Here is a 57,671-nt window from a genome sequence, read left to right as displayed (position 1 = left end):
CACCCGCGTCAGCAATCCTGTTTGAGGCAGTGATCAGAAGGTCGTAGATCCTGGGCGTGGCTAACTGCGGCGCCTGCCCCGAAAGGCTTATGCTGGCCGCAGCAAATGCCGCTTCAGCCGATCCTTTTTGTGCGCCATCAAGGTAACTGTCCAAGGCGGCCTCGTACAACTGAGCTGAAGAGTCTGACTGCACATAAATGCCTAAATCGTTAAACATCGCTCCTCTGCGCAATGCACGCTCATCTGCCGGCAGTGCGGAGGCCTGCGCCTGAGCATCCAGCACCGTTTCGAGAGACCAATCCTCAAGGCGATTAACCACCCAGCAATCACAGTGCTTGAAGGTGAGTATTTTCAAAACTGAACCTTGCTGGTCTCGTGCAATGAGCCTGTTCGGTAACTTAACCTGAACGATCAAACCAGACTTCAAGGAAAATTCATTCAAATCGTCCGCGTCCAGAGCCGTGATTTTTTCTGTATCACTCTGGGTTTGCTTCCATCAGCGGCGACCTCCAGCTTCAGCAATGGAGATGCGCTAAAAGCCTGGCGCACTTCGGGTGTGGCTGAAAATTCTTTCACAAACGCCGCGAAGTCATGACTTGGGCAGCTCGCTGCAACAGCTACTGAACCCGATCCGCATGCCAGCAGCACCAACACTCTGACACTGAAAAGCCAAAACCTAATGTCCATTTTCATACCAATCATTCCTCAGACAACAAGAAAAATCTTCGGCGCCGTCTTTCATCATCGTTTTCATCCTGGCTTCGATGACGATCCTCTCCCAAGCGTTCAGGTGAATGTCGGTCCCTGCGATCACGCGTTGCGCCGTGCCCAATTTCACATGCCGATTTTGCGCAATGGATAAGTATTCGTCCATGCGCACCTCAACTTTTTGGTGGGCGTGCGTGGTGCCGGGTTATTCAGCTTTCAGCTCGTTGTAGATTCCTTTCAACGGTGTCGTCGCGTTTATTACCGACGAGGATTTCATTGCCGTATTCGATGTTTTCGCCCTATTCACGCCTAAAGTACGTGGTTTTCTTTGTAATAAAGATACTGCCGATCAACGATTCGCCGGTCGCTTTCAAGGAAAATCAATAGCACCTCCTTACCGATACGCGGGATGGTGATGCCACCATAGCGGTCACCTGATCAGCAGCTTGAGATGCATAGCCAGCAGTTGGTTTTGTCGTTGGCCAAGCCTTCGCGATGTTGGAGTAACAACCATAAAGCGTTCCACCCAGGTCGGAAAGTTCCAGGAAGCGCCCAGTGGTGGGCATGGTCTGGTTGCCCCAGCCTTCCGCTTGGTGGTAGTCGGCGCAGTGGCGCTCGACGGCGCGATGACTAAAGAGCTCCTGACGTGAGTGCGTCAGCAAACAGCTTGGGCCAGGCCAAGGCCGCGCCCAACCTCTTCAGGTTTATAGGTGGCATCGAGTAAGTTCGTCATTTTTCAAAGTCGTCAGCTTGATGGGGGACGCGACCAGTGCGCGTGGCCAAGCGAACCGCGAAAAAAACTTTAAATAAACTTAATTATTTCCAACTACAATCGAACTATCTCGAACCCACCCTTTGGTGATAACCTTTCCAATATAAGTCACCTGATAATACAGACCTTCCCCGCTTTCATAATAGTCATTAAGAACTATTTTATCTCCCTTCAAGAGATAAGCTTTTTTTTGGTCAAAACCGCCATCTATGTTTTTTTCTAAAAAGTAAACTTTGTCTTCGGAAACAGTCGCTTCCACAACGTTACTTGTACTTTGCTTTAGAATCTGCGGCTCAGAGCATGATGATTCAGTACACATCTGTCGCCTTTCCAGTTGCTCCGAAAATTCTTCTGAATTTTCGCACTTATAATAATCTTTGATCTTATCGGAATAGCACAACTTTTCCCTGCGCCTAAACGGACCATCAGTATAATCACTGAAAATTCCGCCATTAATAAAGTCGGGATTAGTAACGGTTTTCACCCTTGAGGTTTTAAATTTGCCCAACCCCACGTCATGGACAAACAAAGAATAACTCTCATTCACGTCGCTTTCCCCATATTTCAGCGCAAGTACGCAAACTTTCGGATTACCGGCAGCTCCGAAATACCCCAAAAGCTCGCCAGATTGCTTATCAAAATTTAGTAGATACGTTTCATTCATACTATTTATTATACTGACTACACCACCACGAACTTGAACTGAGTCATCACCACCTATACAGTCACCCGTTACATTTCGTTCCGTCTGCGGCGGAATAGTTACTTGTTCAAAGTGGGCGCGGACTGGAGCCGAAATTATAAGCCCAATTATAAAACACGCTGAAAAAGTCCTCATCTAACGACCTCTTTAATTTTAAAAAATGAACGCCATTCCGCTCTTCAGAAAGGAGTAAAACAACTGGCCATTGTATCGATCTGGCTTTTCACAGCTACTACGCAATGCCACCTAGGATATTCATATGATACCCACTACCAGCGAAACAACCGCACAGCAGGCCTACCACTCACATTCTCGCCCTGACGAAGATACTACATTTACAGTCGTATAAAACGAAAGCTTTTTGCCGTTTTTCTTAGCACACAGATTGATGAGACACTAGCCCCTTGAGCTAACACTTAATATTCACCGATTATGTTTCCTTTAAAGACCGCCAACCATATGTTTGTAGCTTGCTGTGGTATTCGCGAATATACTTCCTCGGCCCTCTATTTTTCAAAACTAAAGAAATTTGCGTGATTTTTGATCAGGGAATAAACACTGCCAGGCCTCATTCATCAAATCCTGCCAAAGTAAAATGGCTATCTATCAGCTTCGGAGCAGCTGAGTTTTTTGATGGACGCGGAGGCAATCGGTATCACGCAGTTTCTACGCTGTTCACCAGTTGGCCGAAGGGGAGTTAAGCTTAAAACAAAATGAATACCATCGTCTTTTACGGAAATATCGTCAAAACTAACATTCGAAAAATCAAAATCAAAATTTTTATCTTCAAATGAGCAAACGTTTGACGTCGATAATACAGCCCAGTTGTTCTCGGCACTAAGCACCTGCACTACAAGACAGCTATCATTGAACGTTTTTACATATCTAACAACATTATCCCCTATACGACCCGTTGCTACCTGTGAGACAGCACCCAACTCTGGAATACCTGCGACTGCGCCACCGATTGAAAATATTAAAAAGATGGGGATAATGCGAGAAACCTTCATGAATCACCTCAAATAAGCAGCATGTCTATTAAATAGATCTTCAGGTACATTACGCCAAATCAAGCCTTTTCACATTTAATAAACCAGGCTTTACATCCAGACATGAACCCTACTCAGGCCTGTGTTGTTCAGCTACCGACAAGTACCTCATAGCGGCTTTATGTGACAAATACTTTTGAGTTTCTAAATTAAAAACGAGAGCAGGTGTAACGCACCCTTTTCTCATAACCCAATCGCCTGGTGAGTTCTTCTCAAGCTCCTCTGAGATTTTTGTTAGAGCGTCGCCTCCCAAGCCAGCCACGCAAGCGCCGAACACGCTGCTATAAGCGGCTTCTGCATGGTCGTTATTTTCAACCAGCGACTGATACGTTACGGAGCTAAATGGCACTTTTTCTTTTTGATAAAATGTATTAGATAATGAAATCTCATCCGCAGACGCTACAACCTCTTCACTTAACAGTAAAAACTGTTCATCCTTGAAAAACGCGATGATACTTCTATCATAGCAAACGCTACTTGACGGGCTGCAGAACCGATATCGCAACGAGATGTTATTATCTGCGACTGATAATCCTTGAAAAATCTCCAAACCACCTTTGTTTTTAATGCTATTAGGAACCAGTTCTTCATTACGCAAAATTTCTCTGCTATTTGAAATGACACTTAACGTGTAAAATTGACCACCTTTATCTACAAGTTTTATTGTATCTGGATTTCCATCGCCGGTTACATCTCGCTTCATCACTAAAAAATCTGATGCGCTTGCAATGCTAATGATCGCATTAAAAGAAAACGCAATAAAAAATTTAAAAACTGATAATAGATTCATGGCATGTACTCCAAACCATCTTACAAAAAATAGGACACCCAAGCTTAAATATTTTTATTCTTAAATCTGACACCTGATACTAGCGGTTGAACGTGTAGCTTGTTTAGCTGTTAAATTGGTCAGGCCCGCATTGGCGAGCCTCCAAGTTAACGTATTACCCGCAAAAGACACTTATGTAGGACGAAGAAGTTTTATCGAAGCAAATCGCTTAAAGACGCTTTATCATAACGACTAAATTTATTAGCAATATTATCTGACGACACATCTAAATATACGGCATCATTCAAAGCATTGGCTTGATACACAGAAAAAACCGGATTTAGGCCAAACAAGTGTTTTTTTGTCTTCTGGTCGATTAATGTTTCAGGCACTGAAGAGCTCAAATCTTCCTGGGAACCATAAACTCTCCGAAGTTTAGTGGCACCAAAATCTGCCTCATCCACATTTAGTATAGATACCGGATTGCTCAATAGCGGATCTATAACTACAACATCGGCGGTTTTTTTCCACTCATCGGTAAACGTATATGCTAAATCTTCATAATCTTCCACCAATGGCTTCTTTAAACCACACACCGCTTTGTTGATTAGTACACCATTTTGGTCATTTCTAACGTCGGCATAAATACAGTCTATAAGGATTTCTTTGCCTTGCCTAACCAATGTGAAGTACGTTCGAAAAGCCGAACGCGATGCCAAGTTTTCATAAAACAGAGCTTTACCGCCATTAAAATCAATAAGCGCCCTTGTATTTTCACCCTGAGCTCCAACAATATGCGCGAATGATTTGCTACCACCTGGCCAGGTAACATTTAAACTGTTTGTTTTTTCATCGACCGAGTAGATATCTTTTTCAGTAACCGCTGATTTTTCTGCCAGCGAGTGACCGGCGAATGAAAACGTGAGCACTGTTATGGCTATACGTACTTTTTTCAGATTCATAATTATTTAGTCTCCGGCGTGTTAGATGTGGCTTTTAATATAGATTCAAATTTTTTTGCATAGCTTGCAATTAGAGCCTTTTGATCTACGCCATTAATAACATTGCGAGCACCTTCATAATCTCTGGTCGTATTATTAACATAAGTACTCAGCTTTCCACCTGTAAATATTCCCTCCTCCATCCCCCAAATCATAATGGGTGTGGAATTTTCAAACCCGGCGGTTTCATCTGGATAATTTACAAAGTCGACTCCAAAATTTTTTTGGCTTTTTGGTGCCTTTTTCAAGTCAAATTAACTAATCCACGAGCTCGATATTTAAAGCCAGGATTTACGGTATACATGACGTTAAATTCAAGCGCACTCTGCCTTCTATAGCAATATATAAGGCTTTTAGAGATTTTAACTTTCTAAATCTATTGGTCCTCACCGTCCCGGGTTGTAGTTTTGAAAATTCCGATTAATTACCTTGGTGAAAATCAACAACCAGACACGAATCATCCCCATGATTTCCAAAAACTTCAAATTATGGAAGACAGTTCAATCCACCTAATCAACGCTTTTCCGCTTTTCATATTATAAGAAATTTTTAAGAACCCTGACTTATACTCTAAGAGACTAACCTCATCCCCTTTCACCAGATAACTTTTAATCCTGGCAGACTCTGATGGATCAGAATACAAAAAAGCCTTCTCCACATTAATTTTAGCAACCGCGCCGATGCCTTTAAGTTTTAAAGCTGCTCCACCAAAGATATCGGCGCTATTGATTTCTGAAAATTCTAACGAGTTTGGATGAATCACGTAATTAACCAGAACTATAGAAGCCACTGCTTTTGCGACATCGGCTGAGGGAAGCCGTAACTCCTTACTAGCACTATTAAATAAAATATTTCCTGTCGACCGGGAAAGTACTAACTCATCTACGCCATTAGGATAACTCCATACAATCTGATAAGAACCGCTATCTAGCATATTTATATCAGGGATATTCGAATTATCTTCAATATCTTCGAGACTTATCAACCTATGGTTTGAACCTATCAAAACACCATGATCTGTTTCGCCTTTATAAAAATCAAGCACAGCGTCAGTAGGGAATTTTGAATACTGGTAAAGGCACGCGAATTCCGCCCCTAAGTTATACTGTTTAAATAGATGGGCACCCGATGGAATTACCGTGCTGCAGTTCTCCGCACCATGAGCAACACTGTAAAATAGAAAAAAGGCAAAAAAAACATTTGAAATCTTCATTACCACTCCGCCTTAAGCTTTGTATAAGCATTAGAAATTCTTGTATCGTAGCCAACTTGATTGGCACCATTATATTTCTTCGCAATTGTTAGCCAGTTTTTGTTCTTCATCGGTTCCAACATATTTTTTTCTTTAGTGAGAAAAACCTTAAAGTATTGCAGGTGTTGAAGTGCGCAGTAGTTTTGTGCCTCTACTAGTTCGTCAACACTTTCATACAATTGGGAATAATATTCCCCCATAACCTGAAACTTACCCCAGGAACATGCCTTGCTCGCAGAATCTTTATCTAGCTCACGGGCCCGCAGCAATCTCTCATATTGTGCTTGTTCGGTACCATATGAATAACCGGATTGGTAGACATGGACTATTTTTGGTTCAGTCGTAGACAAGTCATCCAACTGTTGGCTTGTGTAGCCTTTGACTTTAAGAAAACGGTACATATAGTGACGCTCGTAAAGTATTGCAGCATGCTGTTTTCCTGCGACGAACTCCTTAAACGGTACTTTATCACCCGTTTCGGCAACAGCGATGGCGCGAAGCACTTCCCTTTCGACCCCGAGCTGCATAGCTAGTAGCTCGAAGTGCTCCTTAGTTACGTCACGAAAACCTACCTGGCAGGGTGAGTTGACGATTCCTTGCTCGAAACAGAAGCATCTATTACTTGGCAATAAGTTACTAATGATTGCTACTGGATGAAAGTGCGTTATTACACCTATGCCGTTTCCAATTGCTGCTCCACCGGTCAAGTCATCCCAAAATACCATTTCATCTATTCGTTCTTTTTCGTGCTTCAACGTCTTAGGCGAACCCTCCAACAATTGATCCAACTTGCTCCACTTAGGCGCATCGGCCTTGTCTTTCCACTCAGTCGGATGGTGTGCAATCAGCTTGCTCCACTGATCCCGCGTCTCCGCATTTTTCAGTGCCTCCGCGAGTTCGCCCGCATCGACCTCACCGTTGTGATTGGTATCGATCTTCGCAAATAGGTCTTTGAAAAACTGTGGCGTGTCCTCTGGGTCGAGGAAGCCATCCGCTGCGGTATTGCACTCCTCAACAATCTGGAAGCCCAGTTTCTCCCAATCATGCTGAGTGACGATTTCCGCTTCTGTTTTTTTGATCAGGCCGCTCACCGGCTGGCCATTCTCAATCACACTCACTTCATACCAATCTTCAGTGCCTTCCTTGATAACTGGAGCCTTACTCAAATCGACCGCATGCTGGTTCTTGAGAGGGGTCACATCCGTAGCCGGGGCTTTTTTCTTGAGTCCAGCCCCTACCGCAAGGTACAGATACTGCTTGCCGGATTTCAAGCCCGCGACGTTTTTGAGGAAATCTTTAACGCCTGCTTCGGCGGTAAAAATCTCCACGTGGACTTGGTGCTTGCTGTTGACACCACCCTCTTCGCTGGTGATATTTTCGGTGAGCCCGAGGTAACCGATCGGGTCACCCGCTTTGATGCCGGTGCTGGCCGTCTCAACGGTGTTGAAGCTGGTAGGTGTTAAAGAGGTCCAATCGAGAATGCGGTAATCACGCTGATTTTCGACACAGGCCCAAAAACTGGACGGTGCGGTTCCTGCACCCGCGAGATCGCCACTGATTTTAGTGCATTTGGCCATTCGGCGTGTAACACCGTTAACCGTTAGATTCAGCACATCCTTGCTGTCGAACTCAACAACGCTGCCGGTAATAAGCTGCAGGTTGCCCAGCTTGGCCCCTGCGGGCTGACCGTTTTGTGGCGAAGCTGGATCGGCATACAAGTCGAGTTTGTTGACAACTGTGGCCTTGACCTTACCTTGCCAGTAATTGGGGCGCAGGCGCTCAACGATTTTGTCGGCTGTCCAGATATTCTTGGGCTCCGAGTTTTGGTAAGGCGCGCCATTCTTCAGGTAGGCGAACCATACTTCAGCACCGGCCTCTCGGACTTTGCGGTTAACGTTCTTCACACTGCCGGAGAGAATTTTCCCCCTTGCATAGGTGACGTTACCGACGTCTTTCTGCTCGAGAATCTCAAGCTTGGTGCCCGTCGATAGTTTCCCTGGGGATGGGGTTCCGTTTGCTTCGGGGAATACGTCGTAGGCCTTGAAGTCGTTTACCGTCATGGTGACTTTAGGGGTGGGTCTTTCAGTTTCAGCTAATGGGTAACGCTGATACGGCAACAGATGCATATAGAGGCTGTAAAAATTCAGCGTATTTTGCTTGCCTTTATTCGGCCCTTCGTCGGGGTTAGGTACGGACTTGTACTCGTGCCGCACTAGACAGAAGGAGTTAGAGTATTTGAGTTTTTTCTCGTTATCTCCAAACGTCGACTCCAGATAATCGTCGTTAAGGCGGTAGGCAACCACTTCGCCGTCGGCCATGCAGCGCACCGGTTCATTCAGCACGCACTGAGGGGCGCTGGTGTCGGTGATGTGGATTCCGCCGTGCCAGAACTTATTACAGCCCAAGAGGTAGTGCCCAGATGTCTCCGCTCCCAGGGCCTGGTAAATCTCCTCTGCATCAGTGAACTGTTTACCGTCGGCCTTCCTGATGGGGTACTGAAAAGTCATCAGCGGCGCAGGACCGGCAGGCGCAGGGGCTGGTGCTGCAGGCGCAGGAGTTGGCTGTCCCCCCGTTTTGTACTGTGCCTTAGGGCGAAGAAATTTATCCGGCATCGGCCAGTAATTACTATTAAGGCCAAACTTAGCAGATTTCGGCCCCGTCGACGTTTGGGACCCAAAAAAATTGCCTTTTACCCGATTCGCGTCTAGATCTTCAACGACCCCGGTGTGCCCTCTGGTCACCCACAATGCGATGTCCCCACCATTAACATCGACATCGGCTAGCGGTATGACATCAAAATAAGTTGTATCGTTAGCTAACTGAGCTGTCGTTTTATAGGGAATGTCATAACCCGCATCCCGCAGCATTCGATTCAGCAAATTCGAACAATCGATTTCTTTGCGTCCGTTGTTATCTGCGTCTGCCGTACCGTGCCCGCCTAAGCCGTACTCATATTGGCTGCGTGGGTAGTTTGCTCGTTGCTCGAGTAGTCCTGTGCTCATAGGAAGCTTCCTGCTTTAAAGACAATGAATTGAGCTGCTGGCAGCAACGCCTTGCGTTACTAGGCGTGCCACGGCGCGAGCGCCGATCTCACGCTCGCTTTTTTCAACATCCTGATAACACGCCATAGCTCGAGGCAGATCTTTTGGAACCAGCTTGCCTGTTTCATAAGACTCGCCCAGTTGAACCAGCGCACCCGCTGATCCCAGGCGCGCGGCACGTTCAAGGGAAGCAACTGACTTTTGCGGATTGATACAGGAACGCGACTTGTCGTACTCCCCTTCATCACAATAGAACTCAGCTAACGCGATACCCGCATCAGCAATCTTGTTTGATGCAGCGATCAAAAGGTCGTAGATCTTGGGCGTTGGTAACTGCGGCGCCTGCCCTGAAAGGCTGATGCTGGCTGCGGCAAATGCCGCTTCCGCTGAGCCTTTTTGTGCACCATCAAGGTAGCTGTCCAAGGCCGCCTCGTACAACTGAGCTGAAGAATCTGACTGCGCCTGAATGCCTAAATCGTTAAACATGGCTCCTCTACGCAATGCACGCTCATCCGCAGACAATAAAGTGGTCTGGTTCTGAGCATCCAGTACCGTTTCGAGAGACCAATCTTCAACGCGATTAAGCACCCAGCAATCAGCGTGCGTGAAGGTAAATATTTTCAGAACTGCACCTTGCTGGTCCCGTGCAATCAACCTGTTCGGTAACTTCAACTGTAGGATTAGATCAGACTTCGAAGAAAACACATTCAACTCATCTGCGCCCAGTGCCGTGATTTCTTTCTGTATTACTTTGGGATTTCTTCCATCAGCAGCAACCTCCAGCTTCAGCACTGGGGATGCAGTAAAAGCGTGGCGCACTTCGGAAGTGGCCGAAAATGCTTTCACGAACGTTGCAAAATCGTCGCTTGGACACTCCGCTGCAAAAGCCTCTGAACTCAACCCACAGGCCAGTACAACCAACCCTTTAAGGCAAAAAAGCCGTAATCTATTGTTCTTTTTCATAACCAAATCATCACTCAGAAAACACAAAAAAAGCCTTCGGTTTAACCTTCTCAGGCGGCGCATTCACCAACGCCTGATCCATCAAACTCCCCGCCTTATCCTGATCCGCAGCCCCCGGCAACAACGGTGGCTTAATCCCTATCCCCGTACCATTCCCCGCCGAACCACCCGCATTCACTTTTACCACCGGCCCGACAACCGTGATCCCGCCCGCATCGAGTTTGATAAAACTCCCGCCGGCTTTCATCGTCAGTTCCATCCCGGCCTCAATGACGATCTTCTCACCGGCCTTCAGGTGTATCTCGGTACCCGCGCTCACCAACTGTGCCGTGCCCAGCTTCACATGCTGGTTTTGCGCAATGGTCAGGTGGTCGTCCATGCGCACTTCAACTTTGCGATCCGCATACGTGGTGCGGTGTTCTTCAGCCTTTAGCTCCGTATAGGTGTTCTTCTCAACCGTATCGTGGCGTTCGTTGCCCACGCGGATTTTTTGGTCGTGCTCAATGTTTTCGTCCCAATCGCGCTGGGCGTGCAGGAAGATCTGTTCCGCACCCTTTTTGTCTTCAATGCGCAGTTCATTGAAGCCTCCGCCACCGGGTGAACTGAGGGTTTTGAACACGGTGCGGGTTTTGTTGGCCGGCAGCGGGTACGGCACCTGGTTTTCTTTGTGGTACAGGCAGCCGCTGATCAGTGGCTGGTCGGGGTCGCCTTCGAGGAAGGTGACGAGCACTTCCATGCCGATACGCGGGATGGCGATGCCGCCGTAGCGGTCGCCCGCCCAGCCGCTGGAGACGCGCAGCCAGCAGCTGGTTTTGTCGTCGGCCAGGCCTTCGCGGTCCCAGAAGAATTGCACTTTGACGCGACCGTATTGATCGCAGTGAATTTCTTCGCCTTTGGGGCCGGTGACCACGGCGGTTTGGCTGCCAAGCACGCGTGGTTTGGGGTGTTCCAGCGGCGGGCGGTAGAACACGTCCCACGGCGTGGCAATGAAGCGGTTGCGGTAGCCTTGGTGGAAGTCGTCTTTGTTGTCCGTGGTGTCGCTGGTCACCGACTCTTCGAGCACTTGCGGCTGTTTGCCTTCGTGCGAGAGTTGGGTCAGTAACCACAGGTCGTTCCACTCGGTGCGTGGGTGGTCGGAGAGTTCCAGGAAGTGGCCACTGGCCAAGGTGGTCTGGTCGCCCCAGCCTTCGGCTTGCTGATAGTCAGCGCGGTGGCGTTCAACGGCGCGTTGGCTGAGGAAGTTGCCGCGTGAGCGCGTCAGGAAACGGCCTGGGTAGTCGTAGTCTTCCAGGTCCGGGCCGGTTTTATCACCATCGGGTTTGTAGGCGGCTTCGAGTTGCAGGCTGGGCTTTTCAAAGTCGTAATCGCGACGGGTCACGCGGCCGGTGCGGGTGGCCAGGCGTACTTTAAAGCCCTTGATCACGGGTTCGTCGGCGACCATGCCGCTGCCTTGCACATAAGCAGTGGGCTGGCCGAGTTTGGGGAATATGGCCTGGTCGTCGCCAAACACCAGCACATGCGCATCCGCGCTGTGTTGAAAGTGGTAGTGCACGCCCTCTTCTTCGCACAGGCGCTGGACGAAGTGCAGGTCGGTTTCGTCGTACTGCACGCAGTAGTCGCGTTCCGGGCACGGCTGGCTGAGTTGGAAGCGGTAGGCGTTGCCCTGAATGCCATGTTCTTCGAGGATCAAGGCAATGATCTTCGGCGCCGACATTTGCTGGTAAATCCGCTGGTTAGTGCGGTGATGCAGGTATTGCAGGTGCGGCACCAGCGACACGGTGTAGCGGCTCAGGCGCTTGCCGGCGTCGCCTTGGGCAACGCGGTAGAGTTGGCCATGCACGCCACGGCCTTGCGGGTCGAACGCCAGAAAGGCCTGCTTGTGCAGGAGTTTTTCCAGGTCGATGCGCGGGTTTTCACTGACCAGTTCGAGGTCGAAGCGATACGGCTGGCTGATGCCTTCGGTGCCGGTGAACGACAGCACTTGCAGATCGCCCTCGAAGTCATCGATGGTCAGGCTGAAATGCGTTTCGTTAGACGGGTTAAACATGCTTCGCTCCCTGCTCGGTATTCATCGGCAGCAATAAGAAAATTGCGTCCAGTGCATCGTACGTAATCATGGGAGAACTACCGCGCACGGAAAAAACCATATCGCCCCCCAAATATTGCCGCAACCCTTTCGATTACTTGACTCGCTCCATGCTCGGCGGCAGGTAACTTTCGTCTATTGAAACCCCAGCGGCTTTAGCGCGCGCCTCTGTACTCAGGCGCTTATTCAGAAGCTGTTGCAGATGGGCGGGAAAAAGCTCTTTCCATTTAGGTCTGACCGACTCTTCAAAATCCCCCCTCCAGAAATTCTCCAAAGACATAAACTCAACATCTATCAGGTAAACACCTCTCCGAGCTGGATCGGCGGACGAATCTCTTCGCTGCACTGTTACATGAGACATGTAATCGCCACTGTACATATACCAGCCATAAAATCCATTCGTTGCCAACCATTCCGAAAAACTCATTTCGTAATTTACATCAAACAGCGGGTTAGCAAGTGACGTCTTACTGAACAAACTGTCTGCCCGGTCAAGCTTACTTAACTCCGCACCGGGGATCCGAGGGGCAGATGGATAGTAATATTTCTTCCAACCTGAAGCTTTTAAATCGGAGATCAGTGAGTAGATAAGTTTCTTATTCTCTTCATGAGTGCTATTGTCCGGTAGCCCGCGGAGCGTCACCGTAAAGTTTTCGACATTCCTTGTTTCCAATTCATCGACTACAACATTCAAGCCCACCGCATTTTTTATTAAAGATGTACCTTCAGGCCAGCCGACAGATACACTCATCAAAGACTGATCTTTGCGCCCACGACGAATTTCATACCAGCACATACTGACGGCAGACAAACAGTCAGTAGAAAATCTTAAAGGGCTGCCACTTATCAAATCAACAACAGCCCCACCTAAATTCACATTTATAGTCACGACTTCATCTTTCAACTTATCCACACTATCTTTGTTGGCACTATCGCATCCTATGAGAGATAAACATAGAAGCACCCAATACCATCTCACATCTTGTTCCTCCACACTGAAATCTCAGCAATCATGCGTTCCATGTATTCTCTTTTACTTATCATCAAATCATGATACGTGAAGGAAATTTTTATATACTCCATTCGATCCTGAACACTATACAAGCCTCCTTCAATCAGTAAAGACGCGGCCGTATTGATAGCGGTGGATCTATTCGCCTTTTGGGCCGGTGACCACCACGTTTTGGCTGCCGAGAACGCGGGGTTTGGTGTATTCCGGCGCAGGGCGGTAGAACATGTCTCAAGGCGTTACGTTGAAGCGGTTGCCATAGCCTTGATGGAAGTCATCTTTGTTGTCGGTGGTGTCACTGGTCACCGACTCTTCGAGCACTTGCTGTTTGCCTCGTGCTTGAAATGGTAGTGCAGGTGCTGTTCTTCGCACAGGCGCTATACATATAATTCTGCTTTGTCATATCGTTAAAATGTAAATCCCTGCCTGCCTAGGCAGTTTCTTTACGCTCATCAACTCCGCTAAGCGCCTAATCCAAGCGAAATTACCAAAAACGCACGACTATTTCGTAGATCACCAAAAATGCGATTTGAAAATCATTAAATATATTAAAACCACGTGATTTTTTTAATTCAATCTTAACCCTACACGCTTAGGTATCTTTCCCTCGTCACCTTTTTGCATCATCGCATCTCGGTACTCGCCATAGTAAGCCTTAGCTTCACTCAGTCTGCCCAGCGCCCAAAGGGAGTCTGCGACATTTAACTTAAGAGGGACTCTGCCAGGAGCAATATTCAACAGCCTATTATAAATTTGTATCGCAAAAAGATGCTCCCCCCCCTTTGCCAGATAATATCCGATATCGTTTAACTCGGAGATGTTTCTTTCCGGTGGAAAGCAAGCCATGTAAGACTCGCCCCCCATAAACAGCGAGTCTCTCAGCGAGCTTGAACGATAGTCATCAGGCGACAGATTCGACGTTTTTGAAATTAGCTGGCTTGGCGAAATACCCTCTTTTGAAAAATCAAAAACATATCCCGTCGACAACTTCCAGTTATCCCCGACCCAAGCGCCATCACACTGCTGAGCAGAACCAATATTCTTTACGCAGCCGTTTTCCAAAGAAACCATATCACAGTATGCCTGAGCCGAAATAATACTATTACCTTGCTCATCCACTATTTCACCAGCATTAGTTCTCTGTACAATTATGTATTTTTTATCGGGAGACATCAGGCTAACATCCGAGCTAGCTACAACGCCTTCCTCTAAAGGTTTATTTTTTTGCGGAACGGCATATAATCGAATTTTACCATCAGCTCTGCTAAACTCAACATCTACCCATCCTCCATATTTTTGATCATACCCCCTAAACTTTAGCGAATTTTTCTCTACACCTTCAATATCAACTAAATCGTCATTCGCATGACACATAGAAGAAAAAACCAAAACAAAAAATAGTCCAAACCAATACTTATTAAACATTCAAAGCACCTTTAAGTTTATTATATCTGTCAGCAGGCTCTGTCATCCCAGCACGACCAGGCCCGTACAGCTCTACAATTTCCCACTCGTATTTCTCGTGATTTATCCCCCAAGTAGAAACGTCTTTACTGACGCTTGGATTTTGCAAAAAAAACTTATCCAAAGCCTTTTTTAAATTTATAACCACATTTACGGGCCTATTAACACTTTCGTCTAATGCTACAGCTCGACCGAGCGCCGACAGGAACAATTGCCCAACCGTAAAGTTATACGTATTGGGTGTTAAGAGCAACACGTCTCTTAAGCGGACTATAAAATCAGAAATTTGAAGTTCAACATAAGATGGAGATCCAATAGCGCATGAAAAAGCCGAAACGGGCTTGCATTGCACTACTTTCCCGTAAGTCCCCTCACTACAGCCACTACGCAACTGTTTTTTCAGCTCAGCAAGTTCAAGCTTTGCGCCGTTCGCAAACCCTGGATCTTGATAATACATCCTTGTCACGTCAGAGTTGTTATCTACATACCAACCTTGACTCTCAAATAGTTCGACATATTCATCAGGGTAAAGATTTTTGAACTTATTGACTTGAATTGGTAGCTCCCCACCTCCCGCGGGGTTGATAGTCTTTTGCATCGCACCTGCAGTCAAAATTTCGCTATCGTACGATTGAACCGCATTTATTTTTCCTTCATTTTCACACATAGCAGATATGATTTTCTTCTCAAAAGGTGTTACCTTTCCAGAGGACTCCATAGCGCCCCATTGAGTTGCGTCCCCTAACTTCCCCTCCCCCCAAACTATTGGACCATAATACGTTTTCCATCGAGTAACTTTTACTTGAGCATTGCAGGCACATTGTTTTTTCCGTGAAAATATCTCTACCAGCGAAATGGGATGAGCATGCAATATTAACCCATTGGAACTGAGCCCTTGCTTTTCGGCCACGACGTCCCACCAAGATAGTCTTTCAATCCTTTTTTTCTCGGCAATCCAGCTCACGTTAGGTTGCTCTACCGTATGTCCCATCAATTCGTCCAACGCATCCCACTTTTCTGCTTTATAGAACCACTCACTTTCGTACTTGGTCACGAGCTGTGAAATAGGTTGTGAAAACCATGGTTTAGCCAAAGCCGCTCTAATTTCTGCAAGCGTCAGTCTGTCATTTTTATCGGTATCAATGATGCTGTATAGGCGCTCCTTGACCGGCCCGCTCGCAGATACGCTAGCCTTAGGCGCGTAAGTGCCTTTTTCGCTGTCGTCTAATTGATTGAGATCGTTAAGATATGCAGCCAGATGATCCACATTGCTAACTGACTCTTCGAGAAACTCGAAACCCTGCCACTCAAAAGGTGAGTGCCGTGAAAGCGCAATGTCCGGCTCAGCAAACCACCCACTGATCCCGTTCCCTTGCTCATCACCGAGCAATCCATCTAATTGCCACCAGTACGTAGTCGTCGTAGAACCACCCATGGCAACTGATTCTTTAATCTTCTTATCCGCCGGAAGCGATTCCAAAGCACCAACTGAAATTACGAAGTCGTAACCTATCGCTTTACCTGGATCTGCGGCTTTAGGTGGGTGGGATGCATCAATACTTGGTGAATGCGTAATCAGCCTAGAACCCTTGGGGATTTTTACCAGCGTCTTTTCTGCTGCGGGCGAGCTTGCAGCTTTGGCTCTGCTTTGTTCCGTAAACGCTTTCACATCTTCACAACTGAATACCTCAAGGTGGAGTAGATTCTTGGGCGCCGCATCGTCGTGATTCTGGTACTTGCCCACATGGCCTATCACGCTGCCCGCCTTGATAGGAAATGGCTGCTCCAACAAATGAACAGTATTCTTCGCCGCTGGCTCATTCTTCGTTTCCAGCAACCCTTCCCAGATATAGCCCAGTATGCCGTTGGATGCGCTCAGCGGCGGAACGGCGTTGCCGCTGACGATTTCCAGTAATTTCTGATACTTGCCTCGCGTTCCATCATTGCCGATTTTCACTTCGGTGCCGACCGGCAGGATGGCGGTGGTGGCACTTGTTTGACTAGCCGCTGCATGCACGGCCAAGCCTTTAAGAGGTGGGTTCATCTCGTCTTTTGCCGCAGCACCGATTACATAGCTATTGGGCGTTGCGCCGGCTGTCATTTCTCGTTTGAACACCCAGCCACTTCCCGCTGGGACGTTAGGGTCTGCAGGCGTGACGCTTAAAACTTTGAGCCAGCCGTTTTCCTCCTCACCGGTTTCGACAACGGTGCCTCGGGGCAGAACACTTAATACGCTTGTATAACCTGGCTTGCCTCTTGGCTCTTGCCTAACCCTTAAGCCGAGTATTTTGTCATCGGCGCTGGCTTTGACCTGACATGAACCACCGCTCCAAAATGGCGGACGGGCTAGCGTCGGATTCGACGTGTATCCCGCCCAGTCCAGCAAATGCATATACAGGCTGAAAAACGTCAAGCTTGGTCCGGGCGCGGCAGCGGCAGGTGGGGCTCCCGCCGCCGGTGCAGGGGCTGCCGGGGTCGGCACCTCAAGGCGGTGTTTGATCAACACAAAACCAGTCGAATAGACCGCTTGCGTTGAACCGTAGTCTGATTTCGGATAGGTCTCATCAATCCTGTACGCCACTACCTCACCGTCAGCAATGCATCGGACTTCCGTCAAGTCCCCCACCAATCCGGTGCTTTCATCGAAGTGAATGCCGCCGTGCCAAAGTCCGTTAGCGCCCAGCGGATAGTAACCGTCCTTGGCTTTTGCTAACGCAGCGTAATACTGCTGCGGATCGGTTGGCTCCGCCCCGCCGACCTTCAACGGATATGCCCACTTCTCTACCTTGCTTGTCGTTGTCTCAGTCATTGCTCATTACCTGAATTCAGTTCCTTGGGGACATTGCATGCCGCTGGTGTGTATCAACCGGAAAAGTTGAGCATTCGCTTAGGCTTGCTCTTGATTTTCTCCTGCTGATCATTCACCAACGCCTGATCCATCAAACTCCCCGCCTTATCCTGATCCGCAGCCCCCGGCAACACCGGTGGCTTAATCCCTATCCCCGTGCCATTCCCCGCCGAACCACCCGCGTTCACTTTCACCACCGGCCCGACAACCGTGATCCCACCCGCATCGAGTTTGATAAAACTCCCGCCGGCTTTCATCGTCAGTTCCATCCCGGCTTCAATCACGATCTTCTCACCGGCCTTCAGGTGTATCTCGGTCCCCGCGCTGACCAACTGCGCCGTGCCCAGCTTCACATGCTGGTTTTGCGCAATGGTCAGGTGGTCGTCCATGCGCACTTCAACTTTGCGGTCGGCATACGTGGTGCGGTGTTCTTCAGCCTTCAGCTCGGTGTAGGTGTTCTTCTCGACGGTGTCATGCCGTTCATTGCCAACACGGATTTTTTGGTCGTGCTCAATGTTTTCATCCCAATCACGCTGGGCGTGCAGGAAAATCTGTTCCGCACCCTTTTTGTCTTCGATCCGCAGTTCGTTGAAGCCTCCGCCACCGGGTGAACTGAGGGTTTTGAACACGGTACGGGTTTTGTTGGCTGGCAGCGGGTACGGCACCTGGTTTTCTTTGTGGTACAGGCAGCCGCTGATCAGTGGCTGGTCGGGGTCGCCTTCGAGGAAGGTGACTAGCACTTCCATGCCGATGCGCGGGATGGCGATGCCGCCGTAGCGGTCGCCCGCCCAGCCGCTGGAGACGCGCAGCCAGCAGCTGGTTTTGTCGTCGGCAAGGCCTTCGCGGTCCCAGAAGAATTGCACTTTGACGCGGCCGTATTGATCGCAGTGGATTTCTTCGCCTTTGGGGCCGGTGACCACGGCGGTTTGGCTACCAAGCACGCGCGGTTTGGGGTGTTCGAGGGCCGGGCGGTAGAACACGTCCCAGGGCGTGGCGATGAAGCGGTTGCGGTAGCCTTGGTGGAAGTCGTCTTTGTTGTCCGTGGTGTCGCTGGTCACCGACTCTTCGAGCACTTGCGGTTGTTTGCCTTCGTGCGAGAGTTGGGTCAGCAACCACAGGTCGTTCCACTCGGCGCGTGGGTGGTCGGAGAGTTCGAGGAAGTGGCCACTGGTCAATGTGGTCTGGTCGCCCCAGCCTTCGGCTTGCTGATAGTCGGCGCGGTGGCGTTCAACGGCGCGTTGGCTGAGGAAGTTGCCGCGTGAGCGCGTCAGGAAACGGCCTGGGTAGTCGTAGTCTTCCAGGTCCGGGCCGGTTTTATCGCCATCGGGTTTGTAGGCGGCTTCGAGTTGCAGGCTGGGCTTTTCAAAGTCGTAATCGCGGCGGGTCACGCGGCCGGTGCGGGTGGCCAGGCGGACTTTAAAGCCCTTGATGACGGGTTCGTCGGCGACCATGCCGCTGCCTTGCACGTAGGCCGTGGGCTGGCCGAGTTTGGGGAATATGGCCTGGTCGTCGCCGAACACCAGCACATGCGCATCCGCGCTGTGTTGAAAGTGGTAGTGCACGCCCTCTTCTTCGCACAGGCGCTGGACGAAGTGCAGGTCGGTTTCGTCGTACTGCACGCAGTAGTCGCGTTCCGGGCACGGCTGGCTGAGTTGGAAGCGGTAGGCGTTGCCCTGAATGCCATGTTCTTCGAGGATCAAGGCAATGATCTTCGGCGCCGACATTTGCTGGTAAATCCGCTGGTTGGTGCGGTGATGCAAATATTGCAGGTGCGGCACCAGCGACACGGTGTAGCGGCTCAGGCGCTTGCCGGCGTCGCCTTGGGCAACGCGGTAGAGTTGGCCGTGCACACCACGGCCTTGCGGGTCGAACGCCAGAAAGGCCTGCTTGTGCAGGAGTTTTTCCAGGTCGATGTCGGGGTTTTCGCTGACCAGTTCGAGGTCGAAGCGATATGGCTGGCTGATGCCTTCGGTGCCGGTGAACGACAGCACTTGCAGGTCGCCCTCGAAGTCATCGATGGTCAGGCTGAAATGCGTTTCGTTAGACGGGTTAAACATGTTCGGCTCCCTGTTCCTTAGTCATCCATTACGCCCAAAAGCGCATGCGCTGCCGCCAGGACGGAGTGATACCGAAGGCATCACGCAATTGTGCTGCGGTGATCGTTCGATCCACGGCCTGAAAAGCCAGCGCGCGGCGCAGGGCTGGCCAGCAGTGTTTGGGTAAATGCTTGGGCGCTCGCAGCTTGCGCTCCAGGTGTTCATCGCGGGCCTGGGTTGACGGCAAGCGCCGAAAGGGGTGCTTGCCTCCGGCCAATTCGTAAATCACACAGGCCACGCCGTAGATGTCGGCGCTGGGCGCCAGTGGCTGCGCCTCCAACAATTCCGGGGCGGCGTAGCCGGGAGTCCAGGCGTTGAAGCGGTCGCGGCTCAGTCGTGGCAGGCCATCCAGCACACCTTCCTGCGCCTGGCCGAGGCCAAAGTCGAAGAGGCGCACGCCCTCCTCGCTGACCATCACGTTGCTCGGCTTCATGTCACCGTGCACCACGCCGCGCGCGTGGGTGTAGGCCAAGGCGTCGAGCAACGGCAACACGATCTCGCGCAATTCATGCCAGGGCAAACCCAGCGGACGCTCGCATAACAGCTTGTCGAGGGTGAGCCCGCGCATCAGTTCCATGGTGATGAAGGCCCGCTTGCAACCGGTGTCTACTTCAAAGCTGTGCAAGCGCAGCACATTGTCGTGGCGCAAGTGCCGTGTCAGCGCGAACTCGCTGTAGAGCAACGCGCTGGCATCCGGGCTCTCGGAGAATTCTTCGCTGAGGACTTTCAGCGCGATGTAGGGGTCGGGCTCGCCGAACTGCTCGATCAGCAGATCCCGAGCACGGTAGACCGCGCCCATGCCACCGGCGCCGAGCAGGCGCTCGATGCGGTAACGCCCCACCAGCAGCTCGGGCATCACACCGAGGCTGGGCTTGGTCGCGGCCTGCGCAGCGACAGCCTTGTGCGGCGTTTCGGGTTGAGGCTTGGCGAACGCAAAGAAGGTCAGGCTATTGTCCTGCTCTTCGTTCACACGTTGCTCATCGACAGGCGGCATGAATTCAGTCATCGGCGGATCACCACGGCGGTGAGGTTGTCGCGTGCCGCGCCGCGCAGCGCGCCATCGAACAGACGCTCCACCGCCACATGCGGCGCGTTCAAGCTCAAGGCGTTGCTCAAGGCGTCGCTGGTCAGCCCGTGATACAGACCGTCGCTGCACAGCAAAAACACATCGCCGGCATACACTTCAAGCTCCAACACATCCAGGGTCAGTTGCTCGGCAGCCCCCACCGCGCGGGTCAAGGCATGCGCCGAGGGGTGAATTTTCGCCTGTTCCGCGCTGAGGTTTTGTTCGTCCATGAGCTGCTGCTGAAATGAATGGTCCTTGGACAGTTGGTACAGACGCTGGCCGCGCCACAAGTAGCAGCGGCTGTCGCCCGCCCAGATACAGGCGGCGCGCTGGCCTTCAACCAGCAGCGCTACCACGGTGCTGCCCATAATACTGTCGTGCTGCCCGGCGGTCACCGTCAGTTCCTGGCCCAACCGCCGGTTGAGCCAGTGCAAGCACTGGCGGACGTCGGTGAGACGCGCATCAAAGTCCGCCTGAACCGGTAACTCTGCCAGGCTTGCGACGATCAACTGGCTGGCAATGTCGCCACCCTGATGACCGCCCATGCCGTCCGCCACCACCCACAAGCCCCGCTCGGGGCTGTCGAGAAAGGCATCTTCGTTGCGCGCCCGTACCTTGCCTGCATCGGTACGGGCCGCGCTACGCCAAGGGCTGGCTACCTGCATCAGAGCTGCACCGGCATGCGGAAGGTGCGCAATACACCCATGTCGAACGGGTTCGGCGAGCGCTGGCTGGTCAGCAGGTAGTTCGCGCGCAGGCCACCGACATCCGCTTTGAGCACCAGTACGTCGCGCCCGGTCAGGTATTCGGTCTGCATCAAGTCGAACAGACGGAACAGCGACCAAGGGCCGGTGTTTTTCTCGATGCCAATCGGGCGGCCGACCATTTTGTCGAGCACCAGGCTGGTACGCCCGTCTTCAGCGTCAGTCGGCCATTTGAACGACATCGGCACGATAGGGCCATGACGGTACTCAATGGTCTTGTCGCCGAACTTGAACTCGGAACGACTGACCACCGGGTCGAGGGTGTACGGTTCGAGTTTGAACTGCACCTGCGGCTCCGCCGGGTTATCGGCGAAGAAGCTCTGGCGGATGACTTGAGCGGCGGCCATCTGGTCCAGGTACACCTTGGAGATCGGCAGGCTATGCCCGTCAACACTGCGCAGGCGGTAGTTGCCGGCATCACCGCTGACGAACGGGCGCATATAGCTGTCGAAGAAGCGATCAGCAATACCCTGCGCCTTGAAGAACTCGCGGAAATCACCGATTGCCACGTCGCTGCTGCTGTGAGCGTTGAACGGGTAACGCTGGTTGATTGCCTTGCCGTAGAAGCTGTACAGCTCGCTCTGATAACGCTGGTTGAGGTACTGGTAAGCATCGCCCAGCACCAGGCGCCAACTGTCGTCCGCCAATACGCTGAACCACGCGCTGACCGGTCGCGGCAAACGAGCGGAAGCATTGCGCAGGTTGCTCAAGGCGTCACGTTGACCGCCCATGCGCGTCTTGGCCATTTCGAAGGCGGCCTGCTCCGGCGCACTGGCGCGTGCCAGGCCGGCCATTTGCAGTTGCAAATCGTTGAGCGCATTCAGTACCGGGGTCAGGTCAGCAGCCGGGCCATTGTTGTCATCGAGTAAGCGATGCAAAGGCTCGAAGCGCCGTTGCAAGGACTTCTTCGCGGTGTCCGGGAGGTTTTTCGCCAATGCACCGGCGGCCTTGTCTGCCACCGCCGCTGCCAATTTACCAGCCTTGCCACCCTTCTCGGCGAGCTTGCCCGCGGTGTCGGACGCTTCTTCCGCGTCGTCAGCCACTACCGGGAATCGCGTGTTTTCACGCACTTCGACCAACAACTGCAGAATCGGCGAGTTGGCCGAGGTCAAGCCCGCCAGTTGCTCGGCGCCTTCACCGAAGTCATTGATCGGCGGCAACGCGACCTGGCCGACTGCCTCGCTCCAATAGTTGGCGTAGTCACGGAAGTACAGTTGCTCCAGCTCGACCATCAGGCGACGCAGGTCCATACCGCTGATGCCCGCACCTTCACCCAGCACCCAATTGTCGCGCAGGATTTCAGTCACGAGCATCGAGCCCTGCACCGAAAAGTACTGCTGATAACCCTGCTGGGTGTAGAAACCCGGGATCACGTAATCGGTGCCCATGAACAGCGCACCTTGTGGCCCCAAGTGCTGGCTCAAGCGGTACTCGGGCATGTTGCGTGCCTGTTCGCGCAGCATGCGATACACCACGGTGGCCAACGATTCGCTGCGCAGTACCTGGCGTGCCTGTGCGACTAACTGATCGTTGATCGGGTAAATAAACGGCAATTTGAGCAAGCGCTCAAAGTGCGCGTTCAGGTCATTCTGCACAGCCGTGTTACCGGTATAGCGCTGAGACCATTCGGTGGCCACCCACTCTTTGAGCCACGGTGCGTCTCGGCGGTCCTTCATGTTCAGCATCAGGTAAGCACGCAGGCTGTTGAGCAGGCGGTCGCGGTCGGACATGTTCGCGCGAATCTGCCCTTCCAGCAGTGTGGCCACGCGTGGCAACAGTTGCGCTTGCAGTTCGCGTTGATACGCCTCGTTGACCACCGGGTTGACTTCTTCGCCCTGGTACAAGCCTGCGCGTTCGTGGTAACCCACATCGCCTTTTTTCGGGAAGACTTGAGTCGCGGCATAGCTGCTGTTGAGGGTCTTGAGCGTCGCCATCGAATCGTCGCGTGCAGACAGCGCCGAACGTTGTTGCGTCCAGCTTTGCGCCAGGTTGCGCAGGTTTTCGAGCCGCTCGTAGTTGGCGGAAAAACCGCCGGCCCAGAGCACACCGACCAGTGCCAGCAAGGCCAGCGCACCCACGTACAGCGCGCGTTGGCCCCAGTTAATGCGGCTGCGTTCGCGCTGATCGAGGCCTGCAAGGTCTGCCTCGGGGAAAATAACCTGGCTGAGCAGGTGATGAATAAAGCGCGACCGGCCACTGCGCAGGGTCGGCAATACGCCGGACTTCATGCCCAGGCTGGCGCCAATGCCAGCGGTGGTCTCGTCGAGTTTCTCGGTCAGGTGCGGTGCGCTGGTCAAGTAGAAGCCGCGCATTTGGCTGACACGCTGGTAGCGATTGCCGGTAAATGCCAAGTCAACGAACAGGCACAGGCGCTCACCGATTTGCCCCAGTTGATGAGGGAAGTCGAGAATACGGCCACGGCGCTGCGTATCACGCTCTTGGTGCATACGCATGATGACTTGGCTGTTGAGGCGGTGAAGCAGCTCTTCAAACTCGGTACGCAGTACGGCCACATCGGCGCCGTTCTGCTGTTTGCGAAAGGTGGCGCCCAACACTTGGTCGCTTTCTTCGCGGGTCAGTTGGTCGAAGAACTCATCGAAACCCAAGAGTTGATCGGCCTTGCTCAGTACCAGATAAACCGGCACGTCCACGTGCAGTTTCTGATGCACGTCTTGCAATCGCGCACGCACTTGGCGGCCGAGCACTTCTAGGTCCTTCTCTGTGCCGCCGACAAGCGCTTCTACAGGAATGGTCACCAGCACCCCGTTGAGCGGACGGTTGCGGCGACGTTTGCGCAGCAGTTCGAGCAAGGTGCTCCAGGCGCTGCCGTCGACTTCGACGTCGGGTTGGGTGGTGTAACGGCCAGCGGTGTCGATCAGCACACCGTGGTCGGCGAAGTACCAGTCGCAATGCTGCGTGCCGTTGGTGTCGCGGGTGAGTTTGCGTTCGATCTTGTTGATCGGAAACTCCAGCCCCGAGAAGTCCAGCAGGCTAGTCTTGCCGCTGCCCTGCGGACCGATAAGCAGATACCAGGGCAGATCGCTGCGCCAACGTTCGCTGCGGCCACGGTACAGGCTCGAGGTTTTGAGGGTTTTCAGCGCGTCCTTGAAACGCGCTTTCAGTTCCCTTTGTTCCCCGTCTATCTTCTCTTCGCGAGCGATACGGGTCTGGCCGTCCTCGCTGGCTTCCACGGCTTTTTTACGCACGCCGGCGCGCCAACTGACGAACACCATCGTCAGGCCCCAGATCAGGAACAGCACGCTGATGGTCAGCAAGCGCGCAGTCGAGCTTTCCCAGAACTTGTAATCATCTACCGCCAGCAATGGGCCGGCAAACCACACCAGCAGCGCTAAAAACAACACCACCAGCAAGGTCCACACCCAAGTCTTGCGCAAGAATGCACCGACCTTCTTGAAAAAATTCTTCATCACACGTCCCTGTTTACGGCTGCGACTGCGGCACAGCCGCGGCTGGGTCAATCGGCTGAATCGGCTGGTAAGGTTGCAGCACGGTGTCGCGTTGTTCGTTGAGCACCCAGGCAAACCCGGAATACATCACCACCAGGCAGACCACGGTGAACAACACCACCATCCAGGCTGGAACGATGCGCACCAGGTTGCGCCGCTGATCATTCAAACCGGTCCAATGCGGCGACAACTCGCGCGGCACATCACCGCGCAGTTTGCGAATCTGGCGGTACAAGGCATCACGGATGCCATCCAGCTCCAGCATGCCGCGCGCTTGCACGCGGTACTTGCCCTCGAAACCCAGCGCCAGGCACAAGTACATCAGCTCAAGCATGGGCAAGTTTTTGATCGGGTTTTGCGACAGACGATCAAGCAACTGAAAGAACTTCTCACCGCCAAAGGTCTCGTTGTGAAAGCTGCTGAGCAGGCTCATCTGCGACCATGCGCTTTCATTGCCCCACGATGTGGTCACAACGGCTTCGTCGATCACCGTGCACAACACGTAGCGTGCGCCCATGATGTCGCTGCTTTCGGCGTCATTTTGCAGCGCCCGCACGTCGAAGATTTTCAGCTGGGTGGTTAGGTCTTCGTTGAGTTTGTAAAGGTCTTCGCGGTGTTCGCTGTGCTTGAGCCTTACCACTTCCGAGAGCAATCCGCTGGCGGCAGCCACCAACGGATTGAGGCTGATATTAAAGGCTTCAGCCGGGCGCAGGCGCGCAGCGAAAATCATCCGGTCTTCCAACTGCTCATAACGCGGCGGTGCCGCAAAGTCAGTCAGCGGTTGGGCATCCGGGCTATGGCCCTGACGGTCGAGCAGGACGGTTTTATCGTCCTGATGGTGTTCCATGTCCTTGATCATGTCGGTCAGTTCCTGATGGCCCAGAAATTCAGTTCAAGCTCGGGGAATTCGCCGGAGACATGGAACGCGAAGCCGCCGGAGCGCTCCAGTTGTGCCAGGTCTTCAGAACTGAGTTCGAGAATGAAATAGGTTTTGTTGGAGTGGAACGCGATCTGCCGTGGCGCAACCGGCAAGGGTTTGACCTTGATGCCAGGCAGGTGCAAGTTGACCAGTTGGCGGATGCGCTCCACTGGCCCCACCTTGAGGTGCGCCGGCAAGCGTTGACGCAATTCTTCGGAGTCGCAGTTGGCGCTGGCGGCCAGCACGAACGAGGCGGTGCCCAACAGTTTGTGGTCGTGCAATGGCGACACGATGATGCCGTACTGACGCGCTTGCAGGGCCAGCTCGATCGCATGCTGCTCCAACACCATCGACAGCACTTGGCGGATAGCTTCCATCAGCTTGCGAAAGCTCGCACCCTGGTCGCTGTGCTGGTAGCGGGTGTCGAGGCGCGGGCGCTTGGTATCACTGGAAAACGTCGCCAGGTCACCGAGCATGGTCAACAACGTGCGATACAACTCTTCGGGGTGCACCTGCTGCAGGTCAAGGTAGTGACGCAGCAGCAGCTCGGTGCGGTTGATCAGTTGCAGCATCATGAAGTCGCCGACTTCGGCGCCGCCAACCTTGCCGTTGGAGCGAATCCGCTCGGCAATGGTGTCGCCGCGATGACCGAGCATGCTGATGACTTCTTTGAGGCACGACAACAGGTAGGTGGACGCATGCGTCTGGATGTAGGTCGGCACATAGTCGGCATCGAGGGTCACCACACCGTCAGGCGTGGTGTCGAGCACTTCACAGAGCTTGAGCTTCACATAGGCATGGTCGTTCTGCTGCTCGCCCAGCAGCAGCTTGAAATCCGGTCGTGCGCAACTGACCTGGCTGGCAGAATCATCACCGGCATTCGAGTCGGCAACTTCGGCGTCGTAGGCGGTGTACCGCGCCAACACGTCGGACTGCTCAGGGCGGCGCGCCTCGATGTGGTTGCCGGTCACCAGCGGCAACGCCAGGTAGATCGGTGTATGGCCGGTGTTCGGCGGCACATCCAGCGCCAGTGGCTGGGTGTTGCCACCCAGCTCGAACAGGCTGCCGTCGGGCAGAATTCCAGAAGCCTGACTGATCACCAGCTTGCCCATATTGAGAAACTGCAGGTCGATTTCCAGGTTCAGAAAACCCCAGGTGTAACCGCCCAACAATTGGGTGCGGGTCTTCATCTGGTGGTCGTAGTAGCGATCGTTATGCTGAAAGTGCTGAGGGCGCAGCAACATGCCTTCCTGCCAAATGACTTTATGCGTGTTCATGGTCAATCAGCCGCCTTGGCGAGGGTTGCATGGGTGTTGCGAATGCCGCTCTGGTCCAGGGTCAGGTCGACGTCTGTCGCGTCCAGCGGAGTGACTTGCACGGTGTAGCGCCATTGGGTGTCCGACAGGTCACGGTAAGCGGCGAGCACGCCGACGTAGCGGCTGCCCTCCTCCACGCTGAGTTTGAGTTCCACGGTTTCGCCGGGGCGCAGTTCCATTTCTTCGCTGGCGACCATGTCCGGTGTCAGCGTTTCCTTGGCGCGCTCATACAGGCTGAAGAAGTCGGCATTCTCGAACGACACCGGGTGCTTGAGTTCGAACAGGCGCACCACAATCGGCGACGGGCGCCCGTTGAGGTCCGGATTCAACTGATCGCTGGCGGTCAACTTCAGGTTGAGCTTGGTGATGTGCGAATACGGTGACAACGACGAGCACCCGGCCATCAGCAACAGGGCGGCCAGCGCCGTCAGCGTCTTGAAAAATACAGTCGAGCGGCGAGACATGCGCTTCATCCTTGATGGTCGGCGTTGAGGGTGGAAATCAGGCGGATTTGTTCTTCGTAGGCCTGCGCGAAGTCGCGCGCCAGCAGGCGTTCGCTCCAGTCATCGTCCTGGCGCAGCGCCTGGTGATAGCGCCCGTAGGCTCGCCAGCGGCTGCCGGAGGTGGCGAGCAACGGTTTGTTGTCGCGCTCGAAGCGCAAGGTCAGTTGCTGTGGCGAAAAATGTTCCAAGGTGCTGCGCACCGCCGCGCGGCTGGCGGTCAGAAGCGCAACCTGGTGGGCTTGCAAATCGCGGAAGGCACGCGACACCGCCTGCCCGGCCTGCATCTGGCCCGGCTTGCCGGGTTGCAACAAAATGTCCAGCGCTTCACCGGCATCGACGGCAAACTTCAGCGGGTTTTTGTGCGTGCCTTGTGCGAGTGTCTGCGCCAAGCGCAGCTCGTTTTTCAATTCGCTGCGGGTGCGCAGGCTCTGCTGCAGGCCGCCGATGCTCTGATTCAGTAAGCGCGCGGCATTCAGCGCCAGCGCTTCCTTGGCATCGTGGTCGAGCTTGCCGAGGTCGACACCCAGGGCTGCGCCAAACTGCTCCCAGAAACCATCGGCCTGGCGCTCGACGACTTTCGCCGGCGCAGGTTCAACGGGCACCTCGGGCTCCACCAACTCCGGCACCAACAGGCTCTCCATATCGATACGCGCATAATCGGCGCGCTGACGCGGGTCTTGTGTCGCCCTGCGCGGAGAGATCAGCTCTTCTATTTCCGAATACACACGTTCTTGCTGATCCAGCGCACGGAGCGGGTCCAGGTCGAGGAACGCATCGTCGGGAATGGTACTGCCGGCAGGCTGTGGGCGCCCTGCCTGCCGCTCGAAAACGGCCGGATCACGGATCAACCGCGCACGAATTTCAAAGTCCCCCAGCACGTACGAGCTACCGTGCTCGATCCGCACCGCTTCACCTCTGTGCAGGGTTGCACCGCTGTCGCTGACTTTAATACCGTTAGTGCTGGTATCGGTCAGGTAAAAAGCGCCATCGCGATAACTGACCTGTGCGTGATGGCTGGACAGGTGCCGCTTGCGGTCGGGGAGAATCCAGTCACAGTCTTCGCTGCGGCCAATGACACCGCCCGCTTTCTTGAAGGTCTTCTGGCACAACTCGGTGGGCACGAACTGCTTGGTATTGAGCATTTCGAAAACCAATTCCATGGTGAAACTCCTTCGCTCACTTACCGCGATTGATAGCCTGCGGATCACCCAGGGGGCGGTAGGCAGCGTCGTTGAATTTGTAATTGCCGCTGCAGCCACCCAGGCCACATAAAACAGCGAGGGTCAGCAGCACGGCTTGCCAGTGACGAACAGACATCAGAGGGTCTCCAGGGAATAGCAAAGGGCGCCGACCTTGCAGGGGGCACGGTTAACGAAAAATGGGTTGAAATCGAGCAGCTCAGGCTTGGCCATCAACGCTCCCCAGGTTGATATTCAGGCGGCCGAGGCGGTAGAGAAAGGTGCGGCGCGGCAGGCCAAGTTCACGCGCGGCGTTAGTCTGGTTGCCGTCGTTTTTGCGCAGGCAGTCGAGTACCAGGCTGCGCTCGACCTGATCAAGCCGTTCGCGCAGGTTCAGCCCGCTGACTTGAGGCAGGTCATCCACCCGCAGCGAAAAATGCTCAGCCAGCAATTCATTGCCCTCGCACAGCAGCAGCGCCCGTTCGACCAGGCCCTTGAGTTCGCGCACGTTGCCGGGAAACGCGTAGCCGGACAGGCGATCGAGTGCAGCGCTGGACCAACTCACCGGGTCACGCTGCAAAAATGCACAGGCTCTGTCGGCAAAGTGCCGGGCCAACACCAGGATGTCCTCTTCGCGATCGCGCAACGCCGGTAATTCAATCGGAAATTGCGCCAGGCGGTAGTACAGGTCTTCACGAAATTGCCCGGCGCTGACCAGCGCCGACAGATCGCGGTGCGTCGCGGCAACAATGCGCACATCAACCTTGTGCGTGTCGTTGCAGCCCAGCGGGCGAATCTCGCCTTCCTGCAGCACCCGCAACAGCTTGGCTTGCAACGACAGCGGCATGTCGCCCACTTCGTCGAGCAGCAACGTGCCGCCGTTGGCCGCGTCAAACAACCCGGGCCGGTCACGTTCGGCACCGGTAAACGCGCCTTTGCGATAGCCGAACAGCTCGCTTTCCAGCAGGTTTTCCGGCAACGCCGCGCAGTTCTGCACGATGAAGCCCTTGGAGCGACGCGGACCACAATCATGAATCGCCCGGGCCACCAGTTCTTTGCCGGTACCCGTCTCGCCGCACAGCAGCACGGTATACGGGCTGTGCAGCACCTTGCTGATCAGCGAATAGACCTGGCGCATTGCGCCACTGTTGCCGATCAGGCCATAACCACTGGCGCTGGGCGCGTTGACGGGCAGCAACGGCTGTTCCGCGCTCGGCCGGCGTAACCGTTGCAGCAGGTGCAACTGGGCGATGACAAACGATGCGAGCTGGCGGAACGAGTCGGCAAAACCTTGCAGGTCGAGGTGCTGGTGGCTGGCGCACAACAGCACGCCCTCCACGGCATCTCGCTGGTTAACCAGTGGCACGCACAGCAGCGACTCCCATGGCTTCGCCTGGCTTGGTAGAAAACTCGTTTCGTGCAGGCTGCCGCTCAAGCCACTGAGGCTTATCACGCGGTTCTGACACAGCGCGAATTGCAGCAATTGCTCGGCGTTGTAATCCACCGGCAGGCTTTGCGCTTCACGCGGTTGCAGGCTGCCATTGAGGCACTCGGCGTTCATTCCCAGGCGGGTGTGGGTCGCGTCAAGCAGATACAGCTGTGCCAATTCGCAGCCACTGAGCTCGGTCAAGCCGCGCACGAATGCGCCCAGCAGCGCCGCGCCGTCGGTTGCGCGCGACAAGCTGGCGAATTGCGCCAGCAGCGCTTCGGCATAAACGAGCGGTTGTGGCACGCGGGTAAACATTACGCCCACCTCACGCAAATTCGCACGTGACGCTGGCATCGGCGTCCAGTGTCGCGTGCACACGCTTGAGGCTTTCACCGGTCGCCATCGCATACAGCAAGCGATCAGCCACCAGCGGCAGCACGTGCAGGTCGAGCAGGTGGTCGATCAGCCGCGCACCGCTGTCGCTTTGGGTGCAGCGTTGCGCAAGGTGGTCGACAAGGTTCTGGCAGTAGGTGAAATCCAACTGGCGACGGTTCAGGCGCTCGCCAAGGCGACCGAGTTTGATCTCGATCAGCTCGCGCAGCACTGGCCCACCGACCGGGTAGTAAGGCACAACGCGCATACGCGCCAGCAACGCAGGCTTGAAGTGCTTGCTGAGCACCGGGCGGATGGTTTCTTCGAGCACTTCGGCACTCGGCCGCTCACCGTTTTCACAGAGCGCACTGATGCGGTCGCTGCCCAGGTTCGACGTCATCAGGATCAGCGTGTTGCGAAAATCGATTTCGCGCCCTTCGCCGTCGTTGGCCACGCCTTTGTCGAAGATTTGGTAGAACAGGTTAAGCACGTCCGGGTCGGCCTTTTCGACTTCATCCAGCAGCACCACGGAATACGGCTTCTGCCGCACCGCTTCGGTGAGCATGCCGCCTTCACCGTAACCGACGTAGCCCGGCGGTGCGCCGATCAAGCGCGATACGGTGTGTTTCTCCTGGAACTCCGACATGTTGATGGTGGTGATAAAGCGATCACCGCCATACAGCAGGTCAGCCAGCGCCAAGGCCGTTTCGGTTTTACCCACACCGCTCGGGCCTACCAGCAGGAACACACCCACTGGCGCATCAGGCTTGTTCAGGCCGGCGGCAGTGGCGCGCATCGAGCGGTCCAGCGCATGCACCGCTTGTTCCTGGCCGCGAATGCGCAGGCGCAGGTCGGTGGCGAAACTGGCGACTTTGGCGTTGTGCTCACGTGCGAGTTGCGCCAGCGGCACGCCGGTCCAGGCACTGATGACTTCGGCCACCAGGCGTGGGCACACTTCAAAACTCACCAGACGCTCTTTGACTTGCAACGCGGTCAGCTCGCCGTGGGTGTCGTGAAGAGCGGACTCCAACGACTCAACCGTCTCGGTCGGGTTGGTTTCAGAATCATCTTCGACCGGCGCGGCAGCGGCTTCACGCGCTTGCGCCAGTTGCTGACGAAGCTCCAGCAAACGCTCGGCCAGCGCCTTCTGCTCGGTCCAAAGCGCCTCCAGCGCTGCGCGTTCGGTTTCGGCTTCTTCCAGGCGCGCCTCCAGCGCTGTGAGTGCTTCGTGATCCACCGGCAGGCCGGCTTCAGCATCACGGCGCAGTGCCTGGCGCTGACGGCCGCCTTCGGCCAATTCGCCACGCAGGCGCTCCAGGCTTTCCGGGGCTGCGGCCAAACTGATGCGTACACGGGCGCAGGCGGTGTCGAGTACGTCAACTGCCTTGTCCGGCAGCTGACGCCCGGCCAAGTAGCGTGCCGACAGCTCGGCGGCGGCAACTACGGCGTCATCGCGCAGGTAGATGCCGTGGCTTTTTTCATAGACTTGCGCCAGGCCGCGCAGAATAGTCACGGCTTCACTGACGGTCGGTTCATGCAATTGCACCGGCTGGAAACGCCGTGCCAGCGCCGGGTCTTTTTCGAAGTACTTCTTGTACTCCGCCCACGTGGTAGCGGCGATGGTGCGCAACTCGCCACGGGCCAGCGCGGGTTTAAGCAGGTTGGCCGCGTCGGAACCACCCGCGTTGCCACCGGCACCGATCAGCGTGTGCGCTTCATCGATGAATATAATGATCGGTTTGGGCGAGGCTTTGACCTCATCGATCACACCTTTGAGCCGGCGCTCGAACTCACCTTTGACACTGGCACCGGCCTGCAACAGCCCCATGTCCAGCGACAGTAACTCGACACCCTTCAATACCTGCGGCACTTCACCGGCGGCGATGCGCGAGGCCAAGCCTTCAACAATCGCGGTTTTACCCACGCCAGCCTCGCCCACCACAATCGGATTGTTTTTGCGGCGCCGGGCAAGGATGTCGATCATCTGCCGGATCGCACCGTCACGGCACAATACGGGGTCGAGTTTGCCATCGCGTGCCTGCTGGGTGAGGTTGTGGGTGAAGCGTTCAAGCAGCGATTCCCCCGGTGCAGCCGCTTTGGAGGTATTGGTTTTTTCCTGTTGCGACAGCGCGAATTCTTTCAGGCGCTCAATATTCAATTTGGCCAGCAGCGGCTGGTAGCGGCTGCCGGCGTAGCGCATCGGGTTGCGCAACAACGCGAGGATCAGCGCGGCCTGTTCGACTTGGGTCTGGCCCAGTTCGAGGTTCGCCACCAGCAACCCGTCTTGCAGCCACTGCACCAACTCCGGGGCGAATACCGGGTTGCGCGAGGCGCTGTGTTCGACGCGTGACTGCAAGGCGGCGCTCAGTTCACCGGCATCCACGTCGGCGTCCTGCAAGGCACGCGCGAGCAAACCTTCAGGGCGCTCCAACAGACCCAGCAGCAAGTCTTCTACAAGGATTTTGCTGCCGCCACGGGCCACGCAGCGCTCTGCGGAACGTTCAAGGTCACGACGGGTTTCGGCGTCCAGCGCCTGTATCAGTTGCTGCAGGTCTACGTTGCTCATTACGCTCACATCCTTAATGAATTTTACTGCCCAGGGTGACGACACCGTCTGCGTGTTCGCGACCGAGCCAACTGGTCCATCCCAGTCGGCAAGCGTTTTGTTCGCCGATGCGCAACTCACGGATTTCCTCGTGGCGCAGTACCAGCCTTATGTCGTAATCAAGCGGGTCACGCAGGGTGAACCGCACCAGCGCGCAGAGCGGCTGATAACCGAAACCGATCGGTAGAAACTCGTGAAAACGCTGCCAGTCCAGTTCGCGAATATGGATACGGAACTTGCCGCTGCGGTCGCGCACGCTGTCGCCCAGCACCATGCTTTCACCGAGCAAAGAATTGGCCAGGCCCAGGCAATTGCGCTGCTCTTCGAGGATCTCGACACGGCGTTCGATGCACTGCTCAATGGTCAGCTCGGCATGCTTGAAGTAGTAACGCAGCACCGCTTCAATCAATGCCGCCGAGTGCGCCCGCAGGCTCAGCAAACCCAGGTACGGCAACAGGCGCTTCCAGTTCAGCTCCTTGGCGCGACGGATTTCTTCGCCGCCCAGGCCGATCAGCGCAAACAGTTGCGCGGAAAACGGGTCGATCGCGCCGCTTTCAAAACTGACGCGGTAACGGTACTTCTTCCAGATCGGCAGCATCAGCCGTTGCAGGCGATGGTGAAACAGATCGAGGAAGTTACGCGTCGGGTTGCCATCCTCGCTGTCGCCGAGTGCCTGCTCGCCGTAAAACGCCGGCAGCGGCGAGCCCGCCCCTACCAGGCCAATCAGGTTGAAGCGCATGCGCGCGCGCATCTGCCCGTGCTCATGGAAAAACTCCACACGGTCGACGTCGCTGCCCGGAAAGCCCAGGCTCGGGTTGGCCTGAAACTCCAACTGGTCGTACAAATCGTCCTGACTCATATGCGGGTGGGCGTCGCGCAACCGGTCGACCACCAGCATCACGGCCTGGAACAGTGAGTACTCGCGTATTCCTCGGGTCAACCCGCTTAAAGCAGCGGTTGGAGGCCCATACGTGGTGTCCATTGGTACACCTCTCCCTGTGTGCTTTTTACCCGCAGCTCGTGAAACGAATTGAGACTGGCGTAAAGCGCGAAAAACTCATTGAGAACCGAAGCAAACACAAACATGTCGCCTTCGCCGATATAACCTTGCGGATCAATAGTCAATTCGGTGCGCAAGCCGCGTACAGGTAGCCCGCGGTGCAGGCGGTCTACGTGGTGGTGCTTGATGGACTTGAGCCCACCCAGCAAGCGCTTGCTGACCTTCTCTGCTTGCTGGTCGTAGTAACGCGGCAGGTCGTAGGTTTCGAGAATCACCTTGAGTGCGTTGACGTCGGCCAGTGACAGGTAGTTGAGCGACATATTGCTGATCAGCTTCCACAGGAAGTCGCGGGTCAGCGGCGGTGCGAAGCTCGACGTCGCCGGGGTGATATTGCGAAAGCTGAGAAACGCGGGCGTGTGTTCGCTCGCCAGGTTGATGTCGCCCAGCTTGAGCTTGCGTGGCAAGTTCTGGTTGGTGCACATCAGTTCGATGGACAGTGTTTCATGCGCTTCGGTGTGACGAATGCCAAAACTCAGGTAGGTGTCGAGGCCCTCATGCAGCATTGAGGAGCGCTGACGGATGCTGTAATGCGGACGGCTGTTGGGCACGTCAAAACTGGGGTCGTGTTCGAACGACTCAAACAGCACGTATTCTTCGTAACTAACACCGCCAGGCTTCCAGCCGGTGACGGTTTCCACGGAGAACACACCGCAATGTTCCAAGCCGTGCCCGGAAGGCAACAGCAGGTATTCGTCCTGTTTACCGTCGAGCCGAATCGGTGAGGCGTCTTGCTTGAACAAGTTGACGATGGGCGTGCAGTGCAGCTTCACATTGTCCAGCGTCGGGCGCATGCGCAACACACCGCTCTTGCGAATATCGAATCGCAACTCCACACCGCGCACCTGTTTGAGGGTGTCTTGGGGCAACGCATTGAGCATGTCCAGGCCGTTGACATCGACGAACAGAAACTTGTCTTGAAAGGCGAAGTACTCTTGCAGGTAGCGGTAGCCGCGGAAGGTGTTCAGCGGATATGGGATCAGCGCCTCTTCCTCGGCAAAACCCACCGGCTGCACGCGGTCGCCGGTCAACTTGAACGCCATCGGCTGGCCGTTCACGCCATCAATCGGCTTGCCAGCGCCGTCCAGTGGCACCAACTCGACCCCGGCCAGGTTGCGCAACAGGCTAAGGTAGAGCATTTGGCTGATATAACGCTCACCGGCAAAATGCAGGCGCACGCGGCTTAAATCCAGCTCACCGAGGTGGCCGTCCGCGCTCATCTCCAGGCGCAGGCTCAACAGCGAACCGTCACCCTTTACCGAGTAATTCAGCGCGGTAAGATCCAGCGCCTGCACGTCCGTGGGGTAGCAGGTACGGAAGCGACAGCTCACGTTGTTAATCGGCTGGCTTTCGACCGGTGTGTCACGCTCGACCTTCATGGCGGGGCCAGCGTGCTTCAATGGGTCGAACTGCAAAATGCTGAATGCTGGCAGCGGCCGCATGTAATTGGGCCACAGCAACTGCATCAGCGAATGGCTGAGTTCGGGCAATTCATCATCGAGCTTCTGGCGCAAACGACCGGTCAGGAACGCGAAGCCTTCCAGCAACCGCTCCACGTCCGGATCCCGCCCGGCTTGGCCGAGGAAAGGTGCTAACGCCGGGCTACGCTCGGCGAATCGGCGACCTAACTGGCGAAGTGCGGTGAGTTCGCTTTGGTAGTAGTGGTTAAAGGACACGGGTTACCTGCCTGCGGTTGAATTTCATGAATAAAGGGTCCTGTAAATCGCGACTGTCAGGCCGCGCCAGCACGTAGCCCATAACTGGCAGAATCGGTAAAAGGCTACCTTCTATAGACCGATGATTATCAGGAGCGGCCTCTAAAACTCTGACGTTCTGCCCATGAGCGCATGACAATCGCCAAAACCCCCATGCTGAACATCAACCCGCTATATGCCATCGCCCGGATCGGGTGTTCGGGCAGAAAATAAAACAGCACGAGTGCAACCATAAGCACGAGCGGAACAAACTTGCTGAAGAGTGTTGGCATAAAGAAAACTACGCCATTCACAAAAATGAACAGATAAAACATCAACTCTGCAGTGCCGCCTATCGACACACCTCTGGCGGTAAACCCACCGGCATACGTCTTGTAAAGTGCCACGCCATAGTCATGCACAAAAAAATACAGGACGCCCACCACTATATAAACGACCAACCCTGAAAAGAACCTCGGGCTCATGGCGTCCACGCTTTATATCTTGCCAGCGCCTCTGCCGTGATGGAGGACTTCAGCAGATCATTGGATACCGGCTGATAAACAGTGCTGACACTCGGCGCATCACCGCCGGCCGCCCTTAATCCCCCAAAACTTTTAGTGCCGGCGACTCGACGAAAATTCTTCGACGCCCACAAACACGCGCGCAGGATGATGAAGTTGTCATATACATTCTCGCTGCCTGCCTCATCATTTCCGCCAAGCGTTCCATCGGCCCATTCCAGGCCTGTCTTGCCTGTTTTGCGGATAGCCGCATCGACATCGTCGGTTTGCTGCCAGTACATCCGAAATGTATCTACACCAAACGGGATCTGGCCCAACCCATCTGTCCAGTAAGGCTCGCCTTCGACAAGGCAAAGCAAATACCCGGCGCCGCCGTCTGGCTGTTTCTTCCAGTCACCCGGCAGCCCCTTGTAGTACATGAAAGACTCACGATCGACGATGGCAAAATCTATTATTGATTGCCAGGTATGGTGTTTATAGGCAGCGAAGGCTTCAGTGCCCTCTTCAGTGCATTGAGGATTTACCCAAAGCCGCTCTCGATAGAAATCCGCCAATGGTTCAAACCATTGGATTTGTTCAGAGTAGAGTCTTTCTGCGGTCAGAATTCTAAAAGGCTTATCACTGGCATTCGGTCTAACTGCAAACAACGGAACGCCGTTTCCACGCGTAATGAGCCAGGCATCGGGAAGTGTGAGAGCTTGCGGAGCAATATCGCTGCTGGTAGTCGTAGCGCTTTCGAGCTTTAACGAGGTGACCCCTTCTTCCGTCACAAAGGTGTAAGGCACGCCATCAATAGTAACGATCGTTTCCAAGCGACTTACTCCGCACTAACGAAAATCGAAACCGGTTCAGCTTTCTGCCCGCTCGAAAAGCTTCCGGACATTCCGGACTTTGTACTACCGAACTTTTCGATTCCACTGCCAGACACAATGCGATAGTTCAAACCATCGAGTAGCTTTCCGCTGGCCGTTGTAAAAGCAAACACTCGGTTGAACACGCCGGCTATAACCACCGGCAAGGGCGCAACAAACGCCGCCGGCGAATGCGAGTTGCCGATAATCACCGTCCCGGAACCTGCCGTTACCTTGTTGCCATGTGTGCCAACCGAGTCCACAGTTGCTGCCGGTTTGCCGTTGATCAAAACGGTGGTGGCCAACCCGCCAACCATCGCACCGCCACACGCCGAGGCATCGCCTTGGCGGGCGGCCGCGAGGCCGTCGAAAAACACATCGCCGGAACCAGCGGCGATCGGGTTGGTGCCGTGGCCGGGGAGCGGGCAAGCAGTAGGGTCGGATACTCGTGCTGCGGGTTTGCCGGACATGCGAATCTCCTTAGTTGACCTTGACTTGACCGCTGCCATCCAGGCGCGCGGCGAAACTGACCTGACGTTTGAAACCATCAACTTCGAGCAAGCCTTCGATAGTGAAGGACAAACGAAGCTGATCGTGATCACGCGGCAGGGAAATGACACGCACCTTGCTCAGGCGCGGCTCGTAGGCTTCGATGAAGCTTTGGATCGCCAGGCGCGCTTGACTCAAAGAGTCGTGCAGGCTCAGGCGCATGTCATTGAGATCGGGTAGCCCGTAGTCGGACAGCGTTTGCACGCTGCCCGCACGGGTACTGAGCATCTTGGCCAGATGGGCAGCCACCGACGCCATGGCAGAAACCTCGCGGCTCCAGCCGACGCGTAGGTCCGCGTCGCCACCCAGGCGTTCGAAAAGGCTGCCGTATCCAGTCATGAGTTAAGCTCCGTTTACTCTTTGTCCAACTTGCCAACCAGCGACAAGGTGAAGTCAGCGCCCATGTATTTGAAGTGCGGGCGCACGTTCAAGCTGACGCGGTACCAACCTGGCTCGCCGTCGACATCGCTGACGATGATCTGGGCTGCACGCAGTGGACGACGGCCACGCACTTCGGCGCTAGGGTTTTCCTGGTCGGCGACGTACTGGCGGATCCACTTGTTGAGTTCCAGTTCGAGGTCGGTACGCTCTTTCCACGAACCGAGTTGCTCGCGCTGCAGCACTTTCAAGTAGTGAGCCAGGCGGTTGACGATCATCATGTACGGCAGTTGCGTGCCGAGCTTGTAGTTCAGCTCTGCCGCCTTGCCTTCTGCACTGATGCCGAACTGCTTGGGCTTCTGCACCGAACTGGCGGAGAAGAAGGCAGCGTTATCGGAGCCTTTGCGCATGGTCAGGGAAATGAAGCCTTCCTCGGCCAGCTCGTACTCGCGACGGTCGGATACCAGCACTTCGGTCGGGATCTTGGTTTCGATCTCGCCCATGCTTTCGAAGTGGTGCAACGGCAGGTCTTCTACCGCGCCACCGCTTTGCGGGCCGATGATATTCGGGCACCAGCGGAACTTGGCGAAGCTGTCGGTCAGCTTGGTACCGAACGCGTAGGCGGTGTTGCCCCACAGGTAGTGTTCGTGGCTGTTGGCGACGGTTTCTTTGTAGACGAACGATTTAACCGGGTTTTCTTCCGGATCGTACGGGTTACGCAGCAAGAAACGCGGCACGGTCAGGCCAACGTAGCGCGAGTCTTCCGATTGGCGGAAGCTCTGCCATTTGGAGAACTGCGGGCCTTCGAAGTGATCTTTAAGATCCTTCAGGTCCGGCAGACCGGTGAAGCTTTCCAGGCCGAAGAATTTCGGGCCGGCCGCAGCAATGAACGGCGCGTGGGACATGCACGCTACGCTCGACACGTACTGCATCAACTTCACGTCCGGCGAGCTCGGGGACATGAAGTAGTTGGCGATAATCGCGCCCACCGGCTGGCCACCAAACTGGCCGTATTCAGCGGTGTAGATATGCTTGTACAGGCCAGCCTGCATCACTTCCGGCGAGTCTTCAAAATCGTCCAGCAAGTCTTCTTTGGAGACGTTGAGGATTTCGATTTTGATGTTTTCGCGGAAATTGGTGCGATCAACCAGCAACTGCAGGCCGCGCCATGCCGATTCCAGGGACTGGAAGTCAGCGTGGTGCAGAATCTCGTCCATCTGACGGCTGAGCTTGGCGTCGATCTCGGCAATCATGCGGTCGACCATGGCCTTTTTGACCGGTTCACCGTTGTTCTGCGGCTTGAGCAGTTCTTCGATGAAGGCCGACACGCCGCGCTTGGCGATGTCGTACGCCTCGTCGTCCGGCGTCAGGCGAGTTTCTGCAATGATGCTGTCAAGAATACTGAGTTCGCCGGTTTGGGCGCTTTTTTGCTGTGCTGCGCTAGTGCTCATTGTGTTGGCTTCCTTGGCTGATTGGGACTCAGGCGTCCTGGGCTGCGGCGTTCAAGCCCAGCTCACTCAGTACGCGACCGCGGGATTCGTCGTCGGCGAGAACGCCTTCGATGGCTTTGCGGAACGCAGGCGCATTACCCAGCGGGCCTTTGAGGGCCACCAGTGCGTCGCGCAGCTCCATCAGTTTCTTGAGCTCCGGTACTTGCTCAACCAAGCTGGCCGGGTTGAAGTCCTTCATCGAGTTGACGCGCAGTTTCACGCCCAGCTCTTCAGTACTGCCCTCCTCCTGCAAACGGTTCGGCACGCTCAGCGTCAGTTGCAGCTCTTGCTTGGCCAGCACCTCGTCGAAGGTCGTCTTGTCGATGCTGATCGGCTTGCGATCTTCGACTTTGCGCTCGTCCTTGCGATGGGTGTAGTCACCAATAGCCAGCAGTTTCAGCGGCAATTCGATTTCTTCCTGAGCACCACCGGTGGCGGGCTTGAAAGTGACGTTAATGCGTTCCTTGGGGGCTACCGAGCCTTCTTTGGCCATGGCTTTTCTCCTTGCGGTTGTGGCCGTGAGGCCTATTCGAGTACCACTTCAAGATCGAGGTGGCACAGCCTGCGATAAATCTCTTCCTTGCGTTCGCGCACTGCATGGTTCTGCGGTAACAACTCGCAGCAGCTATGCAGCAGATGGAGCACTTCCAGCGCAAGATCTGGCTCCCAAACGTGCAGGCCCAGGTCCTGCAATGTTTGGTCGAGGGTTTCAAGTTGGGCTTTGGCCAGTTCGTATTTCTTGGCCACAAAACACAGGCGGGCCAAGGCAAACTGCCAAAAGAATCGGGCGCGGCCGCCCTGCGCTTTTTGCAGGCCCTGCTTGAGTGTCTGTACGGCGGCCTTGAGACCGTCCTTGCGCAATATCGGCAAAACCTCTTCCAGCGCAAGCTCCCACGCAGGTTGCGTGTGGGCGACCTCGACCTTGCGCGGTGCGCTGTTGGTCTGCAGGTGGGGCATTACATTGGCGCTGATCCAGGCGCGTGTGGCGGGATCGGCGAAAGGCGCACCGTCGTGAAAACGTAATTCGATGATGCCGGGCAACCGTTGAATCAACAGCGCGAAATGAATTTCCACTTCGCGCATGGCCAGGTCTGCGTTCAAGCCTTGCAGGCATTCCCAGACCAGGCGCTGGCCATCGAACCAGAATGGCGCCTTGGCCAGGCTCGCCTCGACTTCAACAATCAGATCGGCGTACGACGCCTGATCGTAACGATCCTGATAGGACTTGAGTTTGTCTGCCGGCAAACCGCGTAAAGCGGTGATGTGTTCGGCATTGCGCTCAGGCACTGCGTCAATCGGCAGCCACAAGAGCGTGCGATTAAGGCGCAGGGCGCGCAGGTCGGTGGCTTTTTGCTTGAGCCACCAGGCACACAAAGGCCGTGCGTTGTCCTGTTGGGCACGCAGCGCTTTATGGGCTTCTTTTTCATTGTCGATAGGCGCGCCGGCCGTAAACAGTTGCGTGGCGGCTTGCTTGACTTGGGCAACAGCCGCCCCAACCACACCGGGTTCCGGCTGGTTGTCGGCCGCGCGCTGCACCATGCTTTTCAGTCGACGGGACAACGGCAACAACAGCGGCGCATCGTCACCCAAATGCTGGGTGCACGCCGCATCCAACCCTTCGAGGTGTTCAACCAGGCGGCGAAACAGCGGCAGTTGATCTTTAATCGCTATATTTTCGTTAAGCACTTGCTCGAGGCGCGGCACAATCCAACTGATCGCGGCACTGCGGGTTCGGGCTTTACTGGGGTGAACATCAGCCCAATGGTGCTCGCACAAATAGTGCAAAAAACCGAGACCCGCCAGCAGCCCCTGAAACGATTCGCGCTGGTAAAGCGCCCAGGTAAGCCAGGCACCTACGCGCAAATCCTTGGATTGGCTGCGCAACAGACTTTCACTGTTTTCGCGAACTTTAAGCCAATCGATCTGGCCACTTTCGTGCATCGATTGGGCTTTGGCCAATTCACTTTCCAGCGCTTCATACTCGCTCGAAAAACGCACGTCTTCGCCCGCAAAATTCTCTTGAGAAACCGAGACTTTTGCGAGTTCTAGATAATGAGCGGAGAGCTTACTGGAATAGGACATCCATGACCTTTAATTTGAGAATTCGTCAAACGGCAAATGACGAAAATGCCGAACGACAGAAAGGAAACATGATGCTTCAATCCATTTAGACCAGGTTCTTTCAAGGGACCAAAGCCTACGTAGGACGATGGCCCTTTGCAAGCAGCACCGAAGCATCCTTAAGAGAATCTCTTTGTAAGCGGCGAGATTCTACCGAAAACACCTCAGAAAATTCAACATACGTACAATAGTTAGTACGCATTAGTGAAAATCAGCCAAAACCCTTGAGATAGAGCCGTTCTGGCAAGCAATTTCGGATATATCTCAACTGGGCATTCGCCGTTACTACATGTAAGTGATTCGCCATAGTCCGGGTAGGACGCTGGCTTGATGGGAGTAGATTCTACACTTGCTAACCCGAGGTTTGAAAATCAGACGCGTCCGAGAAGGACGCATGAAATTTCCCACAGCGCTTAAATTTTTGTGAAGCACCGCACAACTTTTTAATCTGCATTTTAGGCAAATAGTTGCGCAGTTCGCTGTGGAAAAGCCTGTGGATAGATCTGTGCAGACCTTATTAGTATTGATGTACAGCCGAGTGCGCAAGAAGTTGCTCAACTCCAAACGGTTTGCTTGCAAAATTTATTAATCCACGCGGCTAAAAAGTCGCTGCAGCATTGATTTACCAACGAAATAATTAACGTGGCACGATGCTTGATTGCGGCTTGGTTACCCACCGGGCGATTTCGCCTCCCGGGCATTCTTATTTATCCAGCAAGGAGCATCTCCATGGCTACGCCAGCGTATATGTCCATCACGGGCACCAAACAAGGCCTGATCACCGCCGGTGCTTTCACCGCCGATTCGGTTGGCAACACCTACCAGGAAGGTCACGAAGACCAGGTCATGGTTCAGGGCTTCAGCCACGAAGTGATCATCCCGCGTGACCCGCAGTCCGGCCAACCTACCGGCCAGCGCGTACACAAACCGGTCAAAATCACCAAGGTATTCGACAAGTCCTCGCCTCTGCTGCTGGCGGCCCTGACTTCGGGCGAGCGCCTGACCGAAATCACCATCCAGTGGTACCGCACCTCGGCTGCCGGCACCCAGGAACACTACTTCACCACCAAACTTGAAGACGCGATCATCGTCGACATCAAGGACTACATGCACAACTGCCAAGACCCGGCGAACTCGCACTTCACTCACCTGGAAGACGTCGAATTCACCTACCGCAAAATCACCTGGACCCACGAAGTATCCGGTACTTCGGGTTCCGATGACTGGCGTTCGCCGGTCGCTGGCTAAGCCTGGCTGACCGTTGCACACATCGGCCAGCCCTGCTGGTCGATGTTGTTTTCAGCATTGCATGACACAAGGAACAAGGGATGTTCGCGCCGGCCAATCAGACTCACTTCAGCCTGACCATCGAGGGGCTGGCAAACGACCTTCAAGTTTTCAGCCTGAGCGGTCGCGAGGCGATCAGCCAACCGTTCGCGTTCGAGATTGAACTGGTCAGTGAACAGCCGTCCCTCGACCTCGAAAGCCTGCTGCACAAACCGGCCTTTTTGCAGTTGTCACCTGACGGCAGCGGCATTCACGGGCAAATCTACCGGGCCGCCCAGGGCGACTCCGGCAAGCGCCTGACGCGCTACGCCGTGACGCTGCGACCGCAGCTCTCCTACCTGGCGCACCGCATCAACCAGCGCATCTTCCAGAACCTCACGGTGCCGAAAATCATTGGCCAGGTCCTTGAAGAACATGGCATCCAAAGCAATGCCTATACCTTCCACCTTGGCACGATTTATCCCGAGCGCATTTACTGCGTTCAATACGATGAATCGGACCTGCATTTCATACAGCGCCTGTGCGAGGAAGAAGGTATTCACTACCACTTTCAGCACAGCGCCAGCGGCCACAAACTGGTGTTCGGCGATGACCAAACGGTGTTCCCGAAACTCGCGCCCGTGGCCTACCAGCAAGACTCCGGCCTGGTCGCAAACGACCCGGTCATCAAGCGTTTCGACCTGCGCCTGGAAACCCGCACCAGCCGCACCACACGTCGCGATTATGACTTTGAAAAACCGCACATCACCCTCGAGTCCGACAGCCGCGGCGACGCCCTGCCCGACCTGGAAGACTACGATTACCCCGGCCGTTTTATCGACCGCACACGCGGCAGGCACCTGGCCAAACGCGGGCTGGAGCGCCACCGTGCGGACTACCAACTGGCCGAGGGTAAAAGCGACCAGCCGTTGCTGGTCAGCGGCCACTTCCTGGCCCTGACCCAACACAGCAAAGCCCGCTGGAACGACCTCTGGTTGCTCACCGAAGTACTCCACGAAGGCAAACAGCCGCATGTGCTGGAAGAGTCGGTGACCAGCGACACCACCGCGCTCAAGGACGACTTCCATCAGGGCTATCGCAACCGCTTCTTGGCGACCCCGTGGGACGTGCCGAACCGGCCACCGTTGAAACACCCGAAACCGCGCATCCTCGGCAGCCAAAGCGCCGTGGTCACCGGCCCCAAAGGCGAAGAAATACACTGCGATCAATACGGTCGCGTCAAAGTGCAATTTCACTGGGACCGCGACGGCCAGGCCGACGATAAAACCAGCTGCTGGCTGCGCGTTTCTTCCGCCTGGGCTGGCGCGCATTACGGCGGCATCGCCATCCCGCGTGTCGGCATGGAAGTGCTGGTGAGCTTTCTTGAAGGCGACCCCGACCAGCCACTGATCAGCGGCTGCCTGTACCACAAGGAAAACGTCGTCCCCTACGATTTGCCGGCCAACAAGACGCGCAGCACCTTCAAGACCCTGAGTTCGCCCGGCGGCAGCGGTTTTAACGAGCTGCGCATCGAAGACAAAAAAGGTCAGGAACAAATCTTCCTGCACGCCCAGCGCGACTGGGATGAAAACATCGAGCACGACCAAAAAATCAGAGTCGGCAACGAACGCCACGACACCGTTGAAGCCAACACCTACAGCGAATTCAAGACCGAGGAACACCACACCGTCTACGCCGACCGCAAAGTTGAAGCGCGCGCGGACGACCACCTGACGGTTGCGGTGAACCAGCACGTCAAAATCGGCACCGGGCAGTTCGTTGAGGCGGGCCAGGAGATCCACCTGAGCAGCGGCTTGAAGGTGGTGCTGGAAGCTGGCAGTGAGCTGACGCTCAAGGCCGGCGGCAGTTTTATCAAGATTGATGGCAGCGGCGTGGTGTTCAGCGGGCCGGTGGTGAATGTGAATACCGGTGGCAGCCCTGGCAGCGGCACACCGGCGGCGCCGCTGTTGCCAGGCGTGCTGAAACAAGCTGACGGCGACAAGGCCGGTGCGGTACTCACCCCGGCACAAATCAATACGCTGAAACGCAATGCGCCGTTCTGCGAAGAGTGTGAAAAATGCAAGGACGGTGCCTGTGCAATCTGACCCTTTGACACCCCAGGCCTGGCTCGCAGAACGGCCGCTACAGGCAGGCGAACGGCTGTATTTGATTGTCAGCGCTGCCAGCGATGCCGACGCGCTTAAAAGCCTTTACCAGCTTGAAACCACGCCGCGGCTCACTCCGCTCTGGAACGGCACGCCTTACGCGTCCTGGCAGCCAGTGATGCCCTACCTTGCTGAACTGAGCGATAACTCGGCTTATCTCGACTGGATTGCAGGCACTGATGCCCAAGACTGGGGCTGGCTCGCAGTGTCCCGTAGCGAGCCGAATGTGGTCTTCGAGCATCTACGCAGCCTCACCCAAGTCAAAATGCCCGACGATACAGAGGTATTTTTCCGGTTCTGGGACGGCCGGCACCTCTACCCGATTATTCAACGCTTAGGCGCTGAAGCCGGCGACATCTTGCCGGTGTTTGATCGCTATTTAATCAATGGCCGAAGCCTGGAAGTCGGGCCGCGAGTGGTGCCGAAAGCGCAGGACTGGCCGTGGTGGAAAATCCCGCAGGCGCTGCTTGATGCGTTAGTTGAAAAAGATCACAACATGCTCGTCGACAACCTGATGCAGTGGCTCGGTGAGGATTGCCCAGCCCTATTTTTCGCCTTCCCCGAAAGCAACCTGCGCCGCAAAGTCGAGCGTTTTGTGCGTCAACAACCCAATACAGAAGATATGGCAGAGCGCCTTGCGGCTCAGCTGACTAAGGAAGTCACGTCATGAATAGCCCGATTGGCACCCTGGTTTTGCGCGTGCTGGACGCCAAAACCCCTGACGTGAGCCTGATCCTCAAGGACTTCAACCATTGCCTGAGTGACTATAAGGAATGGGCGGACGGCTTCTGGACAGGCTGGGCGCTGGATGTGGACCAGACGTTCAAAGTCGGCAATGAGGTCAGCATCACCCAGCGCAAAACCAAGACCGACGCGGTAAAAACCTATGCCACCTGCCCGCTCGCTGGCGACTTCACGCTGATCCACATGTTCGACTCGGCGCGTTTTGTGCCGATCGGCAACACCCCGGTGCGGCTTGAACCGGTCACCAAAGGCATTATGTCTGACGACGTAACGGGCCCGGTGATTGAAACCACCATTGGCCCAACCGGTATCAAGGTCATCGACGGCTGCAAAAAAGGCCAGCTGTACCGCATCACGTTTTTCCCCAACGTTTCCCAAAATGACGTAAAAGCGCTCTACAACTCCTATCAAGGCGTGATCGGCAAGCTCAACGGCTGGCTGCAAAGCGAGTGGTCCGGCAAATTTCAACCACAGTGGGCCAGCTACTCGGCGGCAGATCGCAGCGGTCGCGCAGTGATCTTGTTGAAGCGCGCAATGGACGGCCTGGAAAAAGCCCTGCTGCGGTTGTGGGACGACATCAAGAGTTTGTTTGAGCTGCTCGCTCACCCGAAAGAAAATCTGAATAAGCTGCGTAAGTACCTGTCGGACGTCGAGATCGACAAACTCTACGCGGCGTCGAAGGAATCAATCGCCTCCGGCTTGTTGATCCTCAGCGACGAGCCACTGATGTTCATCTACATTTCGGCCATCGTGGCATGGGTCGGCATGCTGCCGCCGCAAGTCGTCGTGGATGTGGTGACCGCCATCGCATCCGAATTTTTGATCAACGTGGTGCTGGGGATCTGCCTGACTGGCGGGGCCGGTATCGCCGTGCGCGTGGGGACTAAAACGCTGTCTGCGGTCAAGTCCGGGGAGGCGATCAAATACCTGGAAGAGCTGGCGGCGACACTGATGAAGCTGAGTCGTGAACACAGCCTGCCGGCGCACGCCGAAGTGTCAAAACCGCTGATCGCCAGTGCCAAGAACGTACCCATGGCGCCGACGAAAACAGCGGCGCTGAAGATTGATGAAGCGGCGGCCAACGGCTCAAAAAGCCAGGTGCCGAAGACCACGGATACCCCGAAACAGCACGTGAAAGACGCTGCGTCGTTCCCGCGCAAGAAAACTACCAACCAGACCAGGCTGGAACGCAAGGAGACGGTCGACGACGCGCCTAGCCAGTCCAAAACGCCGGACGACAAGGCCGCCACCAGCGCGAAGAACACCTGCACTGACGGTTGCCCGGTTTCGATGGTGACCGGCGAAGAACTGCTGACCCTCACCGACGGCGAACTCGACGGATTGCTGCCCTTCAATTGGACCCGTCTGTATCGAACCAGCGCTGCCGAAATCGACTGTGGCCTGGGTTACGGCTGGAGCCATGCACTTGCGCAACGCGTCGACATCAAAGGTGACGAGGTCATCTGGACCGACCACGAGAACCGCGTCACCACCTTTCCGTTGCCGAGCGTGCAGCGCCCGGCGATTACCAACAGCCTCTCTGAGGCAGCGATTTTTGTCGGCGACGATGCGTCTGAGCTGATACTCACCCAGGCCGGTGAAACGCCGCAGTTTTACCACTTTCGTTACGACAACAAGGGTGCGGCGCTGATCGCCATCAGCGACAAGTACCAGAACCGCCTGCACATCACACGCGACCTGCAGGGGCGGATCAAACGAGTCGACAACGGCGCCGGCCGTGCGCTGCTTATTCGCTACGACCTAAAACACATCGTTGGCATTGATTACCAGCAGTTCCTGCCAGCGGACAATCTGGAAGATTGCTGGAACAACATTCAAACGCTGGTCACTTACCGCTACGACGCTCAACACCGGCTCATCGAAGCAAAAAACGCTGCCGGTGAAGCAGAGCGCTACGCGTACAACGATCAGCACGTCATCCTTGAACGCCAACTGGCCGGCGGCGCAAGTTTTTACTGGGAATGGGAAAATCAAGGCAAGTCGGCCCGCTGTATCCATCACTGGGCGAGCTTCTCGCAGATGGATTCGCGCTACGCCTGGGATGACAACGGCAGTGTTACCGTCACCAACGCCGACGGCAGCCAGGAAGTTTATGCGCACGATGACCAGGCCAGGCTCATCGCCAAGGTCGACCCCGACGGCGCCGAACACCTCAAGGCCTACGACGATAAAGGCCGGCTGATCGCTGAAAAAGACCCGCTGGGCGCCGTCACCGAGTACCAATACAACGAAGCCGGGCGCTTGGTGGCGGTGATTCCACCGGAAGACCTGCCGACCACGTACGAGTATCACAACGGCTTTGTACGCGTGGTGAATCGCGGCCCTGCAAAGTGGATCTACTGGCGCAACGAGCAAGGCGACATCACCGAACAGGTCGACCCGCAAGGTAACTCAACCTTCTACCGCTACAACCCGCAGGGGCGCCTGCTGGAAATCCGCCATCCCGATGGCAGCCTGCATCAGCTCGGCTGGAACAACCTCGGCCAATTGTTGGAGGAGCGCCTGCCCAACGGTGGTCAGCGCAAATACCGCTACGATGAACTCGGCCGGCAAATCACCCGACAGGAAGAAACCGGCGCGATTACGCAGTACCAATGGGACGCCGCCAACCGCCTGGCGAACGTCATCCTGCCCGGCGGTGCCACGCGCGCGTTCACCTACAACCCCTACGGTAACGTCACCGCCGAACGCAATGAGCTCGGCCGCGTCACGCGCTATGAATACGCCGATGGCCTGCACCTGGTCAGCCGTCGCATCAACCCCGACGGCAGCCAGTTGCAGTATCGCTACGACAACGCGCGACTGCTGCTCAGCGACATCGAAAACGAACGTGGCGAGCACTACCAACTCGACTACTACAGCAACGGCCTGATCCAACAGGAGACCGGTTTCGATGGGCGTCGCACCGCCTACGAATACGACCTCAACGGCCAGTTGCTGAAGAAAACCGAGTTCGGTGATGACGACAGCGAACTCGTCACCGAGTACCAGCGCGATGCCGCAGGCCGCCTGCTGGTGAAAACCCTGGCGGACGGTGAAGCCATTCACTACAGCTACGACGCCCTCGGTCGTCTGGTCAACGTCGATGACGGCCACTGGCCGCTGGCGTACGAGTACGACGTGCAAGACCGGCTCATCACCGAGCATCAAGGCTGGGGCACCACGCGCTACGAATACGACAAGCTCGGCCAACTGAGCCACTGCCGCCTGCCCGACGGCAGCACCCTCGATTACCATCACCAGCCCGGCGGCCAACTCAGCCGCATCGACCTGAACGGCTCGCGCCTGACCAGCCACCAGTTCAGCGCCGGCCTTGAACGCCAGCGCCAACAAGGTCTGTTGCTCAGCCAATATCAGTACGACGAACAGGGCCGCCTGCGAGCTCACAGCGTCAGCCAACAGGAGCACCAACTATACCGGCGGCGTTATGCCTACGATGCCAATGGCAACCTGGCCGGAATCGACGACAGCCGCAAAGGCAATCGCAGCTTTCATTACGACCCGCTCGATCGGCTGATCAAAGTACGTGGCGCCACGCCGGAAAGCTTCGCTCATGACCCCGCAGGCAACTTGCTCGATCAGGGTGATCAGCCGGTGGCGAGCCTGGCCAACGTCAAAGGCAACCGCCTGCTGATGCAGGGTGATCGTCATTACGACTATGACGCGTATGGCAACCAGATCCGCGAACGGCGTGGCGCTGGGCAGAAACTGGTCACGCAATACCGTTACGACTGCCAGCAACGACTGATCGGCGCCACCCTCCCCGGCGGCAGCACTGCGGCGTATCGATACGACGCATTTGGGCGCCGTATCGCCAAAACGGTCGATGGCCACACCACAGAATTTCTGTGGCAAGGCGAGCGGCTGATTGCAGAGAGTGCCCACAACCGCTATCGCACGTACATCTATGAACCCGGCACCTTCCGCCCGCTGGTGATGCTCGATGGCGAAGGCCCGCTGAAGGCGACGCCGTTCTACTACCAACTTGATCACCTGGGCACACCGCAGGAGCTAACCGACTACAGCGGCGACATCATGTGGTCGGCGAAATACCAAGCGTATGGCAACCTGGCTACGCTGGATGTGGCTGAGATCGACAACCCGCTGCGCTTTCAGGGGCAGTATTTCGATGCGGAGACGGGGTTACATTACAACCGGCATCGCTACTACAATCCGGGCAGCGGAAGGTTTTTGACGCCGGATCCGATCAAGCTTGCGGGTGGGTTGAATAACTACCAGTACGTGCCTAATCCTACGGGGTGGGTGGATCCGTTGGGGTTGGCATCCGCGATAGGAAATTGCCCTAAAGTAACGCGGGATGGGCAAGGCAGAATCACGGAATGGGATTTTGACATTGCACCAGATCACATCGGTACAGGGAGCGTGACCAATCAGGCAGCTCGCGATCATGCGAGAACGCTCGGAATTGCAACAGATGATGCAGGGCATGCGAGAGGGAGCAAGCTAGGAGGACCGGGAAATGTACTGGATAATATTTTCCCTCAAGCACCATCAATAAACAGAGGAAAGTTTAGGGTGTTCGAAAAAGGAGTTGCAGAACACATCATTGAAAATGACGTCAGCGCAACGGCTCGACTAACTGCCCTGTATGAAGGGAAGGACACACGTCCATACCAGTTAATTTACGAAATTAAATTTTCAGATGGCTCAAAGCTTAGCAAGATTTTTGAGAACTAAGGAGCGAACCAATGTTTATTAAAAAAACAGACATTAAAACAAATTCTTATATAGGCGGCGATCCGATGCTGCCTTCAGGGTTTGAGCACCCAAAAAGCAAAAATAATATAGAACTCACTTTTTTTTTCACAATCGAGTTTTCTGAGCCACACCCCTTCAGCGGATACTCGCTCAGCTTTTTCAGCGCTACAGCAGAGTTTGATGAAAACCTGACGATCCCTAGGATGCTAAACTCGAATCTAAAGGGAGCAGTAATACCCACTGGTTTCCTGAAAGACTATCAAGAGCTATTCAAAGTCTACCTTTTTAAAACTGAGACTGCAGAAACACAAAAAACTAAACTTCCAAGCATAAAAAAACAATACCTGGCGTTCTCATCCAGTGAGGATGGCGATATCTTCGGCTGGGCTGGACCTTCTCCTGACTGGACGCTTGAGGATGAAGCTCCATCGACTTATGAAGGAGAAACTGTAAACTTTATTTTTCAAGTAAAAAAGGACCAGACTTTTGAGATTTTAGAGGGAGCTCCACCACAAAAAGAGATGGATATATTTGGAGGCGTGAAAGATAGAAAAAAAAGAAACTACACTTTTTTTAATCAAAATGAGTCTTTTTTCTTCGGACGGACTTCGGATAAAGTCGATAATAACGTATATATCATTACTCAATATGACTGAGAAACAACAAAGCCCAAGACCTCTAAAAATAGCAACCTTAGTTGGCATTAAAGGAACGCGCATCCTTAATCGGCTCGAAAAGCGTCACCCAGAACAGTGATATCAGTACGTTGCTAAAAAATTTTCATCACTGGGAAAACTCCAATGAGGTCTACGTTCGAAACCGCTCTAGATCAACATGAGGTCTCCGAATTCTTTAAAGGAAATGGAATTTATTTTGCCCGAGGTTCTGATTGGGGCGACCATCTTTACATAAGCAATTGGCAAGAAATGTGTGGTGTTTTAAAAAACCAAAAAGCAGCATCATCCTTATTAACTAATATCTTCGAAGAATATGTAAAATATCTCCATGAAAATTACGCAGATGCAGCTGGCTTGCTACGCAATATAAGTGCGTACTACGTGCTGAGGAAAAAAAATACTGTTTTATCAATTAATGACTACGACCTTATAAGTGCGCTCGACGACAAAAGCAAAAACCATATAGGAGTATTATTTAGATTACTAAGAAAAGAATATGACGAGAACAAAGAAAACTTTTCAAAGCACTCCTTTGAACAAGAACTAAATCGCATTGAAAATAACGGTTGCCCATTTGAGCTGGAGAACATTTAGCACAAACGCCGCTATTGAGTTAGTTGAGTTAACTGAGCATATGCTAAAAACAGCGAATTGGTATTACCTCCTTGCCCCTAAGCGGAAGAGGAGCTCGGTGTTGCAAATCAATACGTGCTTAACTCCGAGCAGGCGCAGGGAAGCTTATAAATTCGGACAAAAATTACGTTCATATCACTATACAGTGCCACTATAAAGAAATATGATAAAAAGATTTAGTTCAAAATACGAACGAGCACATTAGGGCGATCAATGATTAGTCGCAGACTTCAATCCAAATATGTGGAAATATATGAGAGTGAATATCGACAAGCACCTGGAAATAGAGATAATCGAACTCATTGACGCACTAGTTAAGGGTGATCATGCAAAAATCTCCGAAAGAAATTGGTACGGCAGGCTTAACAAAGAGCACGTTGAGTCTAAACTCTCCGAATACGGCAATACACTGATATTACCTCCTAATAGCTTTTTAGAGAAAATAGATACTTACAATTACAGCGATGGCTCTGGCATGGCCATAGATGTGCCTCTATGGACGCAAGAAGAGGGAATGAGCGACCTGACTATTTCCTTAGAATTATTATACAAGGAAAGCAAGCCTGCGCTTCAGATGACCGACCTGCGCATTTTATAAGCCCCTGTAAGTCCGCCTCAATAATGTCAGCAACAACACAAACGTTAAATAAACTCTATAATGAAGGCTTGTTAAAAACAATTTAGACGCCTCAATAAAAATTGGTCGGCGCTGCGTCGAATGTTTCTATTCTCATAGAGGAAGCGAGATGAAATTTAGAGAGGTGCGAAAAAGCAGATGATTGTAAAAATGAATAGCAGGAAGCTATGCGATATTTTGTCCTGTCCTGAAAGTCTAAATTGGCAAGATGCAATTTACCTACCAAAGGACGAAAAAAAATGGAGCTTGAGTTGTGACGTAATTATCGAAAACCCGGAAAATTTTGAGGCTTACGATGACAACGACAACCCAATCGAAATATCTAACATTAACTACAGGTACGTTTTACTATGCGACGACCTTGCATCCATAATATTTAATTTAAGAGAGCAAACAAACTTGTTTGAATTAGATATGGCATACACAGCGCTCATTTATTATTTTGAAAACGATAGCTTTATCAAGCTCAGCCAGTGAAACCCTAACAAAAAAATCACGAAAACGTCTTTAGCCAAAACACTTCGCTGCTGAGGCAAGTTTAATCCTCGTTGGCACCCTAAACAAGCGAACGCTCTACGAATAGGCCATTAAATTAAGCCGTGCAAAGGTAAAATTAGTGAAAACCAACAAAACCATAGTAGGCGATATCATTCTCATCCCTCTGGAGCAGGGCTTCAGGCCAGCAAAGGTCTTATATGTATCACTAAGATACGAAGACACGATTTTGCTTGGGCTATATAAAAATCTTGTAGCTGACCTCCACTCCTCTTGCGACCTGGAAGATACTTTTGAATTATTAATCTATACATCAAGGGCACCGATACGGAAAAACCGCTGGCACTATATAGGGCACGAAGCGTTGCGTACAACGCAACAGAGCCTCGATTTTAGGGTAGTGGCTGGTGAGCGCTGGCAAGGTGACACCCATCTTGGACCAGCATCCGAAGAGGACAAAACCCGCCTGCCAGAAATGTTGGTAATGGGTGTGCGATTAGTTGAGGAAAAAGCCGCGCTTATCTCATAAAACGTGGACTTGGTGACGGCAAACCTACCCAACACAAACATTTAAACTAATCAATCATCTCCAAAATAACCGTCCGGATGTTGTAATGAGAATCAATGTTAATTTAAGGAAGGTATTAATAATGAATTCAAGCGAGTTTGTAACAGGCCTCAAAAACAGTGTGGTACACGAAAACTTTTCCAGCTATAAAAACCTGTATTTGAATACCAACGCCGAAAGCGCAACTGATGATTACTGGAAAAATTCATTAACGCTATTTAACTCATTGACCAACGAGCAGAAAACTATTTTCTTCGAAATCATCAAGCAAACCATAATAGACACGACTTCTAATATTTTAGGAGTTATAGATGGCGCTACTACGATAGCGGGCGCGCGTGACGAATTTTCGCTCTCCTACGGCAAAGACGAAAAATCACTAGAGGGCGATTTACAAAGTTTATTTCTGGCTGAGCTATAAACATTGTCAACTTTGAGTAACGCCTTATATTCAGAACGAGTACCTAACCCATTTCCGCAACAGCGCCCAGCTGCCCACTAACTTTCGCCAGCTGACAATTATAGTAGGCATTGGTCCAATTAGAGAGGTAATATCGCATAACGCATCAGGAACAGGTACACTTCAGGTTATACTGATGCTACCGACCCCCTATATGAGACGTTGTCGGCAAAATTTTTTACTTCGGAGAACACATAGTTTTGCTGATGAAAAAAAATGAAGCCAGGAGTTTTATATGAAATACGACTGGAGCTTGTTTGGGATTGATAAAGGCTCGTCTGTTGACGAGAGCAAAATATCCCAACTGCAAAGGACGCTTGGAGTAACTTTTCCAGAATCGTATCTAGATCTTGTCACTTATGCTGATGAAGCGTCACCAGCAATATCTTCGTTCTCATATGGCGGCGAAGAAACCTGCGCCAGCGAATTTTTTTCATTTTCATCTGAAGTAACACCGCATAGTATTTGTTGGTACATCGGACCTGGACGCCCCCCTAACCTACCAAAAAGCATGATCCCCATAGCTAGAGATGCGGGTGGCGTTCTAATTTGCTTAAACTTTGAAACAGCCCATGTGGCTGTTGAGGTTTTTGACCCAACCTCAAAGAAATCTCACACTGCCTCCAATAACTTTGATAATTTTATTAATTCATGGCGGCAATAGAGTGGCTTTACTCAATCTAATATTTTTAGGCTGTTGATTATACGGTCTCCTGATCTGTAAAATCTCCCGAGAATTACTGCGGAAACCGTCACGATAGCTATGATGACGTAACATGTTGATATCATAAAAAATTGGTATTTGCCTTATCCCAAGCATCTATATTTATGACGCCTCACTCATTCTGTATTCACACCCTAGATGAGAAACTCAATGCTATATAATAAAATCATAAAAACTTTAGGCGCTGAAGCAAGATTCTTTGAGGTTTCTGATATCGACCAGGCGTGCCGTATTGAATTGGCCACTGAACTCGCGCAGCTTCTTATTTTTTTCAAGGGCGCTATTGTCTTCATCCGAGGCGCTAAATTTAAAGTCGATGCTGACATTCCAGTAGCAGATGAGGACAGGTATGTTGATCTTGATATAATTTATGGCTTGAATCGCGATTCTAACAATATTTTTATAAAAAATAGCGTATATAAAGACAGAATAGGCGAAGACTTTTATACTTTCGGCGAATCCGTCAGTGGAGACCAATACTGTATCGAAAGAGGATCCGGAAAAATTTATTACTGGTATCACGAAGCCAAGTATGAAAGTGAAATAAAATTCTTAATAGCACCAAATCTTATAGAATTCATCACACACCTGGTAGCAGATGAAGAAAAACCACTCATAGATAAAACAAAAAAGATAATCAGCGCAACGTTTGATTTTTGACAGACCGAATTCTTCAGTCAGTACCTCAATCTGGCTGGGGGACATTACAGGCGGCTTTGCTACTAAAAGGCTGGCACCATGCATTTTTTAATGAGGGCACCGATCAAGCTTGCGGGTAGACTGAAGAACGGCCAGTACATGCCTAGCGCAACACAGTTGGATCGCCCCTGTAAACTTGGGAACAGGACCAGTGGAAGAATTGGACTGCTGGGTAATTGGAAGGTGGATCTGACGCCTCGCCTTCACGATAAAAATTAAGGACGCTAGAAATGAGCTCAAAAAAAACCGTCTCGATTTGGACTTCAAATACCGGCTGGGAATCATCTACGCTTAAACATGTCATGAGTCCAGAGTACTCAGATGATGGCGACATTCTTGGCTCTGAATTTAGCAATGCGTTCTCACTCGGCTTTGTTGACGATGACACAATCGAAGCTGCTAAAATCGAGCCAACAAATTCTATGATTGCCGCTATTGAGGGATGTTCCTATTATTTGGATATTGTGTCTGACATGAAGAATAAAAATATTCCTCTGAGCGGAGCGCCAATAGACACTATAGTCGCGATATACGACTACTCGTTTTCAGGCACACCCAAAAACGCTACCATTAGAACCCATATATTTGAGTACCAAGGAAGCTTTGAGTACAAGCGCCCTCCCTCTTAACCAAAAACTGGAAATAAAATAGTATTTCCTGTGCCGATAAAATTGGCGAATTTTACCGAATCTCAAATAAAAAGCAGGAGTTTCTGAAAAAATGACGCTTACTGATTTTGTGAATCTGGTAACCGAAACAGAACAGACCCATCCTGTTTGGTTTGATTTAAATGCAGATAAGACCGCAAGTGACCGAGCTATAGCTGCCTCCCAGCAATCTTTAGGGTTGATATTCCCGAACGAGTACGTTCAATTCATAAAAAAATATGGTGGTGGCTATTTTGCATTTAGCATCGTGTACTCTCTCGACAATGCTAGTGACTTCAATATAATTGAAATAAACAAAAGAAAATCTAGCGTACATAAAAATTATTTTCTATTTTCTGAAAACGGATGCGGCGACTTCTACGCCTTCAAGATGGTAAATAATTGTTGCCTGCCCGACGTTTTCTTTTTTGATCACGAAACATCAGCATGGAGCAAAACCAAGTACAAAAACCTATTCAGCTTCTTAAGTGAAGTAGCCCTCGCCCATAGTTAGGCAATAAAAGTGTGAGCGTAATAGACGTCCCTCATTTCTCTTTAATTGAAACTACAGTCATTCCCAAATAAAGCGCCTGAATCAAAAACTGTGTGAAATTTCTCGCACCTGCCTTGTGTGACACTCCGCCTCACACAAGGCACGCAGCTTTCAGCCTTAAAACGCCAACGTCACCCGCGCGTTCAGCGATTGATCAGACGTTTTGCTGCTCACCTGCCCGTCGTAACTCACGCCCACGGTCAAGGTATCGCTCAAGCCCAGATCGACGCCAGCGCCGAGCACTGCGGCGCTGCGCGCAATCGGTGCGCCGGACAGCTCGAAGGTATCGCCGCCGCTGAAGGCTGCGCGGCTCTCGGGGGTAACGTCGCCATAGGCACGACGCCAGCCCAGTGTGGCGTTGGGCTTGATTGCGACGCTACCGGCTTTCAAAGACGTGGCGGCACGCAGGCCCAGGGTACTGAAGGTGATGTGGTTGTTCTGGGACTTGTTCTGCAGGCTGATCGCGTTGCTGTTCTCATCGAACGAGTCGGTGTCCAGTCGCACATGCGCAAGGTTGGCGTAGGGTTCGAGCCGCGCATTGCCCATTTCGATGGCGTAACCCAGCTCGCCGAATACCTGGTTGGTCGCCGCCTTGTAATCCTCTTTGAAGTGCTCGGAA

The 57,671-nt window shown here is 53.6% G+C and carries 50 protein-coding genes and 1 pseudogene (2 of these 51 only partly in view); 14 read left to right on the top strand and 37 right to left on the bottom strand.

Annotated features, from left to right (window positions below; translation table 11 throughout):
• From ACOZK9_RS09350 to tssA, 36 genes and pseudogenes are all read right to left on the bottom strand, one after another.
• Window positions 1-442, bottom strand: partial view of an SEL1-like repeat protein gene (locus tag ACOZK9_RS09350; protein WP_421555682.1) — the 5' portion only. It extends 293 nt beyond the left edge of the window; 442 of the gene's 735 nt are visible here — the first part of the coding sequence; the start codon lies at window positions 440-442; the stop codon falls past the left edge of the window.
• Complete coding sequence (locus ACOZK9_RS09345) at window positions 439-693, bottom strand: hypothetical protein (protein WP_421555681.1); 255 nt, start codon at window positions 691-693, stop codon at window positions 439-441. The genes ACOZK9_RS09350 and ACOZK9_RS09345 overlap by 4 nt, the downstream gene beginning before the upstream one ends.
• Complete coding sequence (locus tag ACOZK9_RS09340; RefSeq protein ID WP_421555680.1) at window positions 677-874, bottom strand: hypothetical protein; 198 nt, start codon at window positions 872-874, stop codon at window positions 677-679. The genes ACOZK9_RS09345 and ACOZK9_RS09340 overlap by 17 nt, the downstream gene beginning before the upstream one ends.
• Window positions 875-1,520: 646 nt before the next feature.
• Window positions 1,521-2,318: a hypothetical protein gene (locus tag ACOZK9_RS09335; protein WP_421555679.1), complete on the bottom strand. Its 798-nt coding sequence runs from the start codon at window positions 2,316-2,318 to the stop codon at window positions 1,521-1,523.
• 464 nt (window positions 2,319-2,782) lie between these two features.
• Entirely contained in the window at window positions 2,783-3,193 is a 411-nt protein-coding gene (locus tag ACOZK9_RS09330; protein WP_421555678.1) for a hypothetical protein, read from the bottom strand.
• A 109-nt stretch (window positions 3,194-3,302) separates the two neighbouring features.
• Window positions 3,303-4,022, bottom strand: coding sequence for a hypothetical protein (locus ACOZK9_RS09325; protein WP_152749251.1), 720 nt, complete (start codon window positions 4,020-4,022; stop codon window positions 3,303-3,305).
• 191 nt (window positions 4,023-4,213) lie between these two features.
• Window positions 4,214-4,963, bottom strand: a complete 750-nt coding sequence (locus tag ACOZK9_RS09320) for a hypothetical protein (RefSeq protein ID WP_152749252.1) — start codon at window positions 4,961-4,963, stop codon at window positions 4,214-4,216.
• Window positions 4,964-4,965: 2 nt separating this feature from the next.
• Window positions 4,966-5,250, bottom strand: coding sequence for a hypothetical protein (locus ACOZK9_RS09315; RefSeq protein WP_152749253.1), 285 nt, complete (start codon window positions 5,248-5,250; stop codon window positions 4,966-4,968).
• Window positions 5,251-5,483: 233 nt separating this feature from the next.
• Window positions 5,484-6,215, bottom strand: coding sequence for a hypothetical protein (locus ACOZK9_RS09310; protein ID WP_421555677.1), 732 nt, complete (start codon window positions 6,213-6,215; stop codon window positions 5,484-5,486).
• Window positions 6,215-9,256: an N-acetylmuramidase domain-containing protein gene (locus ACOZK9_RS09305; RefSeq protein ID WP_421555676.1), complete on the bottom strand. Its 3,042-nt coding sequence runs from the start codon at window positions 9,254-9,256 to the stop codon at window positions 6,215-6,217. The genes ACOZK9_RS09310 and ACOZK9_RS09305 overlap by 1 nt, the downstream gene beginning before the upstream one ends.
• Window positions 9,257-9,271: 15 nt before the next feature.
• Window positions 9,272-10,258 carry an SEL1-like repeat protein gene (locus tag ACOZK9_RS09300; RefSeq protein WP_152749256.1) on the bottom strand — a complete coding sequence of 329 codons (987 nt, stop codon included), beginning with the start codon at window positions 10,256-10,258 and terminating at the stop codon, window positions 9,272-9,274.
• A gap of 10 nt (window positions 10,259-10,268) precedes the next feature.
• On the bottom strand, window positions 10,269-12,305 hold the full coding sequence (locus ACOZK9_RS09295) for a type VI secretion system Vgr family protein (RefSeq protein ID WP_421555675.1): 2,037 nt from the start codon (window positions 12,303-12,305) through the stop codon (window positions 10,269-10,271).
• A 133-nt stretch (window positions 12,306-12,438) separates the two neighbouring features.
• Window positions 12,439-13,248: a hypothetical protein gene (locus tag ACOZK9_RS09290; protein WP_421555674.1), complete on the bottom strand. Its 810-nt coding sequence runs from the start codon at window positions 13,246-13,248 to the stop codon at window positions 12,439-12,441.
• Between the two features lie 249 nt (window positions 13,249-13,497).
• Window positions 13,498-13,686: pseudogene (locus ACOZK9_RS09285) on the bottom strand (hypothetical protein); the annotation flags it as partial.
• A gap of 234 nt (window positions 13,687-13,920) precedes the next feature.
• Window positions 13,921-14,778, bottom strand: a complete 858-nt coding sequence (locus tag ACOZK9_RS09280) for a tetratricopeptide repeat protein (RefSeq protein WP_421555673.1) — start codon at window positions 14,776-14,778, stop codon at window positions 13,921-13,923.
• Entirely contained in the window at window positions 14,771-17,626 is a 2,856-nt protein-coding gene (locus ACOZK9_RS09275; protein WP_421555672.1) for an SH3 domain-containing protein, read from the bottom strand. The genes ACOZK9_RS09280 and ACOZK9_RS09275 overlap by 8 nt, the downstream gene beginning before the upstream one ends.
• Before the next feature lie 53 nt (window positions 17,627-17,679).
• Window positions 17,680-19,722 carry a type VI secretion system Vgr family protein gene (locus ACOZK9_RS09270; protein WP_421555671.1) on the bottom strand — a complete coding sequence of 681 codons (2,043 nt, stop codon included), beginning with the start codon at window positions 19,720-19,722 and terminating at the stop codon, window positions 17,680-17,682.
• A 28-nt stretch (window positions 19,723-19,750) separates the two neighbouring features.
• Complete coding sequence (locus ACOZK9_RS09265; RefSeq protein WP_058414405.1) at window positions 19,751-20,767, bottom strand: serine/threonine-protein kinase; 1,017 nt, start codon at window positions 20,765-20,767, stop codon at window positions 19,751-19,753.
• The gene (locus ACOZK9_RS09260; protein ID WP_058414404.1) at window positions 20,764-21,492 is read right to left on the bottom strand and encodes a PP2C family protein-serine/threonine phosphatase; all 729 of its coding nucleotides are present in this window, start codon (window positions 21,490-21,492) and stop codon (window positions 20,764-20,766) included. Before ACOZK9_RS09260 ends, ACOZK9_RS09265 begins: the two co-directional genes overlap by 4 nt.
• Complete coding sequence (gene tssM / locus ACOZK9_RS09255; protein WP_058414403.1) at window positions 21,492-25,019, bottom strand: type VI secretion system membrane subunit TssM; 3,528 nt, start codon at window positions 25,017-25,019, stop codon at window positions 21,492-21,494. The genes ACOZK9_RS09260 and tssM overlap by 1 nt, the downstream gene beginning before the upstream one ends.
• Window positions 25,020-25,032: 13 nt before the next feature.
• On the bottom strand, window positions 25,033-25,917 hold the full coding sequence (icmH, locus tag ACOZK9_RS09250; protein ID WP_058414402.1) for a type IVB secretion system protein IcmH/DotU: 885 nt from the start codon (window positions 25,915-25,917) through the stop codon (window positions 25,033-25,035).
• Window positions 25,918-25,922: 5 nt separating this feature from the next.
• On the bottom strand, window positions 25,923-27,254 hold the full coding sequence (gene tssK, locus ACOZK9_RS09245) for a type VI secretion system baseplate subunit TssK (protein ID WP_058414401.1): 1,332 nt from the start codon (window positions 27,252-27,254) through the stop codon (window positions 25,923-25,925).
• 2 nt (window positions 27,255-27,256) lie between these two features.
• Entirely contained in the window at window positions 27,257-27,757 is a 501-nt protein-coding gene (gene tssJ, locus ACOZK9_RS09240; protein ID WP_058414400.1) for a type VI secretion system lipoprotein TssJ, read from the bottom strand.
• A gap of 5 nt (window positions 27,758-27,762) precedes the next feature.
• Window positions 27,763-28,956, bottom strand: a complete 1,194-nt coding sequence (tagH, locus tag ACOZK9_RS09235; RefSeq protein WP_058414399.1) for a type VI secretion system-associated FHA domain protein TagH — start codon at window positions 28,954-28,956, stop codon at window positions 27,763-27,765.
• Window positions 28,957-28,972: 16 nt separating this feature from the next.
• On the bottom strand, window positions 28,973-29,113 hold the full coding sequence (locus ACOZK9_RS09230) for a hypothetical protein (protein ID WP_058414398.1): 141 nt from the start codon (window positions 29,111-29,113) through the stop codon (window positions 28,973-28,975).
• 81 nt (window positions 29,114-29,194) lie between these two features.
• Window positions 29,195-30,718: a sigma-54 interaction domain-containing protein gene (locus ACOZK9_RS09225; protein ID WP_058414397.1), complete on the bottom strand. Its 1,524-nt coding sequence runs from the start codon at window positions 30,716-30,718 to the stop codon at window positions 29,195-29,197.
• Window positions 30,719-30,728: 10 nt separating this feature from the next.
• Window positions 30,729-33,341 (bottom strand): type VI secretion system ATPase TssH, encoded by a 2,613-nt coding sequence (gene tssH / locus ACOZK9_RS09220; protein ID WP_421555670.1) that lies wholly within the window; start codon window positions 33,339-33,341, stop codon window positions 30,729-30,731.
• Between the two features lie 13 nt (window positions 33,342-33,354).
• Window positions 33,355-34,362: a type VI secretion system baseplate subunit TssG gene (gene tssG / locus ACOZK9_RS09215; RefSeq protein WP_058414395.1), complete on the bottom strand. Its 1,008-nt coding sequence runs from the start codon at window positions 34,360-34,362 to the stop codon at window positions 33,355-33,357.
• Window positions 34,326-36,113, bottom strand: a complete 1,788-nt coding sequence (tssF, locus tag ACOZK9_RS09210; protein WP_058414394.1) for a type VI secretion system baseplate subunit TssF — start codon at window positions 36,111-36,113, stop codon at window positions 34,326-34,328. Before tssF ends, tssG begins: the two co-directional genes overlap by 37 nt.
• 128 nt (window positions 36,114-36,241) lie before the next feature.
• Window positions 36,242-36,616, bottom strand: a complete 375-nt coding sequence (locus ACOZK9_RS09205; protein WP_122250155.1) for a hypothetical protein — start codon at window positions 36,614-36,616, stop codon at window positions 36,242-36,244.
• Complete coding sequence (locus ACOZK9_RS09200; protein WP_421555669.1) at window positions 36,613-37,467, bottom strand: hypothetical protein; 855 nt, start codon at window positions 37,465-37,467, stop codon at window positions 36,613-36,615. Before ACOZK9_RS09200 ends, ACOZK9_RS09205 begins: the two co-directional genes overlap by 4 nt.
• Window positions 37,468-37,472: 5 nt before the next feature.
• Complete coding sequence (locus tag ACOZK9_RS09195; protein ID WP_421555668.1) at window positions 37,473-37,976, bottom strand: PAAR domain-containing protein; 504 nt, start codon at window positions 37,974-37,976, stop codon at window positions 37,473-37,475.
• A gap of 10 nt (window positions 37,977-37,986) precedes the next feature.
• A complete protein-coding gene (gene tssE, locus ACOZK9_RS09190; RefSeq protein WP_058414391.1) occupies window positions 37,987-38,394 on the bottom strand; it encodes a type VI secretion system baseplate subunit TssE in 408 nt (135 codons plus the stop codon).
• A gap of 14 nt (window positions 38,395-38,408) precedes the next feature.
• Complete coding sequence (tssC, locus tag ACOZK9_RS09185) at window positions 38,409-39,884, bottom strand: type VI secretion system contractile sheath large subunit (protein ID WP_058414390.1); 1,476 nt, start codon at window positions 39,882-39,884, stop codon at window positions 38,409-38,411.
• Between the two features lie 28 nt (window positions 39,885-39,912).
• A complete protein-coding gene (gene tssB / locus ACOZK9_RS09180; RefSeq protein WP_421555667.1) occupies window positions 39,913-40,416 on the bottom strand; it encodes a type VI secretion system contractile sheath small subunit in 504 nt (167 codons plus the stop codon).
• A gap of 32 nt (window positions 40,417-40,448) precedes the next feature.
• Window positions 40,449-42,005 carry a type VI secretion system protein TssA gene (tssA, locus tag ACOZK9_RS09175; protein WP_421555666.1) on the bottom strand — a complete coding sequence of 519 codons (1,557 nt, stop codon included), beginning with the start codon at window positions 42,003-42,005 and terminating at the stop codon, window positions 40,449-40,451.
• A 768-nt stretch (window positions 42,006-42,773) separates the two neighbouring features.
• Here tssA and ACOZK9_RS09170 point away from each other — a divergent pair.
• The 14 genes from ACOZK9_RS09170 to ACOZK9_RS09105 all read left to right on the top strand — a co-directional run bounded on the left by ACOZK9_RS09170 (window position 42,774) and on the right by ACOZK9_RS09105 (window position 57,013).
• Window positions 42,774-43,292 (top strand): Hcp family type VI secretion system effector, encoded by a 519-nt coding sequence (locus tag ACOZK9_RS09170; protein WP_058414387.1) that lies wholly within the window; start codon window positions 42,774-42,776, stop codon window positions 43,290-43,292.
• 80 nt (window positions 43,293-43,372) lie between these two features.
• Window positions 43,373-45,415 (top strand): type VI secretion system Vgr family protein, encoded by a 2,043-nt coding sequence (locus tag ACOZK9_RS09165; RefSeq protein ID WP_421555665.1) that lies wholly within the window; start codon window positions 43,373-43,375, stop codon window positions 45,413-45,415.
• Window positions 45,360-46,145 carry a DUF4123 domain-containing protein gene (locus ACOZK9_RS09160; protein WP_152748690.1) on the top strand — a complete coding sequence of 262 codons (786 nt, stop codon included), beginning with the start codon at window positions 45,360-45,362 and terminating at the stop codon, window positions 46,143-46,145. Before ACOZK9_RS09165 ends, ACOZK9_RS09160 begins: the two co-directional genes overlap by 56 nt.
• On the top strand, window positions 46,142-50,938 hold the full coding sequence (locus ACOZK9_RS09155) for an RHS repeat-associated core domain-containing protein (protein ID WP_152748689.1): 4,797 nt from the start codon (window positions 46,142-46,144) through the stop codon (window positions 50,936-50,938). Before ACOZK9_RS09160 ends, ACOZK9_RS09155 begins: the two co-directional genes overlap by 4 nt.
• A gap of 11 nt (window positions 50,939-50,949) precedes the next feature.
• Complete coding sequence (locus tag ACOZK9_RS09150) at window positions 50,950-51,615, top strand: YwqG family protein (protein ID WP_152748688.1); 666 nt, start codon at window positions 50,950-50,952, stop codon at window positions 51,613-51,615.
• A gap of 144 nt (window positions 51,616-51,759) precedes the next feature.
• Window positions 51,760-52,230 carry a hypothetical protein gene (locus tag ACOZK9_RS09145; RefSeq protein ID WP_152748687.1) on the top strand — a complete coding sequence of 157 codons (471 nt, stop codon included), beginning with the start codon at window positions 51,760-51,762 and terminating at the stop codon, window positions 52,228-52,230.
• A gap of 298 nt (window positions 52,231-52,528) precedes the next feature.
• Complete coding sequence (locus ACOZK9_RS09140) at window positions 52,529-52,867, top strand: DUF7668 domain-containing protein (protein ID WP_152748686.1); 339 nt, start codon at window positions 52,529-52,531, stop codon at window positions 52,865-52,867.
• A gap of 177 nt (window positions 52,868-53,044) precedes the next feature.
• Window positions 53,045-53,383, top strand: coding sequence for a DUF7716 domain-containing protein (locus ACOZK9_RS09135; RefSeq protein ID WP_421555664.1), 339 nt, complete (start codon window positions 53,045-53,047; stop codon window positions 53,381-53,383).
• Window positions 53,384-53,522: 139 nt separating this feature from the next.
• Window positions 53,523-53,930, top strand: a complete 408-nt coding sequence (locus ACOZK9_RS09130) for a hypothetical protein (protein ID WP_152748684.1) — start codon at window positions 53,523-53,525, stop codon at window positions 53,928-53,930.
• Window positions 53,931-54,051: 121 nt separating this feature from the next.
• Window positions 54,052-54,390 (top strand): transposase, encoded by a 339-nt coding sequence (locus ACOZK9_RS09125; protein WP_152748683.1) that lies wholly within the window; start codon window positions 54,052-54,054, stop codon window positions 54,388-54,390.
• Window positions 54,391-54,664: 274 nt separating this feature from the next.
• Window positions 54,665-55,093 (top strand): SMI1/KNR4 family protein, encoded by a 429-nt coding sequence (locus ACOZK9_RS09120; RefSeq protein ID WP_421555663.1) that lies wholly within the window; start codon window positions 54,665-54,667, stop codon window positions 55,091-55,093.
• 210 nt (window positions 55,094-55,303) lie between these two features.
• A complete protein-coding gene (locus tag ACOZK9_RS09115; RefSeq protein ID WP_421555662.1) occupies window positions 55,304-55,813 on the top strand; it encodes an SMI1/KNR4 family protein in 510 nt (169 codons plus the stop codon).
• Window positions 55,814-56,082: 269 nt separating this feature from the next.
• Window positions 56,083-56,481 carry an immunity 22 family protein gene (locus ACOZK9_RS09110; RefSeq protein ID WP_421555661.1) on the top strand — a complete coding sequence of 133 codons (399 nt, stop codon included), beginning with the start codon at window positions 56,083-56,085 and terminating at the stop codon, window positions 56,479-56,481.
• 91 nt (window positions 56,482-56,572) lie between these two features.
• On the top strand, window positions 56,573-57,013 hold the full coding sequence (locus ACOZK9_RS09105) for an SMI1/KNR4 family protein (RefSeq protein WP_421555660.1): 441 nt from the start codon (window positions 56,573-56,575) through the stop codon (window positions 57,011-57,013).
• Window positions 57,014-57,169: 156 nt separating this feature from the next.
• Here the strand turns inward: ACOZK9_RS09105 and ACOZK9_RS09100 are convergent, their stop codons facing one another.
• Window positions 57,170-57,671: the 3' portion of an autotransporter domain-containing protein gene (locus ACOZK9_RS09100; protein WP_421555659.1), read on the bottom strand. Its footprint extends 2,597 nt past the window's final position; only the last 502 of its 3,099 coding nucleotides appear in the window; its start codon lies beyond the right edge, outside the window; it ends in the stop codon at window positions 57,170-57,172.

Source organism: Pseudomonas kitaguniensis (assembly GCF_049199985.1).
Taxonomy (GTDB): domain Bacteria; phylum Pseudomonadota; class Gammaproteobacteria; order Pseudomonadales; family Pseudomonadaceae; genus Aquipseudomonas; species Aquipseudomonas kitaguniensis.
This window is presented reverse-complemented; position numbering and strand designations above follow the sequence as displayed.

What these genes read in the sequence shown, in the direction of transcription:
- ACOZK9_RS09345 (WP_421555681.1), bottom strand. Translation starts at nt 693, where the DNA reads ATGAAAATGGACATTAGGTTTTGGCTTTTCAGTGTCAGAGTGTTGGTG.
- ACOZK9_RS09340 (WP_421555680.1), bottom strand. Translation starts at nt 874, where the DNA reads ATGGACGAATACTTATCCATTGCGCAAAATCGGCATGTGAAATTGGGC.
- ACOZK9_RS09335 (WP_421555679.1), bottom strand. Translation starts at nt 2,318, where the DNA reads ATGAGGACTTTTTCAGCGTGTTTTATAATTGGGCTTATAATTTCGGCT.
- ACOZK9_RS09330 (WP_421555678.1), bottom strand. Translation starts at nt 3,193, where the DNA reads ATGAAGGTTTCTCGCATTATCCCCATCTTTTTAATATTTTCAATCGGT.
- ACOZK9_RS09325 (WP_152749251.1), bottom strand. Translation starts at nt 4,022, where the DNA reads ATGAATCTATTATCAGTTTTTAAATTTTTTATTGCGTTTTCTTTTAAT.
- ACOZK9_RS09320 (WP_152749252.1), bottom strand. Translation starts at nt 4,963, where the DNA reads ATGAATCTGAAAAAAGTACGTATAGCCATAACAGTGCTCACGTTTTCA.
- ACOZK9_RS09310 (WP_421555677.1), bottom strand. Translation starts at nt 6,215, where the DNA reads ATGAAGATTTCAAATGTTTTTTTTGCCTTTTTTCTATTTTACAGTGTT.
- ACOZK9_RS09305 (WP_421555676.1), bottom strand. Translation starts at nt 9,256, where the DNA reads ATGAGCACAGGACTACTCGAGCAACGAGCAAACTACCCACGCAGCCAA.
- ACOZK9_RS09300 (WP_152749256.1), bottom strand. Translation starts at nt 10,258, where the DNA reads ATGAAAAAGAACAATAGATTACGGCTTTTTTGCCTTAAAGGGTTGGTT.
- ACOZK9_RS09295 (WP_421555675.1), bottom strand. Translation starts at nt 12,305, where the DNA reads ATGTTTAACCCGTCTAACGAAACGCATTTCAGCCTGACCATCGATGAC.
- ACOZK9_RS09280 (WP_421555673.1), bottom strand. Translation starts at nt 14,778, where the DNA reads ATGTTTAATAAGTATTGGTTTGGACTATTTTTTGTTTTGGTTTTTTCT.
- ACOZK9_RS09275 (WP_421555672.1), bottom strand. Translation starts at nt 17,626, where the DNA reads ATGACTGAGACAACGACAAGCAAGGTAGAGAAGTGGGCATATCCGTTG.
- ACOZK9_RS09270 (WP_421555671.1), bottom strand. Translation starts at nt 19,722, where the DNA reads ATGTTTAACCCGTCTAACGAAACGCATTTCAGCCTGACCATCGATGAC.
- ACOZK9_RS09265 (WP_058414405.1), bottom strand. Translation starts at nt 20,767, where the DNA reads ATGACTGAATTCATGCCGCCTGTCGATGAGCAACGTGTGAACGAAGAG.
- ACOZK9_RS09260 (WP_058414404.1), bottom strand. Translation starts at nt 21,492, where the DNA reads ATGCAGGTAGCCAGCCCTTGGCGTAGCGCGGCCCGTACCGATGCAGGC.
- tssM (WP_058414403.1), bottom strand. Translation starts at nt 25,019, where the DNA reads ATGAAGAATTTTTTCAAGAAGGTCGGTGCATTCTTGCGCAAGACTTGG.
- icmH (WP_058414402.1), bottom strand. Translation starts at nt 25,917, where the DNA reads ATGATCAAGGACATGGAACACCATCAGGACGATAAAACCGTCCTGCTC.
- tssK (WP_058414401.1), bottom strand. Translation starts at nt 27,254, where the DNA reads ATGAACACGCATAAAGTCATTTGGCAGGAAGGCATGTTGCTGCGCCCT.
- tssJ (WP_058414400.1), bottom strand. Translation starts at nt 27,757, where the DNA reads ATGTCTCGCCGCTCGACTGTATTTTTCAAGACGCTGACGGCGCTGGCC.
- tagH (WP_058414399.1), bottom strand. Translation starts at nt 28,956, where the DNA reads ATGGAATTGGTTTTCGAAATGCTCAATACCAAGCAGTTCGTGCCCACC.
- ACOZK9_RS09230 (WP_058414398.1), bottom strand. Translation starts at nt 29,113, where the DNA reads ATGTCTGTTCGTCACTGGCAAGCCGTGCTGCTGACCCTCGCTGTTTTA.
- ACOZK9_RS09225 (WP_058414397.1), bottom strand. Translation starts at nt 30,718, where the DNA reads ATGTTTACCCGCGTGCCACAACCGCTCGTTTATGCCGAAGCGCTGCTG.
- tssH (WP_421555670.1), bottom strand. Translation starts at nt 33,341, where the DNA reads ATGAGCAACGTAGACCTGCAGCAACTGATACAGGCGCTGGACGCCGAA.
- tssG (WP_058414395.1), bottom strand. Translation starts at nt 34,362, where the DNA reads ATGGACACCACGTATGGGCCTCCAACCGCTGCTTTAAGCGGGTTGACC.
- ACOZK9_RS09205 (WP_122250155.1), bottom strand. Translation starts at nt 36,616, where the DNA reads ATGAGCCCGAGGTTCTTTTCAGGGTTGGTCGTTTATATAGTGGTGGGC.
- ACOZK9_RS09195 (WP_421555668.1), bottom strand. Translation starts at nt 37,976, where the DNA reads ATGTCCGGCAAACCCGCAGCACGAGTATCCGACCCTACTGCTTGCCCG.
- tssE (WP_058414391.1), bottom strand. Translation starts at nt 38,394, where the DNA reads ATGACTGGATACGGCAGCCTTTTCGAACGCCTGGGTGGCGACGCGGAC.
- tssC (WP_058414390.1), bottom strand. Translation starts at nt 39,884, where the DNA reads ATGAGCACTAGCGCAGCACAGCAAAAAAGCGCCCAAACCGGCGAACTC.
- tssB (WP_421555667.1), bottom strand. Translation starts at nt 40,416, where the DNA reads ATGGCCAAAGAAGGCTCGGTAGCCCCCAAGGAACGCATTAACGTCACT.
- tssA (WP_421555666.1), bottom strand. Translation starts at nt 42,005, where the DNA reads ATGTCCTATTCCAGTAAGCTCTCCGCTCATTATCTAGAACTCGCAAAA.
- ACOZK9_RS09170 (WP_058414387.1), top strand. Translation starts at nt 42,774, where the DNA reads ATGGCTACGCCAGCGTATATGTCCATCACGGGCACCAAACAAGGCCTG.
- ACOZK9_RS09165 (WP_421555665.1), top strand. Translation starts at nt 43,373, where the DNA reads ATGTTCGCGCCGGCCAATCAGACTCACTTCAGCCTGACCATCGAGGGG.
- ACOZK9_RS09160 (WP_152748690.1), top strand. Translation starts at nt 45,360, where the DNA reads ATGCGCCGTTCTGCGAAGAGTGTGAAAAATGCAAGGACGGTGCCTGTG.
- ACOZK9_RS09155 (WP_152748689.1), top strand. Translation starts at nt 46,142, where the DNA reads ATGAATAGCCCGATTGGCACCCTGGTTTTGCGCGTGCTGGACGCCAAA.
- ACOZK9_RS09150 (WP_152748688.1), top strand. Translation starts at nt 50,950, where the DNA reads ATGTTTATTAAAAAAACAGACATTAAAACAAATTCTTATATAGGCGGC.
- ACOZK9_RS09145 (WP_152748687.1), top strand. Translation starts at nt 51,760, where the DNA reads ATGAGGTCTACGTTCGAAACCGCTCTAGATCAACATGAGGTCTCCGAA.
- ACOZK9_RS09135 (WP_421555664.1), top strand. Translation starts at nt 53,045, where the DNA reads ATGATTGTAAAAATGAATAGCAGGAAGCTATGCGATATTTTGTCCTGT.
- ACOZK9_RS09125 (WP_152748683.1), top strand. Translation starts at nt 54,052, where the DNA reads ATGAATTCAAGCGAGTTTGTAACAGGCCTCAAAAACAGTGTGGTACAC.
- ACOZK9_RS09120 (WP_421555663.1), top strand. Translation starts at nt 54,665, where the DNA reads ATGAAATACGACTGGAGCTTGTTTGGGATTGATAAAGGCTCGTCTGTT.
- ACOZK9_RS09115 (WP_421555662.1), top strand. Translation starts at nt 55,304, where the DNA reads ATGCTATATAATAAAATCATAAAAACTTTAGGCGCTGAAGCAAGATTC.
- ACOZK9_RS09110 (WP_421555661.1), top strand. Translation starts at nt 56,083, where the DNA reads ATGAGCTCAAAAAAAACCGTCTCGATTTGGACTTCAAATACCGGCTGG.
- ACOZK9_RS09105 (WP_421555660.1), top strand. Translation starts at nt 56,573, where the DNA reads ATGACGCTTACTGATTTTGTGAATCTGGTAACCGAAACAGAACAGACC.